Source organism: Streptomyces sp. NBC_01077 (assembly GCF_045162855.1).
GTDB lineage: Bacteria > Actinomycetota > Actinomycetes > Streptomycetales > Streptomycetaceae > Streptomyces.
On the sequence record NZ_CP108669.1, the window covers coordinates 8,441,113 to 8,498,783 of the forward strand.

The window sequence follows — 57,671 nt, forward strand, 5'->3', positions numbered from 1 at the left end:
CCCGTCCTCCACCTCGGAGTGGAGCAGGACGGTGCCGGCGACCCCGCGCTCGGCGAACCAGTGGTGCGCGGCCTTCTCCAGGTTGGTGCCGGAGGGACCGAGGGTATGGATTCTGGTGACGCCCGACAGCGTGCCGTCACGGTCGGCCTTCAGCGCCGTGCTGTCGCTCATGCGTCTCGTCCCTCGCCCTCGATCGCGGCCGTTCCGGCGTTCCCGGTGACCGGCAGCAGCCATCCGTGCGTGTCAGGTGTACGTGCGTGCTGGACGTCCAGAAGGGCGCTGCGGAGCCGTTCGGTCACCGGGCCCTCCTTGCCGTCGCCGATGATCAGGTCCGCGTCCCCGGTGCCCAGGCGGCCCACGCCGACGACGACACCGGCCGTCCCGCACGCGAACATCTCGGCCAGGCCGCCGGAGCGGATCCCGTCACGGACGGCGTCGAGGGCGGTGGGTTCCTCCACGGCCGGCAGCCCGAGGCCTGCGGCCAGGGTGAGGAGCGAGTCGCGCGTGAGGCCCCGCACGATCGTCCCGTCGCACGGCGGGGTGGCCAGGCGGGGCCGCCCGTCCGCGTCGTGCCAGACGAAGAAGACGTTCATGGTGCTGAGCTCCTCGACCCAACGCCGTTCGAGACCGTCGAGCCACAGCGCCTCGTCGTACCCGGCGGCCTGCGCCTCGGTCCGGGTCAGGAGGCTCGCCGCGTAGTTCCCGGCACATTTCGCCTCGCCCGTCCCGCCCCGTACCGCGCGCACCGTCTCCGTCGCGGCGGTGACCGCGAGCGGACGGAAGTCGCTCCCGAAACAGGGGTCGGCGGGGTAGGCGAGGAAGACGCACCGGTAGCCGCGCGAGGGCCGGAGCCCCATCTCGGCCTCCGTGGCGAGCAGCAGCGGCCGGATGTACAGGCTCTGCCCGTACCCGCCGGGCACCCAGTGGGCGTCCGCGGCGACCAGCTCGGCGCAGGCCCGGGTGAACAGCTCGACGGGCATCTCGGCCATCGCGAGCCGCGCGGCCGAGCGTGCGAGGCGACGTCCGTGGTCGGCCGCCCGGAAGAGGGACACCGTTCCGTCCGCGCCCCGGAAGGCCTTCATGCCCTCGAAGACGGCCTGCCCGTAGTGGAGCCCCAGCGTGGCAGGGTCCATCGACAGTGCGCCGTACGGCTCGATCCTCGGCTCCGACCAGCCGCTTCCGGCCTCCCATTCCACGACGGCGACACGGCCGGTGGAATGGCGGCAGAACCCGGGGTCCTGGAGGATCCGGTCGAGGCCGGGCGGTCCAAGAGGTGCGGGCGATGCCGGCGCCCAGGGCGCCGGCATCGACGCGGCTGTGTCAGACATGGACCTCGGAACCCCACAGACCGATCGGTGCCAGGGGGCCGCCGTACCGGTCGGGCTTGCTCTCCGGGCGCCGCAGGAGCGTCTCGTAGAGGAAGTCCACCGCCCGTGTCCGGTAGGCGTCGTCGTCCTCGATCGTCTCGATCTCCTCGATCCGCCGCACGAGTTCGCGGACGCACTCCACGATCTCCGGCTTGGACCCCAGCGCACGCCGTCCCTGTCCGTCGTCCGTGAACAGCCCGTGCGCGGCCAGCCAGGTGCCGAGGGCGAACCCCGTTCCCGAGTCGAAGTTGCGCAGCGGCTCGGGCTGGGCGGGGTAGCGGAAGAGCCGTTCCAGCAGGATGTACTCGAAGACGACGGGGCCGAACGGCACGTCCTCCTCGAAGCAGGCGATCGCCGACTTCATGTCGACCTTGAGCTCTTCGAGGAGCCCGGGACGCCACTTCGTCTTGAGCGACAGGTGCTGGTCGAGCGGACGTGGCCCCGTGTGGTGGAAGTAGTCGTGCATGTAGCCCCAGACGCACCGGGCCTGGTACACGTCCTCGGGGTCGATCCCGGGGGAGACGAGGCCGGTGTCACCGGCGAACGGCGAGCCGGGACCGCACAGGCGCTCCGTGATCGCCAGGGTCTGGGCGTAGATGTCGACGTGCCGGTTGAAGAAGAACCAGGCGAAGTTCTGGTGCGTGCACTTCGTCGTGGCGGGGATGTTCTCGGGGAAGAACACCACGCAGTTGCCCTCCCGCAGCCCACGTGAGGCGGAGAGCAGCCGGGTCGACTGGAAGACGGCCTTCGGATGCGGATAGACGTCCTGGAGGTACGGCGTGCAGTCGGGGTCCTGACGGATCACCGAGAACGCCTCGATGTGGACCTCGTGACGATCGCTGTTGGGCAGGATCACCGGCCCGATGTACGCGGCGGCCTCACCGTCCTCGGGAGCGGGCACCGCGTCCCGGGTGGCGTCGAAGTCGGGCACGCCCTCGCACCCGCTCTTCGCCCATGCGGCCAAGTCCTGGAGCGTGGCTGATATCTGACGCTCCGGTATGAGGCCGGTAAGCCCTTCGACTGCCGCACGCACGTCGTCGAGGGCCGCGATCGGGTCTCCGTCCCTCTCGCCGCTCCGCACCTCGCGGAGACGGTCGACGGCCGGGACGACTCTACGTTCGAATTCCAGAAGCTCGGCAACGGTACGCGGACCCACTCCACCCCCCACAGCAATGGCCCCATACACGGAGCCGCGGGGCTCCGTGCGTTGTACGACTACATCACAGCACTGCCGGTCGCTTGGGACGCTAACACTCCAACTCGGCTTGAAACAATGGATGTTTGAAGATCGGGTCCTCAAGTCGTCGACCTGCGACGATGCGCCGGGGCGCACCGGCGCGCGCCGGTGCCTCGCGGTGGGCCGAGTCGTCACCTCCGCGTCGGCGCCCGGAGCGCCGTACGAGCCGCCCTGTACGCCGTGGCCGCGTCGGGGTGGGACACGGCGGCCGGCTGCCAGCTGCCGTAGCGCTCGACGTACGGGTGCCAGAGGTGGTCGGGGCCGTACCGCAGCTGGACCCGTGCGGGCGCGTCGGTGAGGTGGTTGTGGTGCCGCTCCACGGGGGCGGTGGGCGAGGGGCGGAGCGGCTGGACGGCGTGCTCGGCAGCGGCGAGGACGCCGGGGTCGGCCGGCAGCGGCGCGAGGAAGGTGGCGACGGCGGGCCGCCCGCCGAACCGATGGGCCGTGGCCAGAAGTCTCATCTGCCCGACGGAGAGGCCGAGTCGGGCGGCGGCGCGCTCCAGATGGACGTCTCCGCTGTGGGCGACGAAGCGGGCGATGTCGGCGGTGACATCGTCGACACCGTCGCCGAAGGCGCCTTCGGCGACGGTGGTTCGGGGGCCGTCGAGAAGGGCGGCCGCGCGGAGCGCCGCGTCGGCGACGAGGGCGCGCAGAGCGTCGAGGCCGGGCAGCGGTGCCGGGGGCGGCTCGGTGAGACCGTCCAGGACGGGGAGGGGGTCGGTGGAGTTCACGACGGGCCTCCCAGGCTGACGAGGTCCGCCAGTTCACGGTCGGAGAGCCGTGCGAGTCCCGCGTCCCCCGCACCCAGGACCGTGGCCTGCAAGGCCCGTTTGTGCGTGAGCAGTTGGTCGATCCGGTCCTCGATCGTGCCCCGTGTGACGAGACGGTGGACGGTGACCGTCCGCCGTTGCCCGATCCGGTGCGCACGGTCGGAGGCCTGGTCCTCCACAGCGGCGTTCCAGCTGCGGTCGAAGTGCACGACGTGGCTGGCCCGGGTCAGCGTGAGGCCGGTTCCGCCCGCCTTGAGGGACAGCACGAACAGGGGTGAGCGGCCCGCCTGGAAGGCGTCGACGAGCTCCTGCCGCTGCCGGGTGTCCAGGCCGCCGTGGAGAAACAGCGGGCGATGGCCGAGGTGCCGGAGGTGCTCGGTGAGGAGCCGGCCCATCGTCACGTAACCGGTGAAGACGAGCGCCGCCTCCCCGCGTGCGGTGATCACCTCGACGAGCTCGGCGAGGGCTTCCAGCTTGGCCGACCGGGCGGTGAACTCCCCTGCTCGGGACGGACCGGGATGGTCCTCGCCCCAGTAGTGGGCGGGGTGGTTGGTGATCTGTTTGAGGGCGGTGATCAGCTTGAACACCAGGCCGGATCGGGCCAGGGAGGGGGAGTGGGCGAGCTGCTCCATCGTCTCGCGGACGACGGCCTCGTAGAGGGCGACCTGCTCGGCGGTGAGCTCGACGATCCGCCGGGACTCGACCTTCGCGGGCAGCTCGGGGGCGACATGGGGGTCGGTCTTCCGGCGGCGCAGGAGGAACGGTGCGATCAGCCGGGCGAGGGCGCGTGCGGCGGGACCGTCCGGATCGCGCTCGGCGGCGGCCGCGTACCGGGACCGGAAGGCCTTCAGCGATCCGAAGAGGCCGGGATTCGCCCAGTCGAGCAGCGTCCACAGCTCGGAGAGGTTGTTCTCCACCGGGGTCCCGGTCAGGGCCAGGCGGGTGGTGGAGGCGACCGCGTGCAGCCGGCGGGCGGTGGAGGAGGCGTGGTTCTTGGCGTGCTGGGCCTCGTCCGCGATCACCAGATCCCAGGTACGGGTGGTGAGTTCGTCGTCGCGGCGCAGGACACCGTACGTCGTGAGGACGACGGTCCGCTCCCCGGCGGCGTCCAGGCTCCGTCGGGTGCCGTGGTAGACGGTCACGTCCAGCTGCGGGGCGAACCGGCGGAACTCCCGCTCCCAGTTGGTCACGAGCGACGACGGGCACACCACGAGGACCGGGCCGCGCTGCCCGTTCTCGTACCGATGGAGGGTGTACGAGATGGCCGTCAGGGTCTTGCCGAGGCCCATGTCGTCGGCGAGGACCGCGCCGAACCCGATCCCGCCGGTGTGGGCGAGCCAGGCCAACGCCCGCTCCTGGTAGGCACGGAGGGTGGCGGCGAGCCCGGCGGGCGCCGGCACCGGGGCCGCGTGCTCGCCCCGGCGCAGGATGTCGACGACGGCGGCGAGGCCCCCGCCCGCCCGGCACGGCACCGTCCGGCCGTCGACGTCCACGGTGCCGGTGAGGGCCGCAGTGAGCGCGTCGATCCCGGCGAGGGGGCCGATCTCCCGACGGCGTGCGCGCGCGACCGTGAGGGGATCGAGCAGCACCCAGCGGCCCCGGACCCGGACGAGGGGACGGGCGGCCTCGGCGAGCGCGTCCATCTCGGCCTCGCTCAGCACGTCGCCACCGAGCGCGAGCTGCCAGCGGAAGTCGAGCAGCGACTGGAGACTGAAGCGGGGCACGCCGCCGGCGGAGTGGATGCCGAGGGTGCCGTCCGCGTGGACGGCCTTCTCCGTCCCGACCACCGTGTGGGCCGAGAGCAGGTCGCGCAGTGCGGGCGGCCAGCGCAGCACCAGACCCTCGGCGGCCAGTTCCGCTTCGGCTTCGAGGAGCCGCGCGATCCCCGGGGCCTCCGCCACCAGCCGGTCGGGCGAGGTGAGCAGACCGGACAGGATCCCGCACCTGCGGGCCGCGCGTTCCAGCCGGCGGCGTACGCGCTCCCGCAGGTGGTACGGCTCGACGCCCGCCACCGGCTCCCGCGCGGTCCGCAGCAGACCGGCGGCGATCTCGTGGTCCGGCTTGTCGGGGTCGACGGCCACGAGCAGGCGACCGGTCAGCCGTCCTGCGGCGGCCTCCTCCTCGGACGGTGCGGTGAACTCGACGACGAGGCCGGGCGGCGGCCCGGAGTCCAGCCGGTCCTCGACCGCGTCCAGCCAGGGTCGCACCCGCGCGTCCTCCGCTTCGGGGAGCGGACCGCCGGCCGACGCGAGGAACGGGCCGGTGCCGAAGAGGACCGCCGCCGGGGGGCGCAGCAGCGTGTCGGCCAGAGCGTCGAGGAACGCCGGTACGGCGTCGAGCGCGGCGAGCTGCCGTCCCCCGTCGGCGACGGCATGGGCCCGGGGCGACATTCGGTGGGCGAGCTCCTCCACGGCCCGCGCGGTGGCGACCGGCAGGGGTCCCACCCGCCACCGGTCCACCCCGTCCGGGGTGAGCGCCGGGTGGACGAGCCCCGCGGCGACGGCCCGCAGCCCGAGCCGGGCCGCGTGCGCCCACTCCGTCGCCGTCGGATGCCACCCGGCGTCCCGGTCCCGGCGCAGCAGTACGGGTACGGCGTGGGCCAGCGGAACCCGCCATCCGACGACCTGCACGGGTCCGGGCGCCGGGGGCACAAGGAGCGAACCGCGCGCTGAGGACAGCGGCGCCGGGAGGTCGAGGCCCGGCATCGGAGCCCCGTCGGCCCGGTGGAGCAGCAGCCCGGCCGGCTCACCGGCACCCGGGAGGAAGGAGACGGCACACCCGGCCGCGAGGGCTTCCGCGATGACGTCGCCGACCGCGATCCGTCCCGCCGGAGCCGGAGCCGGAGCCGGAGCCGGAGCTGAGACCTGAGCCGGTGCCAGGACCGGCACCGGCCCGGGCGGGGGCGGGCCGGCGGATCGAGGCCCGGGCACGGGGGCGGGCCGGGGCGAGGGCACGGAGGGGGGCCGGGGCGGGGGCACGGCCGACGGTCCCGACACCCGCGCCGGGGGAGTCGACTCGGTGTCGAGGGCGACCAGTTCCACCAGGAGCGCCGACGCGGCCGCACGACGTGCGTCCGCCCGCGTCTTCGCCCGGTGGGTGGCGGACACCTCCGCCCCCGTACGGACAAGGGTGCAGGTGTACGTACAGGTGACGCTCTTCGGTGCCGCCGCGAACGTCGACTCCGGCTTGGAGATGACCTCCAACTGGGTGTACTTGTTCAGGTACTTCACCGGATCCTGACCCGTGGGCACCGGCTGGATCCGTACCGGCCGGGACGAGCCGCCACCGTCGGGGGCCCGCTCCTCCTCCGGTTCCGGAAGTCCGGTGAGCTCCGCCAGGAGCGCGACCGCGCCCAGGTGCACGGCCTGCCGCCGGTCGCGTGCCGTGCGCTCGGCGCCGTCGACGGTGCGACCGTCGCCGTCGTCCCAGCTCCAGCGGCAGGAGAAGCCCCCGTCGGCCGCGACGACCGTGTGCCGGGGCTCCGCGCCCCGCTCGTCCGCCTGCCAGCGCAGCAGTGTGGCCGCCGAGTTCTGCATCCGCGCCGCGAGGCGGAGGGCGTGGACGCGCAGCTCCCGCCAGGCCGGCCCCCGCGCACCGAACAGCAGCAGATGGACGTCCCGGTGCCGCAGCCGTGCCGAGCCCGCCCTGCGGGCGACCTCTGCCCGCAGCTCCTCGCCCGGCTCGTCCGCCGTCGTCACCCGGGTGTGGACCAGCGCCTCGAAGACCTCCGTTCCCATGCCGGGCAACGTCAGCCGCCCGCCGGCGGTGTCCCCCGTCGGCCCTTCGACGCCGGCGAGCCGGCGGAGCATCGCCTGGGCGGCGGACCGGCGGGCGAGCGCCGCCGTCTGCGCGCTACGGGCCGGGCCCGTCACCTGGCCGTCGCCGGGCCCCAGTCGTACCGCCGCCGTGTGCAGGACGTGCCCGTTCGGCAGGTGCTCGGTGGACTCGTCGTACGTGAGCGGTGGCCAGAACTCGAGCTGGGCGTGCGCCGTGAGGACCTGTTGCGCGGCCTCCGGCGTGCTGTGCAGCCCGTCGACCGCGAGGCGGCGGGCGGTCAGCCACACCGGGTCGTCGTCGGTCACCAGGAGAAGCATCCGCAGGTCTCGCCGCGTCAACTGCCCCGACCGCGCCAGGCTCTCGGCCTCGGACGCGACGTCGGGGTCCGACCGGCCCGCCACGACAGCCCTTCTGGCCCGCTCGTGCCACGCGGGCCGCACTCCGGTTTCCGTGGTACCGGACTGCCGGACGTCGTCGGCCGGCTGAGAACGACCAACCACGAGGAGATCCTCCGTACACATAACGTGATGAGACGTGCGCGCTCAGTATACGGAGAGAAGGAGTTGGCGATCTTCCAACGGTGAGCGGATCGACCGCAGTTGCCCGGGAGCGCGGAACTGCCCCGTACGCCGGGGGCGTACGGGGCAGTCCGTGGGGAGTCGTTCGGTCGATCAGCCGGGGATCGGTGCCCCGACCGGGGCCGGAGCGTCGGCGGCGGACGTCCGGCCGGCCAGGACCTTCTGCGCGAGAACGCCGAAGACCACGCCGAACACTGCCCACAGCACGGCCTGGACGGCCAGCGAGGCCAGCCTGAACTCCCAGAGGAGAGCGGCGGGGAAGCCCGCCTTGACCGCGTCGTCGTTCGCCGGGAGCAGCGCGAACGCGACACCGGTCACGACGAGGAACCCGGCCGCGGCGACCAGGGTCGCGTTCCAGTTGCCCAGACGCGGTGCGAGGCGCCGTCCCGCGATGACCGCCGCGAGCCCGAGCAGCACGCTGAGCAGGATCATCAGGAAGAACAGCGTGGTGCGCTTCCCGATGGTGTCCGGGTTCCCGACGGCCGGTGGGGTCGCCGGATACTTCAGGAACGGCACCAGATAGACGGTGGTGAACGCCGCCGCCGCGGTCAGCGCCGCGGTCGCCCGAGGGCTGAACCGGCCGACGCGGCCGAGCGCGAAGGAGAACGCCAGCGCGGCGATGCCGCCGAGCGCCACTCCGTACACGAGGACACCGGTGGCCAGGCCGAAGGTCGACTGGACGGGGCGGCTGACCGCCTCCTCCTCTTCCTCCGAGGCTTCCGCGGCGGCCGTGCCACCGTGACCGGCGTGTGCCGCGGGAGCGGCGTGCGCCTCCTGGGCGGCCTGGGCCTCCTCGACCGCGATGGCGCCGTTCACAGGAGGCTCACCCACCGCGTAGGCGACGGCGAAGGCCAGGAGACCGGCGATCAGGCCCGCGAGCATGCCACGGACCAGCAGGGATCTGACAGTTGAGGCGTGCATCTGCTTGTCCCCTCTCAGTGGCAGGGGAAGCCGAGCAGATGACGACCGTCGTGCACCCACTCGTGCACGTCGGAGCCCGCGATCAGGGACGTGGCACCCTGCTCGGCGCCCACGAAGTACAACGCGATCAGCGCGAGAAGCCCGACGAAGAACGCCCAGGGAAGGACGGCCCGGACGGGCAGCGGGGCCGGAACGGCCACGGAAGGGGCGGATGCGGCAGCGGAGACGACAGCCTCGGCCATGATGGAACCTCCTGCGGGAACTCGCGTCCCTGACGGTGGTGCAGGACGACGGTCCACGGGTCTGACTCACCGTGACACCACCCCCGTAACGGAAGGGCGGCACCCGGCTTACAGTGGCGCGACCGTGCCGGATTCTCACCGGACTTCCGTCTCGCCGTCGTCACGCTGTTCAAATGTCGCCCGACCGTACCGCGCACCGGGGGCGCCGCCAAGGGCGTGAGGCCTGAATCACGTTCGCACGCCCCCGGCGGAGCGGCGGCCCGGCGGCCCGGCGCTACCCTGGGCGCCGCCCCAGGCACCGACCGAGAAGGAAGCCGATGACCGTCCGGCTGACGCTGATCTCCCCCGCCACGAGCGGAGCACTGCGCGACGTCGGGTTCGACGACGACAGCCCGCTCGATCCCGCGGGATTCTCCCGGGCCGAGTCCGCCGCCTCCGCCGTCGACCCGTCCTCGCGCGCGTACTCCTCACCGTCGGCACGCTGCCGCCGGACGGCGGAGGCTCTCGGGCTGTCGGCGGAAGCCGTGACCGAACTCGCCGGCTGCGCCATGGGGCGGTGGAGGGGACGGACCCTCGCGGCCGTCGCCGCCGCCGAGGAAGCGGCGGTCGGCGTCTGGCTGTCCGACCCGGCAGCGGCACCCCACGGCGGGGAATCCCTGCGGGAGTTGCGGATACGGGTCGGCGTCTGGCTCGACGGCCTGCGGTCCGGCTCCGGACGCGTCACGGTCGTCGCCGAGCCGGACGTGATCCGCGCCGCGCTGGTCCACGCCCTCGGGGCACCGGACGAGGCGGCCCGGCGGCTCGACGTACGCCCCCTGACCGCCGTTCACCTGAGCGGGCGCGCCGAGCGCTGGAACCTGCGCGTCGGTGACCCGCTCACCCCTTAGGGGGTGTCTTGCCGGTCAGGCCGGGCGCTTCCACTCACGCAGCAGCAGGTAACCCAGGTACGCGCCCCCGACGGCCATCGTGTAGAGGCCGACCGGCAGGTTGTCGAAGAGCGGCAGCTGCTGGGCGGTCAGGTCGGCCAGGACCAGCAGCAGTGCCCCGAGCAGGCTGGACATGACCAGGTGCGGGCCGCCGCTGCGGGTGACCCGCTTGGCGATCTGCGGCGCGGTGAGGGAGACGAACGCGATCGGTCCCGCCACGCTGACGGCCCCCGCGGAGAGGACGATCGACAGCGCGACCGCCCAGGTGGCGGTCCGGCCGGGGCGGGCACCCAGACCGGTCGACAGGTCGTCGCCCATCTCGCCCACGCTCAGCGGCCGGGCGAGCAGCGCGGCGAGCGGCACGGAGACGAGCAGCACCGTCCAGATGGTCGCCGCGTCGTCCCAGGAGCGGGCGGTGAGGCTGCCGTTGATGTAGGCGGTCAGCGCGCTGGCCTTGTCGCGCTCGACGGCGTACACCACGTACTGGGTCAGCGCCGTCGCCATCGCGGCCACGCCGATGCCCGCCACCACGAGCCGTCCCGGGCTGCGGAAACCGGTACCCGTGGCGAGGAACACGACCGCCATCGCGAGGATCGCGCCGAGCAGGGCGCCGACGGCCACCGGCAGGACGTCGGGCAGGAACAGGGCGGCGGCCGCCGCTCCCGCTCCGGCGCCGGCGCCGAGCCCGATGACATCGGGACTGCCCAGCGGATTGCGGGTGACGGACTGGAACAGGGCCCCGGAGAGGCCGAAGGCCGCGCCGGTGGCGATGGCCACCACGAGCCGCGGGCCGCGCAGCCGGTTCAGGACGAAGGCGTTCTTGCCGGTGGCCTCGCCCGCGAGGGCCGACGGCAGATCGGGCAGGTCGATGCCGAGTCTGCCCATCGACAGCGTGGCCACGGCGGCGGCACAGAGCAGCAGCAGGGAGATCACGGCGGCGATCACGGTGGTACGGCGCACGGGGACGGCGACCCAGGGGCCGATCCTCAGCACACCGCGCCCCGCGGGCCGTGCCGCGCGCGGCTTCGTCACCTCCGTGCTGTCCGGAGAGTCGATCCGGTCGGCGGTCTTCATCCCGCTCCCCTCATACGGCGAACGGCGAAGAGCAGGGCGGGCGCACCGACGAAGGCGGTGACGACCCCGACCATGAGTTCCTGCGGGCGCAGCAGGATCCTGCCGATGACATCGGCGAAGAGCAGCAGCGTGGGCCCCGCGAGGGAGGTGAAGAGGATCTGGGCCCGGAAGTCCGCGCCGACGAGCGCGCGGACGACGTGCGGCACGGCGAGGCCGACGAAGGCGATGGGCCCGACGGCGGCTGTCGCGGCGGCGGCCAGCAGCGTCGCGGCGAGCAGTCCGGCGCCCTTGACGCGGGCGGGACTGATGCCGAGGGAGGCGGCCTTGTCGTCGCCCATCGCCATGGCGTTGAGTCCCGGCGCGAGCAGCAGGGCGAGTACGAAGCCGACCGCGGCGAACGGCAGGACCGCCCAGAAGGCGTCGAAGCCGCGTCCGCCGAGCGCGCCCACCACCCAGTAGCGGTAGGTGTCGAAGACCTGCGGCTTGGACAGCGCGACGGCCTGGATGAACGCGGCCAGGACGGCGGAGAGCACCGCGCCGGCGAGCACCAGGCGGACGGTTCCACCGCCGCCGCCGGCGGTGCCGACGACATGGACGACGACACCGGTCAGGAGGGCGCCGATGAGGGCCCACCAGATCGTCTCCCGCTGCCCGGAGGCGCCGAGGAACGCGGTCGCGGCGACGATGCTCGCGGACGCTCCCGCATTGATGCCGAGAAGTCCCGGCTCGGCAAGCGGATTGCGGGTGATGCCCTGCATCAGGGTGCCTGCGACGGCCAGGCAGAGACCCGCGAACACACCGAGGACGGTGCGCGGGTAGCGGCTCTCGATGACGGTACGGGTGTACTCGTCGCCGCCGCCGGTGATGACCCGCAGGACGTCACCGGCGGACGTCGGCCTGCTGCCGAACATCACGCTGGCGAGCAGCGCCAGAGCGAGCAGGACCAGGCACAGGACGGCGGCCATGACATGCCGGCCAAGGCCCCGCCGTACGACGGCGGGGCCTTGGCCGATCCGGGAAAGAGTGGTCACGCTGGGGATCCGTTGTTACTTCCCGGCCTTGGCGACGGCCTTGTCGATCATCGGAAGGTAGCGCTCGATGCTGTAGGGCACCGTCAGCGGGTTGATCATCGAGGAGGCGGTGACGAAGGGGGTGTCGTGGCTGTAGACGAGCGCGTCCTTCTTCACGGCGGGGATGGCCGCGTACAGCGGCTGGGCCTCGACGGCCTTGCGGGACTTCTCGTCCATGTAGAACGTGAAGGCGATGTCGCTCTTCGCCAGCTTGTTGGCGTTCTCCAGGCCGATGAGGGCGGAGTCGGTGCCCTCGGTCTCCGGGAAGGTGTTCACGATCGGGTCGACCTTGAGGCCCAGCTTGGAGACCATCGCCACGCGCTGCTCCTCGGGCTTGAAGATGCCGAGGGTGCCGGGGCCGGTGTTGTAGATGTACGAGAACGTGACGTTCTTGTAGTCGGGGCGGGAAGCGGCCGCGTCGGCGAGCTGCTTCTCGATCTTCGACTCCAGGTCCTTGGCCTTCTCCGGCTGACCGAGCGCCTTGGCGATGATCTCGATCTGCTGGTCCCAGTTCGTGCTCCACGCCTTCTCGGGGTAGGCGACGGTGGGCGCGATGTCCTTCAGGATGTCGTACTGCTTCTGCGTCAGACCGGACCACGGGGCGAGGATGACATCCGGCTCCAGCTCGGTGATGGCCTCGATGTCGAGCTCCTCGCCGCCCTTGAACTGCTTGGGCAGAGTGGCGCCGGACTTCGTCACGGCCTCGTGGATCCAGGGGAGGTAGCCGGTCTTGTCGCTGCCCCAGGTGTACTCCTCGATACCGACCGGGACGTTGCCGAGGGCGATGGCGGTCTCCGCGGAGCCCTGACCGAGGGTCACCACGCGCTTCGGCCTGTCCTTGATGACGGCGTCACCGAGGGCGCTCTTGATGGTCACGGGGAAAGCGCCCGCCGGGGCCTTGCCCGCCGACCCTGCCGCGTCGTCCTTCTTGTCGTCCGAGCCGCACCCGGTCACCATCAGGCCGAGCGAGACCGCGGCGGCGCCCGCCACGAGAACGCGACGGCGAAGGGGGGTGAACACAGAAGGCATGGTGGATCCTTGTCTCCGGGCAGGGGGATGTACGAGGCCCCGACTGACGGCCCCACAGACGGATGTCTGCGGGGCAGCGGCCAACTCGGTGCTTGTTAGGTGAGCCTAACCTATTCCTGCCTGGGTTTGAGCGCCAGGGGGTGGGGTCCCGATGTGGTCCACAAGGCATCGAGTCCGCGTGCCCCTACGGTGCGACGGCCTTCCGCAGCGTGTGCACGCACAGCGAGAGGGCCGTGTGCTTCGGGGTGGCCCGGTCGCGCGCCTGGAGCCAGGCGGCGTAGAGCAGCGCCCACATGACGTCCTGGAGCCAGCTGACGTCGACCTCGGGGTCGAGCGTCCCTTCCTGCCGGCCGCGCCGGATGAGGGCGAGCAGGGCGAGGTCGGCCGGGGTCTCCTCCTCGATGCCGGACCACGCCACGAACTGCGGCACGTCGTACAACAGCAGCAGGCGGTCGCCGAGTTCGAAGAACTCCAGGCAGAGCCGCTCCATCGCCTCGGGCGCCGACCCGTCGTCGAGCCGTGCCCGGTCGGTCGCCGCGGCGACCCGGTCCCGGACGTCCGCCCCGATCGCGGCGAGCAGGTCGGAGCGCTCGGGGAAGTAGCGGTGGACGGTGGTCCGCCCCACGCCGGCCGCCTCGGCGACATCGCCGAGGGACGCGGCGTGGTCGGCGGAGAGGACGGAGACGGCGGCGTCGAGGATCGCGCGCCGGGTGCGGGTGCGCGTGGCGCTCTCGCGGGTGGCCGCGCCGTGCGCGGGAGTGGTGTCGGACCCCATGCGCACACGGTAACCCCTCATACCGTTTGGGAAACCTTTTGACCTTTCTGGAACAGAGGTGTTCCCTTATGGGTATGACCGCATCCGTTATGCCCGAATCCCGCCGCCGTACGGCCGTGCCCCGGCTGCGCGTCCTGTGGTCCTTCGCCCGCCCGCACCGGCGCACCCTGCTCAAGGGACTAGCCCTCGCCCTGGTCGCCTCCGCCCTGGGCCTCGCCACGCCCATGGTCACCAAGCACGTCCTCGACGCGCTCGGCGACTCGTCCTCCCTCACGGGACCCGTGGCGGCGCTCCTCGTGCTGCTCGTCGTCGGCGGCGCGGTGTCCTACCGGCAGTGGACACTGCTCGGGGCACTGGGGGAGCGGGTGGTCCTCGACGCCCGCGAGTCCATGGTGCGGCGCTTCCTGCGCGCCACCGTGCCCGGCGTGACCCGCAGCCCGACCGGTGAACTCGTCACCCGCGTCACCTCCGACACCGTGCTGCTGCGCGAGGCCACCGCCGCCTCCTTCGTCGGCCTGATCAACGGCGCGGTCATGCTGGTGGGCAGCCTCGTCCTCATGGGCTTCCTCGACCCGGTGCTGCTCGCCACCACCGTGGCCGCCGTCGCCCTCGTCGGCCTGGTCTTCGCGCTCCTCATGCCCGGCATCGCCCAGGCGCAGCAGCAGGCCCAGGAGCACGTGGGGCGCCTCGGCGGTGTCCTCGAAGGCACGCTGCGGGCGATCCGTACCGTCAAGGTCAACCGGGCGGAGGAGCGCATGGCCGAGCGGATCCTCACCGACGCGCGCGCGTCGGCCGAGCACGGGACCCGGGCCGTCCGCCGGGAGGCGCTGGCCTGGACGACCGCCTGGTCCGGCGTCAACCTCGCCATCATCGCGATCCTCGCCGTCGGCGCGTGGCGCGTCGGCGAGGGCCGGCTCGAAGTCTCCGGCCTGATCGCCTTCCTCCTCTACGCCTTCGCCCTCATGGACCCGATCACCGAACTCAGCCAGAACGTGACCACGCTGCAGTCCGGCATCGCCGCCGCCGAACGCATCCGGCAGGCCGACGCCCTGCCGGCCGAGGAGGCCTCACCGGCCTCGGGCACACCCGTCCGGGAACGCCGGGAACTCCGGGACACCGTGCCCGTCCTGGAGCTGCGGAACGTCACCGCGGCCTACGGTCCGGACGCCGAGGCGGCCGTACGGGACATCGACCTCGTCATCCCCCGGCGCGGCCACACCGCCGTCGTCGGCCCCTCGGGAGCGGGCAAGACCACCCTGCTCTCCCTGGTCCTGCGGTTCCTGGAGCCGACCGGCGGCGAACTGCTCCTCGACGGGCGGCCCTACCGCGACCACGCCCATGGCGACATCCGGGCCCGCCTCGCCTACGTCGAGCAGGACACTCCGGTCGTCCCCGGCACGATCCGCGACAACCTGCTGCTCGCCCGCCCCGACGCCACCACGGAGGAACTGCGGCGCGTCCTGCACGACGTACGGCTGGCGGAGAAGGTCGACGCGTTGGCCGAGGGACTGGACACGCCCCTCGCCGCCGCGAACGTGTCGGGCGGGGAGCGGCAGCGCATCGCCCTGGCCCGGGCGCTCCTCGCCACTCCCGACGTCCTGCTCCTGGACGAGGCCACCGCACAGCTCGACGGCCTGACCGAGGCGGCCGTGCAGGAGTGCGTCCGCTCGCGCGCGGACACCGGCGCCGTGGTGACGATCGCGCACCGTCTGTCGACGGTGGTCGACGCGGACACCATCGTCGTCATGGAGGCGGGCCGGGTCCGGGCGCAGGGACGGCACGAGGAACTGCTCGCCTCGGACACCCTCTACCGCGACCTGGTGGAGTCCCTGCGTATCGCCGCTCACACGGGTGCGTGAAGGAAGGGCGGGTGGGTGGTGCCACGCCGGCCGGCGCAGACCACCCCGCCCCTTCTGATCAGCTCGAAACGCCCGGCCGCTCGCGCGCCAGGTCGGCCGGTGCCGGTTCCAGATGTCCGTGCACACGGCGCAGCAGGGAGGCGAGTTGCTCACGCTCCCCGGCGTCGAGGGGCGCCAGGATCTCGTCGTCCGTCCGCGCGATCTCCGCGCTCAGGCTCCGGAGGGAGGTCTCGCCCTCCGGGGTGAGCCGTACGACGACGCGGCGCCGGTCCGTGTCGTCCCGGACACAGTCCACCTGCCCGACGCGGACCAGATCGTTGACGATCTTCACCAGGTCGCTGGCGTTCATGGCGAGCCGCGTCGCGAGGGCCGTCTTCATCTGCGGGCCCAGGTCGGCGAGCAGCGCCATCACGGTGAGGTGCCAGAGCCGTAACCCCCGGGCCTCCAGGGTCTCCGTCAGGCGACGGCGCGCGGCCCTGCCGACGGCGTGCATGAGGTAGGCGTTGAGGGCGAGCACGCTGGGTGGCGTCATGCTCTGTGACGGCGGCGTCAGGGCGCGGGCGGGCAGGCCGGCGCCCGCGCCCGTGAGCGAGTCGAGAGTCAGGTCGGTGTTCGCGAGCGACCTGAAGACCTTCGCCCAGTCGGTCGGCATGCTCGCGATGCCGACGACGGCGAACGTCGCCCCCGAGAGGTCGTGCGCGACACCGGAGACGACCGGCTGTTCCATCGGCTGCTCCTCGCTCTCCCCGGTCGTCAGGGGCGGCTGGTGAGGTAGCCGCCCATGGCGGTGAAGTACTCGGTCGCGGGCAGCTCGCGGCCGTCCTCCGTCCGGACGCGGGTGATGGCCAGGCCGTGGTTGCGGCCCGTGCGGGCGTCGGCGCCGGCGACGATCACGACACCCTCGCCCTCGCGGTAGAAGACGCGGCCGGGGGTGCCGCCGTAACGCCCCTCGGAGACCACCGCGGTGAGGACTTCGAGGCGCTTGCCCCGGTGGAAGGTGAAGGCGCTCGGGTACGGCGCGGACTGGGCGCGGACCAGCCGCTCCAGGACGTCGGCCGGCCAGTTCCAGTCGATCCGGATGTCCTCCTCGGCCCGCTTGTGGAAGAAGCTCGCCCGGGAGCGGTCCTGCTTGGTGAACTCGGCCTGCCCGGAGGCGATCTGGTCGAGCGCGCCGATCGTGACCGGGGCGATGAGGTCGACCGTCTTGTGGAAGAGGTCGGTCGCCGTGTCCGTGGGTCCGACGGGGACCGCCCGCTGCTGGACGATGTCGCCCGCGTCGAGCACCTCGTCCATCATGTGGGCCGTGACGCCGACTTCGGGCTCGCCGTTGATGAGGGCCCAGATGAGCGGCGAGAAGCCGGCGTACTTGGGCAGCAGCGAGTCGTGGATGTTCAGCGTGCCGTGGCGGGGCAGGTTGTAGATGTGCGGCGGGATCCACGTACGCCAGTTGTTGGCGACGATGATGTCCGCGTCGGCCTCCTTGAGACGCGCGAACAGCTCGTCGTCGTCGGGCCTGTTGCGGATGACGACCGGGACGCCGTGCTCCTCCGCCAGGTCGGCGACAGAGTCGCTCCAGATCTTCTCGTAGGCGTGCTCGCTCTTGGGGTGCGTCACGACGAGCACCACGTCGTGTTCGGAGTCCAGGAGCGCTTGGAGGGTGCGATGGCCCCAGGTCTGATAACCGAACATGACGACCCGCATCGGGTTCCTCCTCGGAAGAGCGATTGACCGTCAGCAAGTAAAGCAAGGCTTACCTAACAGTGCAACTGGCTTGATTTATGCGGTTGTTCGGAGCGCTCGCCTTCGCATTGTCCGTTTTGACCCGTCGACAGCATCGCTAGATCAGGTTAGCTTTACCTAAGTTCCGCTCGGCCGCCGGCAACACCGGTGTGCCCGATGCCCTGTTCCCCCTCATTCTTCTTCCCGCACGATGGGAGTGACATGTCGCAGGTTCCTCCTGGTGACGCACCTCTGGTCCACGACCTCATCGGTATCGGCTTCGGGCCGTCCAATGTGGCCATGGCGATAGCGCTCAGCGAGCACAACGCACGCGTCGGAAGGCAGGAGGCGGTCACCGCCCACTTCTTCGAGCGCCAGCCGCGTTTCGGCTGGCACCGCGGCATGCTGATCGACGACGCGACCATGCAGGTGTCCTTCCTCAAGGACCTGGTGACGCTGCGCAACCCGACCAGCGAATACAGCTTCCTCTGCTACCTGCAGAGCAAGGGCCGGCTGATCGACTTCGTCAACCACAAGAACCTCTTCCCGCTACGCGTCGAGTTCCACGACTACTTCGAGTGGGCCGCGTCCAAGGTCGACGACATGGTCTCGTACGGCCACGAGATCATCTCCGTTGAACCGGTCGAGCGTGACGGCGTCGTGGAGTACCTCGACGTGACGGCCCGCTCCGGAGACGAGCTGGTCGTCCACCGCGCCCGAAACCTCGTCCTCGGTACGGGACTTCGCCCGCGCATGCCGGAAGGCGTCGAGCGCAGCGACCGCGTCTGGCACAACTCCGACCTGCTCGCCAAGGTCGAGGGCCTGGAGGGGTCGAACCCCGAGCGGATCGTCGTCGTGGGCGCCGGACAGAGCGCCGCCGAGAACGTCGCCTATCTGCACCGCCGGTTCCCCGAGGCCGAGATCTGCGCCGTCTTCTCGCGGTACGGATACAGCCCCGCCGACGACAGCGCCTTCGCCAACCGGATCTTCGACCCCGGGGCCGTCGACGAGTACTTCACGGCCCCCGACGACATCAAGCGCAAGCTGATGGACTACCACGGGAACACCAACTACTCCGTGGTGGACATCGACCTCATCGACGACCTGTACCGGCAGGCGTACCAGGAGAAGGTCCTCGGCACCGAGCGGCTGCGCTTCATCAACATCTCCCGGCTCACCGGCGTCGAGGACGGCCCGGACAAGGTCCGCGCCTTCGTCACCTCCCTCGTCACCGGCGAGGAGACCGTGCTCGACGCCGACGTCGTCGTCTACGCCACCGGATACAGCCCCGCCGAACCCCTCGGCCTCCTCGGCCCGGTCGCCGACCGCTGCCACCGCGACGACCAGGGCCGGGTCCGCGTCGAGCGGGACTACCGGCTCGCCACCGACCCCGAACTGCGCTGCGGCATCTACCTCCAGGGCGGCACCGAGCACACCCACGGCATCACGTCCTCGCTGCTCTCCAACACGGCGATCAGGGTCGGCGAGATCCTCGACTCGGTCCTCGACCGGGGCCCGGATCCGGCCGCCGCCGCCCTCGACGGCCGGGACGGCGCCTCCCTCGGTACCTCCGTCTCCGCCGCCGACCAGGTCCGGCCGATGGCCGACGGTGTCGGCACGGCGCGCTAGCGCCACCCCCGCTCCCCCCTACGCAACAAAGGCCACTCCCGCCGGGCGGCGTCCTTCGCACCCGGCGGGCGTGGCGCGCACTGTGAATCCCCCGAAAGGAACGTCCGTGTCCGCTGGTGCACGTCCCGCTCTGGCTCGGTTCGCCAGATCCGCCCCCCGCGTGGCTGTCCTCGCGGTGGCGGCTCTCGCCCTCGCCGCCTGCGGCGGAGGAACCGAGAAGACCGAGTCGCCGTCCGCCACCACCTCCTCCTCGGCCGACGGCGGCGGCAAGCCCGCCGCGTTCCCCGTCACGGTGGCGCACAAGTACGGCTCCACGACGATCGACAAGGAGCCGAAGACGATCGTGACCCTGGGGCTCTCCGACCAGGACGCCGTCCTCGCGCTCGGCGTGAAGCCGGCCGGCGCGGTCGACTGGTTCAAGGAGAAGCCGTACGGCAAGTGGCCCTGGACCAAGGACAAGTGGGGCTCGACCCAGCCGGAGATCGTCGGCGAGCGCGACGAGTACAACATCGAGAAGATCGCGGCGCTCAAGCCGGACCTGGTCATCGCCCAGTACTCGGGGATGAAGAAGGAGCAGTACGACACGCTCTCCAAGTTCACCAAGGTCGTCGCCCAGCCCAAGGAGCACCCGGACTACGGCGCCCCGTGGCAGCTGATGACCCAGCAGATCGGCAAGGCGCTCGGCAAGGACGCCGAGGCCGCCAAGCTGATCACGGACATCGACGCCCGGTTCAAGGCCGTCCGCGAGAAGCACCCCGAGTTCGCGACGAAGACCCTCGCCGTCGCCGACAGCTTCGAGGCCGGCAAGTACTCGGCGTTCACCAGGACCGACCCCAAGTCGATCTTCTTCTCCGAGCTCGGGTTCAAGCTCGAGCCGGAGATCGACACCCTGGCCAAGCCGGGCTGGAACGTAGCCGAACTCAGCGCGGAGAAGCTCGACGTCCTCGACGTCGACCGGCTCGTCTGGGTGACCTCGAGCACCGAGGCCAACGCCCGCATCAAGGCCGAGCCGCTCTACAAGAAGCTCAAGGTCAACCAGGAGAAGCGCGACCTGTTCGTGCCGTACCAGGACCCGGACATCGGCGCCGCGTTCTCCTTCAACACCGTTCTGTCGATCCCGTACGCCATCGACGAGATCGAGCCGCTCCTCGCGGCCGTCAAGTGACGCCCGCCGGCTGACGCGCCCACAGAGCCACCAGCTCACCCGACCGACGGCGTGGCGGAACCTCTCGCCACGCCGTCGGCGGTCTCTGCCGCCACCGCCTGCCACGCACCCCCAGGGAAAGGCCACTTCGTACGATGTTTGACGTCGAGTCGTCGGACCGGAACACCACCTCCGGCCTCCCCGTCACCGGCGGGCAATCCGGCATCTGGCTGGCCCAGCAGATCGAACCGGACAGCTCCGCCTACAACATCGTGTTCGCGCTCCACCTCCGTGGTGCCCTCGACCTCGACCGCCTCACGGCCGGCGTCCGCCGGGCCGTCGAAGAGGCCGAGTGCCTGCACGTACGGGTCACACCCGGCGACGACGGGCCGCGCCAGACGCCCCGTGCCCTCCCCGTCGACGTCACCGTCGTCGACCTGCGCGCCGCCGCCGACCCCGACGAGGCCGCCGCCGCGTGGGTGGCCGCCGACCGCGACCGGCCCGTCGACCTCGCCCGGGACCCGCTCTTCGGCCACGCCCTGCTGCGGCTCGCGGACGACCGCGTCCTGTGGTGCCAGCGCTACCACCACATCGTCCTCGACGGGATGGGCGTCGCCCTCCTGACCCGGCGGGCGGGCGAGCTGTACACGGCCGGAGAACATGCATCCGAGCCCCGCGACTGGTCCCTCGCCCGGCTCGTCGCCGCCGACCGCGCCTACCGAGCGTCCGAGGGGCACGCCGCCGACCGCGCCTGGTGGCTGGAGCGGATGGCCAGCCGGCCCGAGCCCGTACGGCTCGTCGCCCGGGCCGCGACCCCCATGACCCGACGGCTGCGGCGGACCGCCGAGCTGTCCCCGGCAGCCGTCGAGCGACTGACCGCCGCAGCCCGGACCGCGGGCGTACGACCGTCCCGGCTGCTGCTCGCGGCCGTAGCCGCCTATCTGCACCGCGTCAGCGGCGAGCAGGACCTGGTCCTCGGCCTGCCCGTCGCCGCCCAGGACGAGGTCTCCGCGACCGTCCCCGGCATGGTCTCCAACATCGTCCCGCTGCGCCTCGCCGTCCACCCCGGCACCACCGGCACCGACCTCGTCGCCCACGTGCGCGAAACGGTCGCCGAGGCCGTCGCCCACGGGCGCTACCGCGCCGAGGACCTGGCCAGGGAACTGGGCCTCGTCGACGGCGTGCCCGAGCTCGTCGGCCCGACCGTCAACATCCTGCCCCGCTCCGACGACCTGCGCTTCGACGACCACGAGGCCGAACTCCGCCCGGAATGGCTCGGCCCGGTCAGCGACCTGGCGTTCAGCTTCGCCGAGGGCACGGACGGCCGCGGGCACACCGTCCACCTCGACGTGGACGCCGACGTCTGCGACGCGGTCACGCTCGCCGACCACGAACGCCGCTTCCTCACGCTGCTCGACTCGTTCACCGGTGATCTCGACCGCCCCGTCGGCCGTATCGAGTTGACCTCCGGTACCGAACGCACCCGACTCCTCGACGCGTTCGGCGTCGCGCCCCGCGAGGTCCCGGAGCTGTCCTGGCCCGCCGCCTTCGAGCGGCAGGTCCGGCGTACCCCCGAGGCCGTCGCGCTCGTCTGCGAGGACCGGGAGCTGACGTACGCCGAACTCGACGACGCCGCCGACCGGCTCGCCCATCTGCTCCGCTCCCGCGGCGTCGGCGCCGAGGACGTCGTGGGCGTGGCCCTGCCCCGCTCACCGGAGCTCGTGGTGGCTCTGCTCGCCGTGATGAAGGCCGGCGCCGCCTACCTGCCGCTGGACGCGGACCACCCCCAGGACCGCATCGCCTACATGCTGTCCGACGCCGGTGCCCGCACCGTCGTCACCGTGCGCGAACTCGCAGGCGACCTCCCGGAGGCGGCGGGCGTCGGCCGTCTGCTGCTCGACGACCCGGCCACCGTCGACGCCCTCGCCGCCGCGACCGACCGCGACCCGGGACCGGCGGTCGTCCTCGACCAGGCCGCGTACGTCATCTACACCTCCGGCTCGACGGGCCGCCCCAAGGGCGTCGTCGTCTCCCACGACGGCGTCGGCAGCCTCATCGCCACCGCCACCGACCGGATCGGCATCACCGCCGAGAGCCGCGTCGTGCAGTTCGCCTCCGTCGGCTTCGACGTGACGGTCTGGGACCTGATCATGTCGCTGTGCGTCGGCGGACGGATCATCGTCGTCCCCGCCGAGCGCCGCGTCGCGGGCCCCGCGCTCACCGAGTACATCGCCCGCCACCGCGCCACCCACATGATCCTGCCGCCCTCGCTCGTCTCCGCGCTGCCGCAGGAGTGCGAACTCCCGTCGGGCGCCGTGCTCGTCGTCGGCACCGAGGCGGTCCCCAGCGAGCTCATCGCCCGCTGGGACGGCCGGCTCCGCGTCGTCGTCGCGTACGGACTCACCGAGGCGACCGTCAACTCCACGCTCTGGCTCGCCGACCCCGACCGCCCGGGCCCCGCGCCCATCGGCCGTCCCGACCCCAACACGCGCGCGTACGTCCTCGACACGGCGCTCCGGCCCGCCCCCGTCGGCGCGGAGGGCGAGCTGTACGTCTCCGGGCGCGGCCTCGCGCGCGGCTACCTGGGCCGCGAGGGGCTGACCTCGGAACGGTTCGTCGCCGATCCGTACGGGCCTCCCGGCACCCGCATGTACCGCACGGGCGACCGGGTGCGCTGGGGCGCCGACGGCAACCTGGAGTTCCTCGGCCGCGCGGACGGCCAGATCAAGATCCGCGGCCACCGCGTGGAGCCGGGCGAGATCGAGAGCGCCTTCATGGCCTGCGAGGGCATCGCCCAGGCCGCCGTCCTGGCCCGCGAGGACCACCGGGGGGTGAAGCGGCTGGTCGCGTACCTGGTCCCGGAGACCGGTGGTACGGAGACCAGTGGCAGGGAGGCCGGTGGTCCGGAGACCAGTGGCAAGGAGACCAGTGGCAAGGAGACCAGTGGCAAGGAGACCGGTGGCACGGAGGCCGGGACCGCCGTCGACCCGGTCACGGGCACCGACGCGAGCACGGGCCCCGACACCCTCACGGTCACCGACACTCCTGCGGTCATCGACACCCACGTCGCGGTGACCGCCGCACGTGCGCGCGTGACCGACACGCTGCCCGACCACATGGTGCCCTCGGCGGTCGTCGTCCTCGACGGCCCGCTGCCGCTGACCCCCAACGGCAAGCTCGACGCCAAGGCCCTGCCCGAGCCCCGCTGGACGTCCCTGACCGGCACCGACACCCCGAGCACCCCGACCGAGGCCGCCCTCGCCGCACTGTTCGCCGAGGTCCTCGGACTGCCGACCGTGGGCGTCCACGACAGCTTCTTCGAACTGGGCGGCGACAGCATCGTCGCCATCCAGCTGGTGAACCGTGCCCGCGAGGCCGGTCTCGCGCTCACCCCGCGCGACGTGTTCCGGAGCCGGACCGTGGCCGCCCTCGCCCGGACCGCCGGCGAGAGCGCCGCCGCCCCGGCACGGCCGCAGGTGGAGCTCGACGCGGACGCGCTGCCGGTCTCCCCGCTCCAGGAAGGCTTCTTCTTCCACGCGGAGTTCGACCACCAGGCCGCGGACCTCTACTTCGTCCAGGAACTCCTCGACCTGGGCGGGCCCGTCGACCCCGACCGCCTCCGCCACGCGCTCCAACTGCTCCTCGACCGGCACCCGCTGCTGCGGGCCGGGTTCCGGCAGCTCCCCGGCGGCGAGGTCGTCCAGCGGCTCGCCGACCACGCGACCCTCCCGTGGCGGGAGGCCGACACCGTCGCGACCGGCCTGGCCGACATCCTCCGCGCAGACCGCGCCGAGCGGTTCGCCCTCGACCGGCCGCCGCTCCTGCGCGCCACCCTCATCAGGGACGGACAGCACCACCGGCTCCTTCTCACCCTCCACCACATCGTCGCCGACGGCTGGTCCGTCGCCGTCCTGCTGCGGGAACTGACCGACGCCTACCGGGGCGCCGAACTGCCCGAGCCCGTGGCCCCGGAGCCGTACCTCTCCTGGCTCGCCGGCCGCGACCGCGCCGCCGCACGCGAGGCGTGGCGCCAGGCGCTCGCCGGCATCGAGGGCCCCACCCGGCTCCCCGCGCTCACCACCCCGGCAGACGCGGCCGAAGCCCCTGCCCGCCCCGAGCACGTCGACACGCGTCTGCCGCACGACCTCACCGACGCGCTGACCACCTATGCCAGGACCCGCGGACTGACCCTGAGCAGCGTCTTCCACGGCGTGTGGGGCCTGCTGCTCGGCGCCCTCACCGGCAGCCGTGACGTCGCCTTCGGCACCACCGTCTCCGGTCGGACCACCGAGGTCGCGGGCCTGGACTCCGCCGTCGGCCTGTTCATCAACACCGTCCCCGCCCGGGTGACCCTCCGCCCCGAGGAGACGCTGACCGAGCTGCTCCGCCGCGTCCAGGACGAGCACTCCGCCCTCCTCGACCACCAGCACCTCGGGCTCGCCGACATCCAGCGGATCGCGGGCGGCGGTGAACTCTTCGACACGCTCGTCGTGTTCGAGAACCACCCCGGTGGCGAAGGACAGGGCACCGGAGAGCCGCTGATCACCGGCGCCGAGGTGGTCGACGCCGTGCACTACCCGCTCGCGCTCGTCGTCGAGCCCGCCGACGCCGGTCTGCTGCTGCGGTTCAAGCACGACGCGGCCCGTCTCGACCAGGTGGCCGTGGCCGTCCTGGCCAACCGGTTCACGGCCCTGCTGCGGACCGTGGTCGCCGAGCCCGACCGTCTCGTCGCCCGGACCGACCTGCTGTCCGCCCGCGAGCGCGAGCACCTCACGGAGCTCAACGCCACCGCCCACCCCGTCCCCGATGCGACGCTCACCTCGCTCTTCGCCGCCCGGGTGGCCCGTACCCCGCACGCCCCGGCCGTCGTCTTCGACGACACCACCCTCAGCTACGCCGAACTCGACCGGCGGGCCGAGGTGTTGGCCCGGCAGCTCCGGGCCCGCGGCGCGGGCCCCGAGCGGTACGTGGCCGTCGCCGTCCCGCGTTCGGCCGAGCTGATGGTCGCGCTCCTCGGCGTTCTCAAGGCGGGCGCCGCCTATCTGCCCGTCGATCTCGACTACCCCGTCGACCGGGTGGCGTTCATGCTCGCGGACTCGGGCGCGCGCCTCGTCGTGACGTCCGCCGAGGCCGCCGGGCGGCTGCCCGCCGTACCGGGCCTCGACCACCTCGTCGTGGGCGAGGAGGACCGGGAGAACGCCGAGCTCGGCACCCCGGTCGGGGCGGCGGGCCCCGACCACCCCGCCTACCTCATCTACACCTCCGGCTCCACCGGCCGTCCCAAGGGCGTCGCCGTCACGCACCGGGCCATCGTGAACCGGCTCGCCTGGATGCAGAGCGCGTACGGGCTGACCGCCGACGACCGGGTCCTCCAGAAGACCCCGTCGAGCTTCGACGTGTCGGTGTGGGAGTTCTTCTGGGCGCTGACCGAGGGCGCGACCGTCGTCCTCGCCCGCCCGGACGGCCACCGCGACCCGGCCTATCTGGCCCGCCTCATCACCGAACAGGCCATCACCACCACGCACTTCGTGCCGTCGATGCTGGCCGCGTTCGTCCAGGTCATGGAGAGCGCCCCCGAGACGGGCCCCGGCGCGCCGGACTGGGCGGCGAGCCTGCGCCGGGTGTTCTGCAGCGGAGAGGCCCTCACCGGAGCAGACGCCCGCCGCTGGTGGGAGCTGACCTCACGCTCGGGGCGCACGCCCGTACCGCTGCACAACCTGTACGGCCCCACCGAGGCGGCCGTCGACGTCACCTTCTTCCCGTACGAGGGGGCCATCGAGTCGGCGATCCCGATCGGCCGGCCCGTCTGGAACACCCGGCTGCACGTGCTGGACCCGTTCCTGCGCCCGGTTCCGGACGGCGTGTCCGGCGAGCTGTACCTCGCCGGCGTCCAGCTGGCCCGCGTCTACCACGACCGGCCCGGCCTCACCGCCGAACGGTTCGTCGCCGACCCGTTCGGGGCGCCGGGGGAGCGGATGTACCGCACCGGCGACCTGGTGCGCCGCCGCGCCGACGGAGCCGTCGAGTGCCTCGGCCGCACCGACCGCCAGGTCAAGATCCGCGGCAACCGTGTCGAGCTGGGCGAGATCGAGACCGCCCTGGCCGCTCTGCCGGACGTGGCCCGCGCGGCCGTGATCGTCCGCGAAGGCGCCCTGGTCGGCTACGCCGTCCCCGCTCCCGGCGCCGCACCCGCGAACGGGGCGCTGCACGCGGCACTCGCGGAGGCGCTGCCCGCCGCGTGGATGCCGAGCGCCGTCGTCGTCCTCGCCGAACTGCCGCTGACGCCCAGTGGCAAGCTGGACCAGAACGCCCTGCCCGCACCCGAGGTCGCGCCCCGGGCCGGCGGCCGCGCACCCCGCGACGACCGCGAGCGCGCCCTCTGCGAGATCTTCGGCGACGTCCTCGGAGTCCGGGGGACGGGCGTCGACGACGACTTCTTCATGCTCGGCGGTGACAGCCTCAGCTCGATCACCGTCGCCACCCGCGCACGGGAGAAGGGGTTGACCCTCAGCCCCCGCGATGTGTTCGAACACCGCACCCCGGCCGCCCTCGCCGCCGCCGCGACCACCGCCGTGGACGCCGAAGCACCCCCGACACCCGACTCGCCCGACACCTCCGAGGTACCCGTGCACCCCGACGGCGTGACCGTCTCCGCCTCCGACGCCGGGCAGGCCGCCGCCGCCCTCCAGGCCGTCCTCGCGCTCCAGCAGCAGTCCGGCGCCGCGGTCGACCCCGCCCTGCGGGCCCTGCTCGACCAGCTCACCGCCGCCGCGCCGACGACGACGCAGCCGAGCACGGAGCCCCCGGCCCCCGCTCTGCTCGGCGGACCGGAGCTCACCCCGGAGGAGACCGCGCGCGTCCACGCCGTCGCCGGGCTCCCCGTCGCGGACGTCTGGCCGCTCTCCCCGCTCCAGGAGGGCATGTACTTCCACGCCACCTACGACGCGGGCGACGCACTCGACGTCTACCAGTCCCAGGAGACCCTGGACCTCGACCGCCGGATCGACGCCGACCGGCTGCGCGCCGCCTGCCGTACCCTCCTCGACCGCAATACCGGGCTGCGCGCCGGATTCACCAGCGACGGCCTGCCCCGCCCCGTGCAGTTCATCGTGGACGGCGCAGAGATCCCGCTCGTCGAGGCCGACCTCTCCGGGCTGCCCGCCGAGGAACAGCGGACCCGGACCGAGGAGCTCCTCGCCGCCGACCGCAGGCAGCGCTTCGACCTCTCCGCCGCGCCCCTCTGCCGCCTGCTCCTCATCCGGCTCGGCGACGGCCGCGACCGGCTCGTCGTCACCCACCACCTGATCCTCTGGGACGGCTGGTCCGCCTGGCTGTTCCTGGAGGAGCTGTTCACGCTGTACGAGCGGGCCGGTGACCCCACGGGTCTGCCGCTGCCCGGCTCGTACCGCGACCACCTCGCCTGGCTGGACGCCCAGGACACCACCGTCGCCCTCGACGCCTGGCGCGGGGCCCTCGCCGGCTTCGACGAGCCGACGCTGCTCGCCCCGTCCGGGCGCGACACCGGCCCGGTCATCCCGGTGGACTTCGACGCCCTCCTCACCCAGGAGGCCGGCGACCGGCTCCGTACCGTCGCCCGCCGGCACGGACTCACCCTGAACACCGTCCTCAACGCGGCCTGGGCCCTGGTCCTCTCGGCCATGACGGGCCGCGGCGACGTCGTCTTCGGCACGGCGGTCGCCGGACGTCCGGCGGACGTCCCGAAGGTGGCCGGCATCATCGGCATGTTCCTGAACACGATCCCCGCCCGGGTCGCCCTCAGCCCGGACGAGCCCCTGCTCGCCCTGCTGCGCCGGATGCAGTCCGAGCGCGCCGCCGTCATGCCGTACGAGTACGTGGGACTGGGCACCCTCCAGCAGGAATCCGGCCACCGCCGCCTCTTCGACACCCTCTTCGTGCTCCGCTCGGCCGACGGCGAGGACCGGGCCGCGGCGCTCCGCGAGCACCACGGCATCACCGACGTGTCGAACGTGGACGGCACCCACTTCCCGCTCACGCTCATCGTCACTCCCGGAGCCCGGCTGAAGGTCACCCTGGCCGCCCGGCCCGACCTCTTCGACGCCGAGGCCGCCGGCACGATCCTCGCCCGGTTCACCACGGTCCTCGACCGCCTCGGGGAGGCCCTCGCCGGGCCGACCGCCGAGTCCGCGCGCACCGTCGGCGTGGACCTGCTCCTCCCCGACGAGCGTGCCGCCCTGGCCACCGGCCGGGAGGCCACCCGGGAGCCCGTGCCGGACGAGACCGTCGCCGACATGCTCACGGCCCAGGTCGCCCGTACCCCCGACGCGGTCGCGCTGGTCTTCGGCGAGCGCGCCCTCACGTACGCCGAACTCGACGCGCACGTCAACCGGCTGGCCAGGCTGCTGCTCGCCCGGGGCGCCGGGCCCGAGAAGGTCGTGGCGCTCGCCCTGCCCCGGTCCATCGAGATGGTCGCCGCGCTGTTCGCCGTCCTGCGGACCGGCGCCGCGTACCTGCCGCTCGACCTCGACCACCCCGCCGACCGCCTGCGGCTCATGGCCGAGGACACCGGACCGCTCTGCCTGGTGTCCACGACCGCCGTCGCTCCGACCCTGCGGGGCGAGGACGGCCCCGTCGCCCTCGAAGTCCTCCTCGACGACGAGGCCGTGCTCGCCGAGCTGGCCGCGCTGTCCGGGGACGGGATCACCGATGCCGAGCGGCCCGCGTTCGCCCACGGGGTGCCGGACCGCCTGGAGTTCCCGGCGTACGTCATCTACACCTCCGGATCCACCGGCCGCCCCAAGGGCGTCGTCACCCCCTACCGGGGACTGACGAACATGCAGCTCAACCACCAGAAGGAGATCTTCGACCCGGCCATCGCCTCCGCCGGCGGACGGCGGCTGCGCATCGCGCACACCGTGTCCTTCGCCTTCGACATGTCGTGGGAGGAGCTGCTCTGGCTCGTCGAGGGCCATGAGGTGCACGTCTGCGACGAGGAGCTCCGCCGCGACGCCGAAGCGCTTGTCGCGTACTGCGACGAGCACCGCGTCGACGTGGTCAACGTGACGCCCACCTACGCCCAGCTCCTCATCGAGGAGGGGCTCCTCGACCAGGACGAGGCCGCGGGCAAGCACCGGCCGGCGCTCGTCCTGCTCGGCGGCGAGGCCGTCTCCGACACGGTCTGGACGCAACTGCGCCGAACCGAGGGCACGTACGGGTACAACCTCTACGGCCCGACCGAGTACACCATCAACACCCTCGGCGGCTCCACCACGGAGAGCACCACGCCGACCGTCGGCAGGCCCATCCGAAACACCCGCGCCCATGTCCTCGACACGATGCTGCGGCCCGTTCCCCCAGGCTGCCCCGGCGAGCTGTACATCGCCGGCACCGGCCTCGCCCGGGGCTACCACGACCGGGCCGCGCTGAACGCCGAGCGGTTCGTGGCCGACCCCTTCGGCGAGCCCGGCGAGCGCATGTACCGCACGGGCGACCTCGTACGGCAGCGCCCCGACGGCCTGCTCGACTTCCTCGGCCGGACCGACGACCAGGTCAAGATCCGCGGCTACCGCATCGAACTCGGCGAGATCTCCACGGCCCTGTCCGACCACCCCGAGGTCGCCCACGCCGCCGTGGTCGTCCACGAGACCGCCGGCACCAAGCGCCTCGTCGGCTACGTCGTACGGGAGGAGGACGCCGGCCTCGTGCGAGAGGAGGGCGACGGGTCGGGCGACGGGTCGGGCGACGACCTCGTCCAGCGGCTCCGCGACCACCTCAAGTCCCGTCTTCCCGACTACATGGTCCCGTCCGCCCTGGTCCCCGTCGCCACCCTGCCGCTGACCGTCAACGGCAAGCTCGACGTCAAGGCCCTGCCCGCTCCCGACCTCACCGGGACGGGCAGGAGCCGCGCGCCCCGCACCCCGCAGGAGGAGACCCTGTGCGGGCTCTTCGCGGAGGTCCTCGGCCTGACCGCGGGCAGCGTCGGCATCGACAGCGACTTCTTCGACCTCGGCGGGCACTCGCTCCTCGCGACCCGGCTCGTCAGCCGGGCCCGTACCGCGCTCGACGCCGAGCTGGCGATCCGCGACCTGTTCGAGGCGCCCACCGTCGCCGAACTCGTGGAGCGCGCGGCCGCCTCGCGCGGCGCCGCCCGCCCGGCGCTCGTCGCGGCCGAACGCCCCGCCGAACTGCCGCTCTCGCACGCCCAGCAGCGCCTGTGGGTCATCCAGCAGATCGAGTGCACCTCGGCCGCGTACAACTTCCCCCTGGTCATGCGGCTGCGCGGCACCTTCGACCGCGAGGCGTGGAGCGCCGCCCTCACCGATGTGACCGACCGGCACGAAGCGCTGCGCACGCTCTTCGGCGAGAGCGAGCGCGACGGCCAGGCGTACCAGCGGATCCTGCCCGCCGGCACGGTCACCCCGGTCGTGGACCACCTGCGCGCCACCGAGGACCGGGTGCCCGCCATCGTGGACGCCGCCGTCCAGCGGCCGTTCGACCTCGCCGCCGAGCTGCCGATCCGCGCCACGGTCGTGGAGGTGGCGCCCGACGAGCACGTCGTCGTGCTGCTCCTCCACCACATCACCACCGACGAGTGGTCCGACCGCCCCTTCCTGCGGGATCTGACCACCGCCTACACCGCCCGCCTCGACGGCACCGCACCCGACTGGGAGCCGCTGCCCGTCCAGTACGCCGACTACGCCCTCTGGCAGCAGAAGCTCCTGGGCGACCCGGCCGACGCCGACAGCCTCGCCGCCCGGCAGCTGGAGCACTGGCGGACGGCCCTGGCCGGCGCCCCCGAGGAACTGGAACTGCCCACCGACCGGCCGCGGCCCGCCCGTCCTGCGTTCACCGGTGCCGCACTCGACATCCCCTTCGACCGCACGGTCCATGACGGCCTGCGGCGGCTCGCCCGCGACACCGGCGCCAGCATGTTCATGGTGGCGCACGCAGCCGTGGCCGCCCTGCTCCACCGGCTCGGCGCGGGCACCGACATCCCCCTCGGCGCACCGATCGCGGGCCGTGGGGACGAGGCCCTGGACGAGCTGGTCGGCTTCTTCGTCAACACGCTCGTGCTCCGCACCGACCTCGGCGGAGACCCGTCCTTCACCGAGCTGCTCGCCCGGGTCCGGGAGACCGACCTCGCCGCGTTCTCCCATGCGGACGTGCCCTTCGAGTCGGTCGTGGAGAAGCTCAACCCGATCCGCTCCCTCTCCCGGAACCCGCTGTTCCAGGTCATGGTCGGCTACCACGCCCGTACGGACGAGGCCCTGCGACTGCCCGGACTCGAAGCCGGCTACCTGCCGCACCGGATCGGCACCGCCAAGTTCGACCTCGTGTTCAACTTCAGCGAGCACACCTCGGCCGACGGCGCCACCGACTCCCTCGGCTGCCGCCTGGAGTTCGCCACCGAACTCTTCGACCAGGAGACCGCCGAGCGCATCGGCGACCGCCTCCGCAGGCTCGTCGAGATCCTCGTCGCGGCCCCCGACCGGCCGCTGTCCGAGGCCGGAATCCTCACCGACGAGGAACACCGGCTCGTCCTGGAGGGCTTCAACGGCCCGACCCGTGACGTCGACGAGGAGACCCTCCCGGTGCTGTTCGCCCGGTGGGTGGCCGAGCGCCCCGACGCGGTCGCCGTCGTCGACCGCGCGCGCTCGGTGACGTACGCCCAGCTCGACGCCCGTGGCAACCGCCTCGCCCGGCTGCTCGCCGCCCGCGGCGTCGGCGCCGAGAGCGTCGTCGGGGTGGCCGTACCGCGCTCGGTGGACATGATCGCAACGGTCGTCGCCGCCCAGAAGCTGGGCGCCGCGTTCCTGCCGCTCGACCTCGTCCACCCCGGCGACCGCCTCAGCTACATGATCGAGAACTCCGGCGCCGCCGTGGTGGTCGGCACCGAGCCCGTCGCCGGGAAGATCCCGGACATCGCCGGGGTCCCCGTGGTGCTGCTCGACGCCCCGGACATCGCCGCCGAGCTCGACGCACTCCCCGGGACCCCGCCGGCCGGCGGCCCGGTGGGCCTCGACCAGGCCGCGTACGTGATCTACACCTCCGGCTCCACCGGCCGCCCCAAGGGCGTCGTCGTCCCGCACGAGGGCATCGCCAGCCTGGTCGCCACCGCCGTCGACCGGATGGGCCTGCAACACGACAGCCGTGTCCTCCAGTTCGCGTCCATCGGCTTCGACGTCTTCGCCTTCGAACTGGCCATGGCGCTCTGCCACGGCGGACGGCTCGTCCTCATCACCGACGAGGCCCGGGTCGCCGGACCCGCCCTCACCGACTTCCTCGAAGACCAGCGGATCACCCACATGATCCTGCCGCCCTCGCTCGTCTCGGCCCTGCCGCCCGGTTGCCGCCTGCCCGAAGGATCGACCGTCCTGGTCGGCACCGAGACCGTCCCGCCGGACCTCTTCGAACGCTTCGGCGCCACCGCACATCTGATCTGCGCGTACGGGCTCACCGAAGCGACCGTCAACTCGACCCTGTGGCCGGCCCGCGAACACGGCGGCCGCGCCACCGGCCGGGTGCCCATCGGCCGCCCGGACCCCAACACCCGCTGCTACGTCCTCGACGAGCACCTCCGGCCCGTCCCGCCCGGCGTCATCGGCGAGCTGTACGTGGCCGGGCGCGGCCTCGCCCGCGGCTACCTCGGGCAGGCCGGGCTCAGCTCGGAACGGTTCGTCGCCGACCCGTACGGGACCCCCGGAAGCCGCATGTACCGCACCGGCGACCGGGCCCGCTGGCGCGCCGACGGCAACCTCGACTTCCTCGGCCGGGTCGACACCCAGGTGAAGATCCGCGGCTTCCGCATCGAGCTGGGCGAGATCGAGGCCGCCCTCGCGGGCCACCCGTCGGTCGCCCAGGCCGCCGTCCTGCCCGACCGCGACGGCGACATCGTCCGCCTCGTCGGCTACGCCGTCCCCGAGCCGGGCACGGACCTCGCCCTCGACCCGCAGGAACTTCGCGCCCATGTCGCCGCGCTCCTGCCCGAGTACATGGTCCCCGCGCTCGTCGTCCCGCTCGACGGCCCCCTGCCGCTCACCCCGAACGGCAAGCTGGACCACAGGGCGCTGCCCGCGCCGGACTGGTCGGCGATGACCGGCGACGCCCTGCCCGCGACCGAGACGCAGGCGCGGATCGCCGAACTGTTCTGCGAGATCCTCAAGCTGGACGGCGTGGGCGTGCACGACAGCTTCTTCGCGCTCGGCGGTCACTCCATGGCCTCCATGCGCCTCCTCGGCCGCATCCGTGCCGAGTTCGGCGTCGAGCTCAGCATCCGCGACGTCTTCGACGCGCTGACCGTCGCCGGCATCGCGGGCAAGCTGGAGGGCGCGAGCGCGGCGCGGCCGGCACTGCGTCCGACCGGGTCCGGGGCCCCCGGCGGTTCGGGACTGCCGGTGGCGCCCGTGCAGCAGTGGCAGTGGCAGGCGTACCGGCGTGCCCCGGGCTTCGACCACGCGCTGGTCCTCCGCTCGCCCGGCGGCCTGGACGCCTACGCGCTCGCCTCGGCGCTCGCCGACGTGACCACCCGTCATGAACCGCTCCGCACCGCCTTCGTCGACGCCGACGGAAGCTTGTCCCGCCGGTCTGTCGAGGGTCCGGCCCTGGCTGTGGAGCAGTGCGCGGATCTGGATCAGCGGCTCGCCGAACTGGCGGCCTCGGCACCGGACGTGGAACAGGAGGCCCCGCTGCGGGCCCGGCTGCTGACCGACGCCGACGGCGCCCAGGCGGTGCTGCTCACCCTGCACTACCTGGCCGTCGACGAGTGGTCGGTGGTCCCGCTGTTCCGCGACCTCACCGCCGCGTACGGCGCGCGTACGGCAGGGCGGTCACCCGACTGGCAGCCGCTCCCGGTGAGTTACACCGACTACGCCCGCTGGGCGCGCGAGGTCCTCGGTGACCTGGCCGATCCGGAGAGCCGGGGCGGCCGGCAACTGGCGTACTGGCGGCGGACGCTCGCCGACGCGCCGCGCGAGCTGGCCCTGCCGACGGAGGCCCGGACCGCCGTTCCGGGCCGGCGCGGGCGTCAGGCCGCCGGACTCGTCGAGTTCGTGCTCGACGAGCGGCTGCACGCGGACGTGGACCGGCTCGCGCGGACCACCGGCACCAGCATGTTCATGGTGCTGCACGCGGCCCTCGCCGCCCTGCTCACCAGCCACGGAGCGGGCACCGACCTGCCCATCGGCACGATGGTCGCCGGACGCGACGACGACCAGCTCGCCGACCTCGTCGGCTGCTTCTTCAACACCGTCGTGCTGCGCACCGACACGGCCGGCGATCCGACCTTCGCGGAGCTCCTGACCCGCGTACGGGAGACCACGCTGAGCGCCCTCGACCGACAGGACGTCCCCTTCGACGAGGTCGTCCGGACGGCCGGCCTGCGGCCGGAGGGCCCCCAGGTGATGGTGATCCACCACGAACAGGCCGACCTCGAACACCTTGAGGGCGGCGTCGGCGACCTGCTCGCCGTACCGACCGGCTCCGCCCGCGCGGAGCTGACCCTCAGCTTCTACGAGCCCCGCGGCGAAGGCCCGGTGCACTGTGGCCTGATCCACGCGACGGAGCGGCTCGGCGCGACGAAGACGCGCCGGCTCGCCGAGGAACTCCAGACCCTGCTGCGCACCGTGACGGACGACTCCGAACAGCCCCTGTCCCAGCTGTTCGGCGTGACACACAAGAGGAGTGAGAACGCATGAGCACCAACCCCTTCGAGGACCCGCAGGGCCGCTTCCTGGTTCTGGTCAACGACGAGAACCAGCACTCGCTGTGGCCCTCCTTCGCCGAGGTCCCCGCCGGGTGGCGGATCGTCTTCGGCGAGGACACCCGCGACGGGTGCCTGGCCTACGTCGAGGCCCACTGGACCGACCTGCGCCCGGCGAGCCTCATCGCCCTCCAGGACTGACCCGGCGCCACCACCGGCACCACCACCGACCGCCGCCCGCGGGGGAACTCCCCTCGCCGGCGGCGGTGTGCGTTGTGGTGGGTGCGGTCCGGTGTGGTGCGGTGCGACACGACCGCCGAGGGCTGTCGCCCGAGGTCGCCCGTGCCCCTCGGACGTCGGGGACCGGCCACGGCGCGGGCAGCACGAAGGGGGCGGTACGACGCGCGTCGTACCGCCCCCTTCGGCGTGCCGCCGGCGGCCTCAGGCGACCGGTGAGGCCTGGGCGTCCGAGTCCGGAGCCGGCCGCGGCACCCTCTTCTCCCCGGGCTCCTGACGGCTGGCCGACCACGCGGCCCACAGGACTGCGTACCGGCCGCCCGCCGCCACCAGTTCCGCGTGCGTGCCGGTCTCCACGACGCGGCCCTCGTCGAGGACGACCACCCGGTCGGCGGCCGCGGCCTGCGGCAGCCGGTGCGCGACGAGCAGCCCCGTGCGGCCCTCCAGGGCCCGCGCCGCCGCCTCCTCCAGGACGCGCGCGCCGGCGCTGCCCGCGTCGGCGGTGGCCTCGTCGAGGATCGCGATCGGCGGGTCCGCCAGGACCAGCCGGGCCAGGGCCAGGTGCTGTGCCTGCGTCACCGTCAGCCGGTGGCCGCCCTCCCCGACGACCGTGGCGAGACCCTCGGGCAGCGCCTCGGCCCACTCCAGCGCGTCGACGCGGTCGAGCGCCGCGCGAAGCTGCTCGTCGCCGGCCTCGGGCCGGGCGAGGCGCAGGTCGTCGGCGAGGGTCCCGGCGAAGACGTGCACCTCCTGGCTGATGAGCGCCACCGCGCGCCGGACCCCGGCCGGGCCCAGCTCCCCGGTGTCGACTCCGCCGAGGGCGATCGAGCCCCCGGTGGGGCTGTGGACACCGGCGATGAGCTTGGCCAGGGTGGTCTTGCCGGCGCCGCTCGCGCCCACCAGGGCCACCCGCTCCCCGCTCCGTACCCGCAGGTCGACCTCGTGCAGGACCGGCGCGCCGGAGCCGTACGCGTGGCTGAGCCCGGACACCTCGACCGAGCCGTCGGCGAGGGCGTGCGCCTCGCTCCCGGCCCGCTCCGCCGGGAGGTTCGACACGCCGACGAGGCGGGCGAAGCTCGCTCCCGCCGACTGGGCGTCGTCGAGGAGGTACAGGGTCGCGTTGATCGGGTTGAAGAGGCTGTGGAAGTACAGCGCGGCGGCCGTGGCCGTACCGATGCTGACGGAGCGGTTGTCGACCAGGACGAACCCGGTGGCGAGCATCGCGGCGAGACCGATGAACTCGGCGAGGTTGAGGCGGGAGAAGAACCCGGTGACGATGTGGATGCCCCGCAGGCCCAGGTCGCGGGCGGCCGCGGACCGCTTCTCCAGCAGGTCGGTGTGGGTGTCGTCGAGGCGGAACGCCCGTACGGTCCGGACGCCGCCGACGCTGTCGAGCAGCTGGTGCTGCAGGGCGCCGGTGGCGACGCGGTGCTCGCCGTACACGGGCGCGGCCCGGCGCATGTACCAGCGCACCGAGATCACCTGGACCGGGGACGCGAGGAGCGCCGCGATCAGGAAGCGCCAGTCGAGCACGGCGAGTCCGGCGAAGGTGAGCAGGATCGTCAGGGCGGAGCGGCTGAACTCGGGCAGGGCCTGCCGCACCGACTTGCCGATCACCGACACGTCGCTGGTGACCCGGGAGACGAGGTCGCCCGATCCGGCCGCCTCGACGCGGTCGAGCGGCAGCCGCAGCGCCCGCTCGATGAACTGCTCGCGCAGCGCGGCCAGGACGGTCTCGCCGAGCCGGGCCACGAGGGTGCTGCCGACGGCCGCGGCCGCGCCCCGCGCGACGGCGACGGCCACGAGCAGGACCAGGGGGACGGTGAGTGCGGCCGCGCCCTTCTTCTCGACCACGAGGTCCACGATGTGCCCGAGCAGGGGAGCGGTGAGCAGTCCGACGGCGGTGCCGGCGACGAGGACGGCGACCGCCGCCACGGCGAGGAGCCGGTGGCCGTGCAGCATGGTGCGGAGCGCCGCGACGGAATCGGCGCCGGTGGCGGTCGGCAGGAGCACGCGGTCCGGGCTGGTTCCGCTCATGGTCTGTTCCGTCTCTCTCGTCCGTCCTTCGTCCTGGTGCGGCCGGCTGTCGGTCCGTGTCTCGTCGGCGAGCGTCATGCGAGCACCGCCGCACGGTACGCCGCGTCGGCCGCGAGGAGTTCGGTGTGGTGGCCGGACGCCTGCACGGCGCCGTCCTCCAGGACGACCACGCGGTCGGTCACGGCGAGGAGAGCGGGACTGGTGGTGACCAGGATCGTGGTGCGGTCGCGGCGGACCTCGCGCAGCCGGGCGGCGATGTGGGACTCGGTGACGGTGTCCACCGCGGTCGTCGGGTCGTGCAGCACGAGGACGGGCCGGTCGGCGGCGAGCGCGCGGGCGAGGGCGACGCGCTGGCGCTGGCCGCCGGAGAGCGAGCGGCCGCGTTCGGCGAGCAGGGTGTCCCCGCCGTCCGGGAGGAGCCGGGCGACGTCGTCGGCGGCCGAGGCCTTGAGAGCCCGCTCGACGGACGAGGTGTCGTCGGCGGCCCCGGCCCGGACGTTGTCGAGCAGCGTGCTCTCGAACAGGTCGGCGTCGTGGTGGGCGACCAGGACGACCCGGCGCAGCGCGTCGGGGTCGAGCGAGGTCAGCGGCGTGCCGTCGAGCTCGACGGCACCCTCGGAGGGGTCCGCCTCACGGGCCAGGCAGACGAGGAGGTCATTGGCGGCAGCGGCGTCCCGGGCGACGATCCCGGTCAGGCTGCCGGCCGGGAGTTCGAGGTCGACGCCCCGGAGCGCGCCGAGCGTCACCCCACGCAGGGCGACATGTCCGGCGGTCCCGTCGGCGGGCACGTCGTGTCCGGTCCCGACGGCCTCGGGCGAGGCGAGCACTTCGGCGATCCGTTTGGCCGAGGCGCGGCCCTGGGCGAGCTCGGCGTTCACGTAGGCGAGCAGCTGGAACGGGCCGAGGAGGAACTGCGCGAGACCGACGGCCGCGACCAGGTCGCCGACGCTGATGCTGCCGTCCATGGCGAGGTACGCGCCGACCACGCCGATGACGGCGATGAAGACGCCGGTCAGGGCGAGGACGGCGCCCTCGTGTCCGGCCCGGCTGCGCGCGGCGCGCAGGGCGGCGGACAACGAGTCCTGGCTCGTGGTGCGGTAGCGGGCCACGGCCGCCGACTCGGCGCCCATGCCCTTGAGGACGCGGAGTCCGGAGACGAGGTCGGCGGCGACGCCCGAGGCGTGGGCGGCCCGCTCCTGCTCGGCCTCGCTGCGCTGTTCGAGCGGCCGGCTGATGCGGTGCCCGAGCCACAGCAGCGGCGGGATGCCGAGGAGGACGAGCAGGCCGAGGGGGACGGAGATCCTGAGGAGTGCGACGGCGCTGATCACGAGGGCGGCGACCGCCGACACCCCGTACGCGATGACGGTGGCCACCGAGCCCACGCGGCGGGCGTCGTTGGTGGCGATGCTGGTCAGCGCGCCGGGGAGGCGGTTCGCGTCGGCGCCGCCCCGGGGGTCGAGCACCCGGGTGGCCAGATCGAGCCGGAGCCGGTGCGCGGCGAGTTCGCCGCTGCCCTCGGTGATCCGGGCGCTGGTGCGGTAGCAGGTCGACAGGACCAGGAAGAGCACGGCGAGGACGATGAGCAGGCGCAGCAGTGCCGAAGAGGAGCCGGTGGCGACTGCCGTGTCGATGGTGGCGCCGATGACCACCGGCACCAGGGCTTCACAGCCCTGGTGGGTCATGCCGAGCAGGGATGCCGCGATGACTCGGCGGCGTTGTCCTCTGATCGCTTGGCGGAGGACAAGTCCCCCCGTCGGTCCGCCCGTTGGCATGTGACTCCTTCACGGAGGGGAGTGAATAGTTAGGTAAGCCTACTCTGACCTCAGGGCTGGGTGATGCCGTCCGAGGGGAGTGCCGGACGAGTCCTGTCGGGCGCGTTGACCGCTCGGCGCGGTTCGGTTAGCCTCACCTAAGTTGTGATCCGGCGTTCTTACGTCGTCGGCTCTCGCCGTACATCTGAACCGCCGCCAGGGGGAGTTGTCGTTGTCCGTCGAATCCCGGGTGGTGTCGGGACAGCAGGCCGAGGAAGACCCCGTGGACAAGGCCGTCGATCCCGGCGCCCCGCCGCGGATCGGCCGCACCGGGACCGCGTACCGGGGCTTAGGCCTGCTCCTCGCCCTCGCCGCGCTCGTCCTCGTCGGACTCCTGAGCGTCTGGGTGGGCACGAGGGGCATCCCCTTCACCGCCACCTGGGACGCCCTGTGGAATCCCGACGGATCCGAGACCTCGGTGATCATCCACGACTACCGGATCCCGCGCACGATCCTCGGCATCCTGGTCGGCGTGGCCCTCGGCCTGGCCGGTGCCCTGATGCAGGCCCTGACACGTAACCCGCTCGCCGACCCCGGCATGCTCGGCGTCAACCTGGGCGCCTCCGCCGGCGTCGTGGTGGCCATCGCCTTCCTCGGCATCGCGGCCCCTCTCGGCTATGTGTGGTTCGCCCTCGCGGGCGCCGCCGCCGCGTCCGTCGGTGTCTACCTGCTCGGCTCCTCCGGCCGGAAACTCGCCTCCCCCGAACGGCTCGTCGTCGCGGGCGCCGCCGTGACCGCCGTGCTGTACGCCTTCAACTGGGCGATCCTGCTGCTCAACCCGAGGGCCTTCGACCAGTTCCGCTTCTGGACCGTCGGCTCCCTCGCCGGCCGCTACTACGACATCGTCCTGATGGCCCTGCCGTTCATGGCCGTCGGCCTCGTCGTCGCCCTCGTCCTCGCCCCCTCGCTCAACGCCCTGGCCATGGGCGACCAGGTCGGCCGGGCCCTCGGGGTGAACGTCGGCCTGACCCGCGCCCTGGGCGCCGTCGCCGTGATGCTCCTCTGCGGGGCCGCCACCGCCGCCGCCGGACCGATCGGATTCATCGGCCTCGCCGTGCCGCACATCGCCCGGTTCGTCGTCGGCCCCGACCAGCGGTGGGTGTTCGCGTACTCGATGCTGATCGCCCCCGTCCTGCTCGTCGGCTCGGACGTCGTCGGCCGGGTGCTCGGCGCGCCCGGCGAGGTGCAGGTCGGCATCGTCACCGCGTTCATCGGCGCCCCCCTGTTCATCGCTCTGTGCCGTCGCCGAAAGCTGGTCATGCTGTGACTGCCGTACGGGAGGCGAAGGCCTCCGCGCCCGACCCGAAGGCCGGTATCGCGACCACCCCGGACCGGCCCCGCGTCATCAGCGGCCGGGTCGTCCGCACCCGGTCCGGCGGCATCTCCCTGCGCGTACAGGGCCGTACCGTCGCCGTCACCGCCGCCCTCCTCGTCGCGCTCGTCGCCGTCGTGGGCGTCACCCTGACCACCGGCGACTTCGACCTGTCCGTCGGGGAGGTCGTCCGGGCGCTCACCGGCAACGGAACCGGCATCGCCGACTTCGTCGTCAACACCCTGCGCATGCCACGGCTCGTGACCGCGCTGTGCGTCGGCGCGGCCCTCGCCGTGAGCGGGGCCATCCTCCAGAGCATCACGGGCAACCCCCTGGGCAGCCCCGACATCATCGGCTTCACCAACGGCTCCGCCGTCGGCGCGCTGGTCGTCATCGTCGTCGTGCACGGCAGCATGACCCAGATCGCGCTCGGCGCGCTGATCGGCGGCCTCGCCACCGCCCTCGCCGTCCACCTCCTCATGCTCGGCCGGGGGATCCAGGGCTTCCGCCTCGTGGTCGTCGGCATCGGCGTCAGCGCCCTGCTCCTCGCCGTCAACTCGTACCTGATCACCCGCGCCACGTTCCAGGAAGCCCTGGAGGCCCAGGCCTGGCTGATCGGTAGTCTGGGAAACCGGCTCTGGACGCACGCCCAGGCCATCGGCATCGCCGTCGCCGTGCTGCTGCCGCTCGCCTTCTTCCTCTCCCGCCGCCTCTCCATGGTCGAGATGGGCGACACCACCGCCATGGCGCTGGGCGTGGACGTGTCCCGCACCCGCACGATGCTGCTCGTGATCAGCGTCGCCCTGGCCGCGTTCGCCACCGCCGTGACCGGCCCCATCTGGTTCATCGCCCTGGCCGCGCCTCAGGTGGCCCGCAGACTCACCGGGTCGTCCGGACCCGCGCTCCTGTCGTCCGCCCTCATGGGCGCGGTCATGCTCGCCCTGAGCGACCTCGCCGTCCAGCGTCTGTTCGCCCCCGCGCTCCTCCCGGTGGGCACGGCGACCGGCTGCGTCGGCGGTCTCTACCTCATCTGGTTGCTGGTCTCCGAGTCGCGAAAGAGCCGCGCATGACTGCGAAGAACCGTCCGTCCGTCCGACCGACCGGCCGCCCCGCCGCAACCGGTACGGCGCCGAGCCCGGACTCCCGGCTGCGCGCCGAGGACCTCACCCTCTCCTACGACCAGCGGACGGTGGCGACCGAGCTCTCCGTCGACATCCCCGAACGCTCCTTCACCGTGATCATCGGGCCCAACGCCTGCGGCAAGTCCACGCTGCTCACGGCGCTCGCCCGGATGCTCAGGCCGAAGGCAGGACAGGTCTACCTCGACGGCGCCGCCATCGCCTCGTACCGCTCCCGCGAGGTCGCCCGCCGGCTCGGACTGCTCCCGCAGTCCTCGACCGCGCCCGGCGGCATCACGGTCGGCGACCTGGTGGCCCGCGGCCGCTACCCCCACCAGGGCATGCTGAGGCAGTGGTCCGCCGAGGACGAGGCCGCCGTCGTCGAGGCCATGCGCCAGACCGGCGTACTCGAACTCGCCGACCGGCCCGTCGACGACCTGTCCGGCGGCCAGCGCCAGCGCGTCTGGCTCTCCATGGTCCTCGCCCAGCAGACCTCGATCCTGCTGCTCGACGAGCCGACCACATACCTCGACATCGCCCACCAGGTCGAAGTCCTCGACCTGTGCGCCGGACTCCACGCCCACAAGGGCCACACGGTCGTCGCGGTCCTGCACGACCTCAACCAGGCCTGCCGCTACGCCACCCACCTCATCGTGATGCGACCCGGCGGCATCATCGCGGCCGAGGGCGACCCGGCGACGGTCATGACCGCCGAGCTCGTCGAGGACGTCTTCGGCCTGCCCTGCCGGATCATCCCCGACCCCGAGACAGGCACGCCGCTGATGGTGCCGGCCGCACCCAAGTGGTACGCCCCCGCCGAACCGACCACCGACGACACCCGGGTGAACGCGGCCGGGGGCGAGACGGCCGACCTCGGCACCGTGATGGCCGAGACCACCTGACGAGCGGAACGGACCACCCATGCTCTGTACGAGGCTGACGAACGCCCGCTTTCTCACCATGGACCCGGACCACCCCGTCGCCCACGACCTCGGCATCTGGCGGGGACGGATCGTGGGCCTGGACGGGGCCGTGACCTCACTGCCCGCCCGCGAGGTCGTCGACCTGCAGGGCGCCACCGTGCTGCCCGGCTTCATCGACAGCCACGTCCACCTGGCGTGGGCGGGACTGAAGGCCGACACCCCGAGCATCGCCCCCTGCGAGCGAGTCGAGGACGTCCTCGCCGTCATCGGGGAAGCCGTCTCCCGGAAGCCCGGGCCCGGCGCCTGGGTCGACATCGCCGGCTATGACCAGCGGGCCCTGGGACGCCATCTCACCGCCGCCGAGATCGACCGGGTCGCCCAGGGCCGCAAGATCTTCCTCATGCACGACTCCGGCCACGCGTGCGTCGTCAGCAGCGCCGTCCTCGACCTCCTCCCGGCCGACGTGCCGCACCGGGACGGCTTCCTCGCGGAGAGCGCCATGACCGCCGTACGGCGACTCCGGCTGCCGTACTCCCAGGAGGAACTCGCCGACGCCATCGAGCGCGCCGGCCGTGCCTGCCACGCCGAAGGAATCACCGCCTGCGCCGAGGCGGGCATCGGAGGCGGTCTCCTCGGACACAGCCCCGTCGAACTCGGCGCCTACCAACTGCTCAGGGACCAGGGCCGGCTGCCCCTCCGCGTCCAGCTCATGGCCGCCGGCGACACCCTGCGCCCGCGCGCCGCGCACCGCGACGACGGCATCCCGCGCTCCCTCGACCTCGGTATGCGCACCGGCTTCGGCGACGACTGGCTCTCCCTCGGGGCCCTCAAGATCTACACCGACGGCGGCATGATGGCCCGTACGGCGGCGCTCACCGACCCCTACGAGGGCATGTCCCACACCGGGGAGTTCCAGGACGATCCCGAGCGGATCGCGGACCTCGTCGTCGACGGCCACCTCGCCGGATGGCAGCTGGCCGTCCACGCCATCGGCGACCGCGCCGCCGACCTCGCCCTGGACGCTCTGGAGCGGGCGCAGAAGCTCCGGCCCCGCCCGGACGCCCGGCACCGTGTGGAGCACGCCGGTCTGATCCGCCCGGACCAGCTGCCACGCTTCGCCAGGCTCGGTGTCAGTGCCGTGGTCCAGCCCCACTTCCTCCGCTCCTTCGGAGACGACTACGCGGACGTCATGGGGGAGCGGCGGGCGCCGTGGATGTACCGGGGCCGCGGATTCCTCGACCACGGGGTCACCCTCGTCGGCAGCTCCGACCGGCCGGTCACGGACGGCTCGCCGCTCCGCGCGATCCAGTTCATGGTCGAACGCGCCTCCGCCTCCGGCCGGCTCATCGGACCGGACGAGGGCATCACCGTCGACGAGGCCCTGCACGCCTACACCGTGGCCGGCGCGTACGCCTCCCACTGGGACGACGGCGCGGGCAGCCTCGAACCCGGAAAGCGCGCCGACCTGGTGGTCCTCGGGGACGACCCCCGGACCGTCGAGACCTCGCGGATCGGGGACATCGAGGTCGTGGCGACGTACATCGACGGGCGCACGGGGAAGGGCACTCTGTGAGTACGGGAGGGGACGAGGTCCCGCGTCCGCGCCCGACAGCGAGCGCGGACGCCCTCCAGGGCAGGACGGCCACCACCGTCGTCGTGTCGTGAGCCGCTCGGCCGCTCGGCCGGTCAGTCGGTGTAGGTGAACTCGTCGGCCGGACCGGCGGGGGACAGGTAGCCGTTCGACAGCACTCTGACGTCCACGGTCTTGCCGAGGGCCTTGCCCGACGACGGCGCTCTCACGCTGATCAGCGTCGACGAGACGACCTCGGGGGAGTCCGCGGCGTTGTGTCCGAAGTACACCGTGGGGCTGTCGGTGAAGCCCGTACCGGTGATCTCGACCTTGGTGTACAGCGTCCCCGTGTCCGGGGTGATGCCGGTGACCACCACGGGTTGCGGACCGCCGTAGACGAACTGCCCGGACGTGACGGCCGGGGAGGTGCCCAGATCGCCGGTGACACGGACCTCGACGACGCCGACCCCGCGCGGCACGGTCGCGGTGATCCGGGTTCCGCTGCCGACGCTGAAGTTCGTGCACGGGACCGTGCCGAAGTCGACCACACTGTCCGCACCGAAACCGTTGCCGTCGATGGTGATCCGCATGCCTTCCTGGCCGACGGCGGGGCTGACGGAGGTCACCACCGGCCCGGTGGACAGGGCAGGGGCCTGCAGATGCTCCAGGTACGTCGCGTTGGCGTGCTGGTAGCCGACCTGGGCCAGGAAGTCGCCGACCGAGCTCTTGACCACGTTGCCGTCGTGGCTGTAACCGGCGTTCAGCGGGACGGCGTTGTTCGGCTGGACATAGACGAGGGGGCCGGTGAGGGCCTCGATCTCCGGGATGAGGACCTCCTTCACGTCGAAGGGTGCGACCGGCCCGTACGGAGTGGGGTACCAGTCCTTGGCCGTGTCGAGACCGGCCCAGGCCAGCGGCACCATGTCGAAGAGGTTGACGTACCCCTCGTTCACGCACCAGTCGACCTTGTCGAACAGGTCGGCGAAGTCCTGCAGACCGGCGGTGGGCGCGGCGAAGGTCAGCACTCCGAACCGCGGGGCGAGGCTCGCCCAGGGCCGCGCCTGCAGGTACAGCGCCAGCACGGTCGCGAGGCAGCCGCCGAGGCTGTGACCGATCACGTAGACCGTGGCGTTGCGGGGCGCGCCCACGAGGAGAGAGGCGAGCTTCTGCTCGAGATTGGACTCCCCCCTGCCCGGAGTCGCGCTGGTCATGCCGAGGATCTCGGTGAACGCCGTCATGGCGCCCTTCGAGATGGAGACCGGCTGCGGCGATCCGCCGCCGGTGAACGGCACCACCGTGCCGACGTCGAGGTCCTCCAGCAGGTCGGCCACGTTGGCGTTCGACCCGCGGACGACCACGGCGAACTCGTTCGACCCGGAGGTGCTCCTGGCGACATAGGCCATGTTCGCGTTGTCCGGGCTCAGCGCGAGCCAGGCCGGCTCCCAGGCGCCCTGCGTCGCCAGGGCGGGATCGGACAGCTGTTGGGCGACGCCGGTGGAGATGCGCTGTTTCTGCGCAGCCAGGGTCTCCCCCGACGGTCGGGGGGTGGCCCCGGTCGCGGCGATGGCGGCCAGGGTCATGGCCGCGCCCGGGGTCATGGTGGTGGCTTCTGCCGTCATGATCGCTCCTCGGATGCTCGTTCGGTCAGCGAACGGACAAATGGGTCGTGATCAATCTATTTTCGAACGGGGCGTCCAAGGCCATATCGGCCTCCCCGTGGCCAAGGGGCCAGGCGATTGGGCTAGCGCTGGTCCAGGATCCCCGGCAGCGCCTCCACCAGTTCCCCGACCTGACGCGCCGAGACCGTCAGCGCCGGAGCCAGGCGTACGGTCCCGGCGCCGGCGGCATTGACGAGGAACCCGGCCTCCTGCGCCGCGCCCTGGACCCGGGCGGCGACCGGCTCGGTCAGGACGATTCCGAGCAGCAGCCCAGCGCCCCGTACCTCGGCCACCAGGGGGTGCTTCAACGCTTCCACCCCCGCCCGCAGCAGCTCACCCATCCGTACGGTGTGCTCCAGGAGGCCCTCCGACGCGATGGTCTCAAGCACGGCCGAACCCGCCGCGCAGGCCACCGGATTGCCGCCGAAGGTGGACCCGTGCTGACCGGGACCGAGCAGCTCGGCGGCGGCTCCGAACGCCACCGTGGCACCGATCGGAAGGCCTCCTCCCAGCCCCTTGGCCAGGGTCACCACGTCCGGGTCCACGCCCGTCCCGGCCTGGTGCGCGAACCAGTGCCCCGTCCGGCCGATCCCGGTCTGCACCTCGTCGAGGACGAGGAGGCTGCCCGTGGCGCGGGTGAGCGCGCGGGCGGCCCGCAGATACCCGTCGGGCGCGGGGATCACCCCCGCCTCCCCCTGCACCGGTTCGACGAAGACCGCCGCCGTGTCGTCCGAGACGGCCGAGCGGAGGGCTTCGACGTCGCCGAACGGCACATGTGTCACGTCCCCGGGCAGCGGGAGGAACGGCTCGCGCTTGGCCTGCTGCCCCGTGACCGCCAGGGCGCCCATGGTGCGACCGTGGAAGCCGCCCTCCATCGCGACGATCCGCGGGCGCCCGGTCCGCCGGGCGGCCTTGAAGGCCGCCTCGACGGCTTCCGCCCCGGAGTTGGAGAAGAAGACCCGGCCCGGCCTGCCGAAGAGTCCGAGGAGCCGTTCCGCCAGGGCGACCGGCGGCTCGGCGACGAACAGGTTCGAGACATGACCGAGCCGCGCGACCTGGCCGGTGACGGCCGCGACCACGGCGGGGTGGGCGTGCCCGAGGGTGTTGACCGCGATCCCGCCGGTGAAGTCCGTGTACGCACGGCCGGCTTCGTCCCAGACGGTGCAGCCCTCGCCGCGGACCAGGGCCAACGGGGGTGTGCCGTACGTGTCCATCATCACGGCACGCCAGCGGTCCGTGAGCGGAGTGGGAACAGTCATGCGCGGGTCTCCTCCTCGGCCGCGGCGTCGTCCGGTACTTCGGGCGGTACGTCGCCTTGCGCGTCGTCGGGCAGGACCGTGGTCCCGGGGTTCTCCTCGGTGAGGACCCCCCGGAGGACGGCGTGCGGCGTGCGCCCGTCGAGGACGTGGACCCGCCCGACTCCCGACCGGACCGCCCGCAGGCAGCCCTCCATCTTCGGCAGCATCCCGCCCGCGAGGCCGGGGAGCAGTGTCTCCAGCTCGTCGGCCGTCAGACGGGGGATCACCTCGTTGCTGTGCGGCCAGTCCGCGTAGAGACCGGGGACGTCCGTGAGCATCACGAGCCGGTCGGCGCCGAGGGCGACGGCCAGCGCCGAGGCCGCGAGGTCGGCGTTCACGTTGTAGATCTGCCCGTCGGCGCCGCGCGCGACGGGGGAGACGACAGGTATGCGGCCCCCGGTGAGGAGGTTCCGTACGGTGTCCGGGGCCACGTTCACGATGTCGCCGACGAGGCCGATGTCGACGGGCCGGCCGTCCACCCAGGCCGGGCGGCGTACGGCGGTCAAGGTGTGCGCGTCCTCCCCCGACATGCCGACGGCGAAGGGCCCGTGGGCGTTGATGGCGCCGACCAGATCCCGCTGGACCTGCCCGGTCAGCACCATACGGACGACGTCCATGGCCTCCGGGGTGGTCACCCGCATGCCCGCCTCGAACCGGACCTCCAGGGCGAGGCGGTCGAGCATCGAGCTGATCTGGGGACCGCCGCCGTGCACCACGACCGGGTGCAGGCCCGCGTGCCACAGCTCGACGACGTCCTGGGCGAACGACCGCCGGAGCGCCGGGTCCACCAGGGTGCTGCCCCCGCACTTGACGACGACGGTCCGCCCCTGAAGTTCCTCGGACCACGGGACGTCCGTGGACGGGAGGTCCACGGCCTCCACGCGCCGCACGGCCGGCTGCTCGCCGAGCGTCCTCATTCTCGTACCCCCTCCGCTCATGAGCTGTAGGCGCTGTTCTCGTGCACGTACTCGGCCGTCAGGTCGTTGGTCCAGATCTCCGCGGTCGCCTCTCCGGCGCGCAGGTCGACCGTGATCGTGATCCGGCGGCCGGACATGTCGACCTTCTCCCGCGGTTCCCCGGCGGCGCCGTCCCGGCAGACCCAGACGCCGTTGATGGCCACGTCCAGGCGGTCGGGGTCGAAGGCCGCGTCGGTCGTGCCGATGGCCGAGAGCACCCGGCCCCAGTTCGGGTCCTCGCCGTGCAGGGCGCACTTGAGGAGGTTGTTCCTGGCCACCGAGCGGCCCACGGTCACGGCGTCCTCCTCGGACGCGGCACCGACGACGGCCACCTCGATCTCCTTCGACGCACCTTCCGCGTCCGCGACCAGCTGGCGGGCCAGGTCGAGGCAGACCGCGTGCACCGCATCGGCGAAGTCCTCGTCCTCCGGGGTCACGCCGGACGCACCGGAGGCGAGCAACAGCACGGTGTCGTTCGTGGACATGCAGCCGTCGGAGTCCACCCGGTCGAAGGTGGTCCGTACGGCCGCACGCAGTGCGGAGTCGAGCAGCGGTCCGGCCGCCACGGCGTCGGTCGTGAGGACCACGAGCATGGTGGCGAGACCGGGCGCGAGCATGCCCGCGCCCTTCGCCATCCCGCCCACCGTCCAGCCGGACCGGGACACGACCGCGGTCTTGTGCACCGAGTCCGTCGTCTTGATCGCCACGGCCGCGTCCTCGCCCCCGTCGGCAGCGAGCCGTTCCGCCGCGAGGCCGATCCCCGCCGTGATCCGGTCCATGGGCAGCGGGACACCGATGAGCCCGGTGGAGCAGACGGCCACGTCGTCCGGCGTGATGCCGACGGCGAGGGCCGTGAGCTCGGCCATCGTGCGGGCGTCGGCGGAACCGGCCGGGCCGGTGCACGCGTTGGCCCCGCCGGAGTTCAGGACGACCGCGGAGACCAGGCCGTCGGCGAGGGCCCGCCGCGACCAGCGGACCGGTGCGGCCTGGATCCGGTTGGAGGTGAAGACTCCCGCGGCGGCCGGTGCGGGGCCCTGGTTCACCACCAGGGCGAGGTCGGGATCACCGGATGTCTTGATGCCGGCGGCCACCCCGCTGGCGAGGAATCCTCGGGCGGCGGTCACGGTCACGGAGCCACTCCATTCATGGGCAGGCCGAGCCCTTCGGGCAGGCCGAGGGCGACGTTCATGCTCTGCACCGCACCACCGGCGGTGCCCTTCGTCAGGTTGTCGATCGCGCTCACGCAGATGAGGCGGCGGGCGGCCGGATCGAGGGCCACCTGCACCTGCACCGTGTTGGATCCGAGCACCGAGGCCGTGGACGGCCACTGACCCTGCGGTAGCAGCCGGACGAACGGTACGTCGGCGTAGGCGGCCTCGAAGACCTCGCGCACCTCGCCGAGACCTCCGCCGGGGGCCACGTGCGGGCGCAGACGGGCGGAGCAGGTGGCGAGGATGCCGCGGGGCATGGGCGCGAGGGTCGGCGTGAAGGAGACGGTCACCGGCTCGCCGGCCACGAGGGACAGGTTCTGCGTGAGTTCGGGGGTGTGCCGGTGGCCGCCGCCGACGCCGTACGGGGTCATGGACCCCATCACCTCGGAGCCGAGCAGATGCGGCTTGGCCGCCCGGCCGGCCCCCGAGGTCCCACTCGCCGCGACGATGACGACCTCGGGTTCCACGAGGCGGGCGGCGTGGGCGGGGTAGAGCGCGAGGGTGACCGCGGTCGGGTAGCACCCCGGCGCGGCGATACGGGTGGTCCCCTTGAGCTCGTCCCGGGCGCCGGGCATCTCGGGAAGCCCGTACGGCCAGGTCCCCGCGTGCTCGGAGCCGTAGAAGCGTTTCCACTCGACGGGGTCGCGCAACCGGAAGTCCGCCCCGCAGTCGACGACCAGGGTGTCGCCGCCCAACTCCCCGGCGAGCGCTCCCGACTGCCCGTGCGGCAGGGCGAGGAAGACGACGTCGTGCCCGCCGAGGGCCTCCGCCGACGTCTCCGTCAGCACCCGGTCGGCGAGGGAGGTCAGCTGGGGCTGCACCTGTCCGAGGGTGAGCCCGGCACTGCTGTGCGCGGCGAGGACGCCGACTTCGAGACCGGGATGTGAGGCGATCAGGCGGAGGATCTCCCCACCGGCATAGCCACTGGCTCCGGCCACCGCGACCCGTAAGGTCATGTTCTTCCGTCTCTCCTGATGCATGGGGACGTGGCGCACGCCGGTGGCACACAGCCCAAGCCGGCGCACATGAACTTAACTTAGCCTAACCTAAGTAGGCTTGTTGGTGGAATCGCGGATGTGCTGCGCCACATCAGGTGAGAGGCCCTCAATCACTCCTCGGTGGAGCGGAGTTGGGGGTGTTCGTGGAGGTGCTCGGCTCTCGGGGGTGCGGAGTTGGGGGTGTTCGTGGGGGGGTGTGCGACCCCCGGGGGCGCTCGGCCCTCCGAGGTGCTCGGCCCTCGGGGGTGATCGGCCCTCCGAGGCGCTCGGCCCTCGGAGGTGCTCGGCCCCGTCGTCAGGCCGGCGACCCCCACGCCGTCGTCAGGCCGTCCAGCCATGCCGGCGGGAGTTCGGCCGCGTCCCACTCCTCGTGCAGGGCCGACGGCGTCGCGGCCAGGCGTTCCAGGACGGCCACGCTGGTGGGGGAGTGGACGAGGGAATAGCGGCCGTGGATCGCGATCGGGCTGCCCGGGCCGTACTCCGCGTACAGCCGCTCCAGGTGCGCGTGGTGGGCGGAGGCGAACTCCGTCAGCCGTCCCGGGTACCCCGCCCGCTGTCGGGGGCTCATCGTGCGCAGGACCGCGCCGAGCACCTGCTCCGTGACCTCCGGGTCGAGGTCGGAGACGTCGGCGAACGAGAGGTAGAGCGGTGTGACGGCCACCTTGGCCCGCTCCATCTCCGCCCTCCCGACGGGGGAACGCTCGTCGGGGGAGTCGGCCGAAGGGCCGGTGGTGACGGCACGGACCAGCGCCCGCTCGGCGAGCGCGCCGAATTCCTCGGTGACGGCCGAGGTGCCGTCGGTCCAGCCGGACGCGTAGAGCTCCCCCTTCTCGTGCGGGGCGTCCCGCCGGGCGTCGGCGACCTCCGTGTGCGCGAGGGCGAGCGCGCCGGCCTCGACGAGCCCGATGAGCTCCTCCGCGTCGCCGGTGTAGACCCCCGCCCTGGCGAGCAGCTGGAGGAGTGTGGTCTTCGCGTTGAGGACGCTGGCCGGGTCCAACTGCTGCTGCCGTCCCTCGTCGGCGGTGTTCAATGGAGGGTCCTCCTCGTCGTACGGGCGGCACGCTGCGGGCGCGCGGAACGCTCTGTTCGAGCCTACGCAACGCCCGTTGCCTCAGGGTCCGCATCCCCCCACGTCGCGCGCGTCGCGGATGGTGGTGGACTCCGTGCGCCCCTGGACAGCCATGTTTCGGATACGCTGTATCCGAAACAATCGAGGTGTGCGTACCCGTTCGCGCACCCGGGCAACGGCGGGAGCATCGGACATGCCCGAATCGCACGACGCAGACACGGCGGCGGGCACGGCCGACACCACCGTCACCGTCATCGGCGCGGGACCCGTGGGTCTCGCCCTCACGCTCGACCTGGCCCGCCGAGGCATCGCGGTACGCCTGGTCGAGCGCGACGAGAAGTGCTTCCAGGGCTCACGCGCCAAGGGCATCCAGCCCCGCACCCTGGAGGTCCTCGACGACCTGGGCCTGGCCGACGCCGCCCGCTCGGCAGGCGGTGCCTACCCTCCGATGGGTCTCCATCTCGGCCCGTACACCAAGGCCTGGCGGATGCACGCCACCGCACCGGGCAGCATCGGCACCCCCTACCCCGATGTCCTCCTGCTCCCTCAGTACGCCACCACCACCCTCCTCCACGACGCCGTCGAACGCCTCGGAGTGCGCGTCGACTTCGGCGCCCGCGCCGTGGAGATCACCCAGGACGAGGAGGCGTGCACCGTACGCCTGCAGGACGGCCGACTGCTCAGAAGCCGGTACGTCGTGGGCGCCGACGGTGGTTCGAGTACCGTCCGCAAGGCCGCGGGCATCGCCTTCGAGGGCAGCACCGACGAGACCGACCGGATGATCCTCGTGGACGCCACCGTCGACGGCCTGTCCGGCGACCACTGGCACATCTGGCCCCGACTGCGCGGCCGCAGCATCGCGGCATGCCCGCTGCCGGGCGCCGACGGACGCTTCCAGATCATGATCAAGATCCGGCCGGGCGACCCCGTCGACCTCACCGGGAGCGCCCTCGCCACCCTGGTGCGCCGCCGCGTCGGCCCGTCCCTCACCCTGCGCGACATCACCTGGTCCTCGGTCTTCCGCCCCAACATCCGCCTCGCCGAGCGTTACCGGAACGGCCGGCTCCTGCTGTGCGGCGACGCCGCCCACGTCCACACACCCGCCGGAGCGCAGGGCCTCAACACCGGCGTCCAGGACGCCCACAACCTCGGCTGGAAACTCCAGCAGGTCCTCGCCGGCGCCGACGACGCCCTCCTGGACAGCTACGAACGGGAGCGACGCCCCGTCGCCGCGCAGGTCCTCGGCCGCTCCACCGAGCTGTACGAAGGACTGCGCCGTACCCGTCCCAGCGGGCTCACCCGGGGCCCCGACGAACACCAGCTCGGCATCTCCTACTTCGGCGGCCCGCTCGCCCCTGCCGACTCGCCCCGCACCGCGACCCTGCGCTGCGGTGACCGCGCCCCCGACGCCGCGCTGCCGGGGGCCGCGCTGTCGGGGGCCACGCTGTCCGGGGCCGCGCTGTCCGAGCCCACGCTGTCCGGGGCCACCGGGACGGCGAGCCGGCTCTTCGACCTGTATCGGGGACCGCACTTCACCGCCCTCGCGTTCGGGGCCCGCGCCGCCAACGCCGTCGACCGCCTTCCCTGGCCGACCGACGGCGTCCCGCTGCGCCGCCACACCGTGCTGACGCACACCACACCCCGTACGCCCTGCGAAGCGGCCCTGCTCACGGCGTACGGCATCACCGAGGACACCATCCTGCTGATCCGCCCGGACGGCCACATCGGCGACATCAGCCACGTGGCCGACGCGGATGGCATGTCCAACGGGTCCAAGGGGTCCAACGGGACCGAAGGGTCTGATGGGCCCAACCTGTCCGCCGGCAACGGCACTCCGGCCGCATCCCCCGCGATCGGCCGGCTGACCCCCGCCCTCCGGTCCGCCGCCTGACACACACGGCCCGACAACCTCGGGGGCCGGAGCACGCGTACGCGTACGGGGGCCGAGCCATCGCTCACACGGCTCGGCACCCGCCGGCCTCGCCCCCGCCCGGCCCGCGCGCGGTCGACCGGTACGGTGTCACCGCACCACCGATGGCCGCCGGCAGCCGCGACGAGCAGGGCGGCGACGACCCGGCACAGCGAGAGAGGGCCCACCGCATGGCCGCCACCCCGCCACCCCCCGGCAGCCCGGCCTGGTGGGCCGCACGCCCGAACCCCACGGCCTCGTCCGTCGAGCCCCGGCGCGGGCGCCCCGCGCTCGACACCGCACACATCGTCGGCACGGCCCTGCGCCTGGTCGACGAGCACGGCACCCAGGCGTTCTCCCTGCGCATGCTCGCCGACGCCCTGAACTCCGGTACGGCCACCCTCTACCGTCATTTCGACGGCAAGGACGAGATCATGGCGTACGTCGTCGACCGCGTCCTGGGCGAGGTCGACCTCGACGCGGTCACCGCCTCCGCCGACTGGCGCGAGGCGCTCACGGTCACGGCCCACCGGTTCCACGACACCCTGCGCCGCCACCCGAACACCCTGCCGCTGCTCATGGCGTACGTCCCCGTGGGCCCCCACGGCCTCGCCCAACGTGAACGCGTCCTCGGGGCCCTGCTGACCCACGGCCTGCCGATCGACCTGGCGGCCCGTGCCTTCACCGCCGTCGGCCACTACGTCATCGGCTTCACCGTCCAGCAGTACGGTCCCGCCGCCGCCCCCGACCACGGCCCCGAACTCGCGGCCTTCTACGGCGGTCTCGACCCGGCCTCCTACCCCGCGCTCCTCCAGGCCGCCCGGTCCCTCACCTCCGTCGCCGTGGACGAGGAGTTCGACTTCGGCCTGACCCTCCTCGTCCGAGGCCTCGCGCACCTCGCCCCGGTGTAGCCGACGGGCTCACGAGACCATGATCGTCCAGGCGCCGACGAGCGAGGCCAGATGGAGGACGACGCCGAGCGGCAGGTACACCCACGGGGTGCGTCCGCGTCGCCAGGCCATCAGGCCGAGCCCCGCAGATACCGCCGCCGCGACGCCGATCCCGATCCAGGGCAGCGCCCACATCGTCAGCATGCCGAACGTGGTGCAGACAAGCGCCGGATCGTCGGCCCCGCAGCTGTCGGTCGCGAAGATCGAGATGTAGAAGGCGAGCATGTCGATCAGCAGGCCGAAGCCGACCAGTACCCCGACCGTCACCAGATAGCCGGTGGGCCACGTGCGCCGGGCGCTGCCCGGGGTGCCCTGCAGGGGGAGGCTCATACTCATGCTTCCTCGCTCAGCCGCGCGTCGTCGTATGCGGTGAGCACACGGTACGAGTCGGGGACACGGCGGGGGATGAGCACGGGTACTCATCTCAGGGTGGGTGACGCAACGATCGCAGGTCCGACTCGTTGATCACGCCATGAAACTCGTTGGTCACACCATGAAGAGCGTCACGCACCGCACGAAGCGACGGCTCCGCATCCCGGCCACCGGCCTCGCCGTTCTCGCCCTCGTCCTCGGCATCACGGGCGCCGAGAGCACCCACGCGAGCCCTGTCGACCGGAGTTGCCCGACGGCGGAGATCTTCGCGACCGACAACACGGCGATCATCACGGACCCGGACGATCCCCGGCTCCGGACCCGCCTGACCCGCTTCGACCACGAGGTACGCGCGATCATCCGCGCCCACGGCGCCCGACCGGCGGCCTCGACACTGCTGGACGGCGTCTTCTGGTCCGAGGCCGGGCAGCAGGCCACGTACGAGCGGTCCCGCGAGTTCGATGTGAACAGGGTCGGTCGCGACGGGCTCCACCACATCGCGGGCGTCATCGCCAAGGAGTACGACCAGGAGGCCGTGCTCACCTTCCGGTGCCTGCCCAGGACGTCGCCGGAGACCGACGCGGTGGAGATCGAGGTGCCCGGCGTCCGCGCGAGCCGGCTGAGCGAGGCGCTGGTCGCGGACCCCGAGGCCCGGGAGAAGCTCGGCGGCGGCTCGGTCACCCTCGACGGACGGCTCGTCCTCGTCGCCGAGATCGCCGATCTGCCCCTGGCGCGACAGTTCACGGTCTCGCTCGGCGCCGACTGGAACGAGGCTCAGGTGCACTACGGCGACCGGGAGTTCGTGAGCTGATCCGCAGGCACGCGCGCGAGGCGCGTGCCCCGTCCGGGGCCGAGCGCGAGTACGCGGTCTGCCGGCCCGGGTCCGGGCCTGCAGACCGCGTCGACTCGGACTCCTAGCCGGCGTAGGTCTCGAACTCGGCGACGCGGGGCGTGCCGGACGAGCTGACGATCTCGAAGGTGATCTTCTTCAGCGCGGTGCGGGGGACGGTGATGACCCCCGCCCCGCTGCCCGAGGTGAGGACGGCTCCGGTGTCGCCGTCGAGGACGCGCCAGGACCCGATGGTGCCGGTCGAGCCGGCCGCCTCACGGATGGCGATACCGGAGACGGTCGTGGCCGAGCCCCACTTGATGGACACCGATCCGGTCGAGCCCGCCGGTGACCAGTAGGTACCGAGATCGCCGTCCCGGACATTGCCGTAGCTCGTACCGTCGGCCTTGCTCGAACCGTCGGCTCCTGCCCCGAGGCTGAGGTTGGTCCCGCCGGGCTGGGTCGGGGAAGGCGTGGGGGTGGGGGTGGTCGGCGTGGGTGTGGTCGGCGTGGGGGTGGGGGTGGTCGGGTTCGGTGACGGCGTCTGCGGCGTGCAGTTGCCGTTGGACACCTTCAGTCCCTTGTTGGCCCCTGCCGTCTGGTTCACGATGTCCGGCACGCAGTCGGCGGCATCGAGGCTGAAGGAGTAGGGGATGCTGACCGTGGTGGTGGACTTCACGTCGGGCCCGGCGGGGTTGGTGTCGGTGCCGGTGCTGGACCAGGTCACGTTGTCGAAGATGTTGCCGGCGACCTGCCAGTAGCCGGCTGCGCTGGTGTAGAAGGTGCCCAGGACGTCCTTGGAGTCCTTGAAGTAGTTGTTGTCCACCTTGGCGCGGGCTCCGGCCCGGGAGTTGATCCCGGACTCGTTGAGCTTCACGTAGTAGTTGTTGTAGATGTGGGCGATGCCGCCACGCAGCAGGGGCGCGCGGGAGTCGATGTTCTCGTACAGGTTGTGGTGGAAGGTGACGAAGCCGTTCGAGAGCTCGGTCTCGCTGGACCCGATGAGGCCACCGCGGCCGGAGTTACGCAGGGTGCTGTAGGACAGCGTCACGTACTGGGTGTTGTCCTTCATGTCGAAGAGGCCGTCGAACCCTGCCGACTCCCCGCCCGACGCCTCCAGGGTGGTGTGGTCGACCCAGACGTTGCGGACGTCGCTCTCCATGCCGATGGCGTCGCCGCCGTTGGACGTGGGCGAGCCCGACTTCTTGACGTTCCTGACGGTCACGTTCTGGATGATGATGTTGCTGGACTCGCGTATGTGGATGCCGAGTTGGTCGAAGACGGCGCCTGCGCCGACCCCGACGAGGGTGACGTTGCTGATCTGCTTGAGCTCGATCACGCCGGCGGCGGTGTTGCAACTGGTGCCGGACACCTTGGCGGTGTTGGCGTGGTTGACCGTGCCTTCGACCTCGATGGTGATCGGGGTGCTGCTGGTGGCGCGTGCGCAGAGGGCCGCGTGGATCTCGGTTCCGGTGGTGGCCCGGACGGTCTGCCCGCCGGCGCCGCCGGTGGTTCCGCCGTTCTGGGTCGCGTAACCGGTGGCGCCGCCGGTGGCCGCCGATGCCTGGGGCATCGACAGCACCACGCCGGTGGCGGCCGCCAGAGCCAGGGTGGCCAGTGCCGCGTGGAGCCGAAGTGCGACTGGTCGTCTCATGCTCGCCGTCCTTCTCGTCTTCGAACGCTGGGGGAAGTTCCTACGTGCCGTGCCGTGCCGTGCCGTGCCATGCCATGCCATGCCATGCCATGCCATGCCATGCCGTGCTCGTGCTGTGCGTGCTGCGTGCGGAACGTCGTTCGGTCCAGAAGAAACCGCCCGTGGGCAGGCCTGGGTGAGGCGACCATGGGCGGAAAGAAAGCGCTTTCTTTCCCGGAGGATAGGGTGACCCCGAGGGAGTGGCAAGACTCCGCACAAGACCGGGAAAAGGGGTGCCGCCGAAACGCGGATGCCGGTCGGCGACGGTGTGCGGCACGGTGCGCGCATGTCCGAGGGTGTCGCCCACCCCGTCCTCCGTGCACTTGCGCGCCCTGCCGGCCGCCCGGTCCCAGGGCCCATGTCTTTCAGGCACGCCACGCCGCGGGGCGCCGGTCCGGGTCCGCCACCGTATGCCGTCTATCAGCTGTCGACGCGTCCGAACCTGCGGACGGCCCGGCTTGATGCCCCGCGGCAGCAGCGGCTCAAGACGACCCCGCTGGCCGTTCGTCAGATCTCCACGTCCCACGAGACGTGATCGCCCCGTACAAGAGCACTTCCATGACGGCCCCCGGATGTACCGGCCTGGGGCGTCGGTTGACTCTCGGCGCTACGGGGCCACGATCACAGGGCGGTGAGTGGATCAGGGCTGATGGGTCTTCGCCTTCTGCCGGGCGTAGTAGGTGCGGGCGCGGTTGCGGTCGCCGCAGTCCTTCGTGCTGCACCAGCGGCGGTTTCGCCGCGGCGATGTGTCGAGGTAGACCCAGCCGCACTTGGCGTCTTCGCATTGATGGAGGCGGTCGAGCCCGTCGCGCTGGGTGAGGGCGACGAGTCCGCGGACGATGCGGTGGCGGGGCAGGCGGAGGTCGGTTTCCCGGTCCTCCCATTGCCAGCGGTCGCCCGTGTGGACCAGGTCGGCGGCGGCGATC

Annotated in this window: 38 protein-coding genes and 1 riboswitch (2 of these 39 only partly in view); of the genes, 13 read left to right on the forward strand and 25 right to left on the reverse strand. The window is 72.6% G+C overall.

What is annotated here, in order from left to right:
• The 7 genes from OG462_RS38040 to OG462_RS38070 all read right to left on the reverse strand — a co-directional run.
• Positions 1-171 carry the beginning of a bacilysin biosynthesis protein BacA gene (locus OG462_RS38040; RefSeq protein ID WP_406065039.1) on the reverse strand. It extends 414 nt beyond the left edge of the window, so 171 of the gene's 585 nt are visible here — the first part of the coding sequence; its start codon is at positions 169-171; its stop codon lies off the left edge, out of view.
• Positions 168-1,328 (reverse strand): branched-chain amino acid aminotransferase, encoded by a 1,161-nt coding sequence (locus tag OG462_RS38045; RefSeq protein ID WP_406065040.1) that lies wholly within the window; start codon positions 1,326-1,328, stop codon positions 168-170. Before OG462_RS38045 ends, OG462_RS38040 begins: the two co-directional genes overlap by 4 nt.
• The gene (locus OG462_RS38050) at positions 1,321-2,553 is read right to left on the reverse strand and encodes a DUF6421 family protein (RefSeq protein WP_406065042.1); all 1,233 of its coding nucleotides are present in this window, start codon (positions 2,551-2,553) and stop codon (positions 1,321-1,323) included. Before OG462_RS38050 ends, OG462_RS38045 begins: the two co-directional genes overlap by 8 nt.
• Positions 2,554-2,735: 182 nt before the next feature.
• Positions 2,736-3,335, reverse strand: coding sequence for a hypothetical protein (locus tag OG462_RS38055; RefSeq protein ID WP_406065044.1), 600 nt, complete (start codon positions 3,333-3,335; stop codon positions 2,736-2,738).
• Positions 3,332-7,552 carry an SNF2-related protein gene (locus tag OG462_RS38060; protein WP_406065046.1) on the reverse strand — a complete coding sequence of 1,407 codons (4,221 nt, stop codon included), beginning with the start codon at positions 7,550-7,552 and terminating at the stop codon, positions 3,332-3,334. The genes OG462_RS38055 and OG462_RS38060 overlap by 4 nt, the downstream gene beginning before the upstream one ends.
• 270 nt (positions 7,553-7,822) lie before the next feature.
• The gene (locus tag OG462_RS38065) at positions 7,823-8,650 is read right to left on the reverse strand and encodes a CbtA family protein (protein WP_406065048.1); all 828 of its coding nucleotides are present in this window, start codon (positions 8,648-8,650) and stop codon (positions 7,823-7,825) included.
• 14 nt (positions 8,651-8,664) lie between these two features.
• A complete protein-coding gene (locus OG462_RS38070) occupies positions 8,665-8,892 on the reverse strand; it encodes a CbtB-domain containing protein (RefSeq protein WP_073904881.1) in 228 nt (75 codons plus the stop codon).
• 59 nt (positions 8,893-8,951) lie between these two features.
• A riboswitch (cobalamin riboswitch) is annotated at positions 8,952-9,040 on the reverse strand.
• 169 nt (positions 9,041-9,209) lie between these two features.
• Between OG462_RS38070 and OG462_RS38075 the strand changes: the two genes are divergently transcribed.
• Positions 9,210-9,779, forward strand: a complete 570-nt coding sequence (locus OG462_RS38075) for a histidine phosphatase family protein (protein WP_406065050.1) — start codon at positions 9,210-9,212, stop codon at positions 9,777-9,779.
• 15 nt (positions 9,780-9,794) lie between these two features.
• Here the strand turns inward: OG462_RS38075 and OG462_RS38080 are convergent, their stop codons facing one another.
• From OG462_RS38080 to OG462_RS38095, 4 genes are all read right to left on the reverse strand, one after another.
• Complete coding sequence (locus OG462_RS38080) at positions 9,795-10,892, reverse strand: FecCD family ABC transporter permease (RefSeq protein ID WP_406065051.1); 1,098 nt, start codon at positions 10,890-10,892, stop codon at positions 9,795-9,797.
• On the reverse strand, positions 10,889-11,857 hold the full coding sequence (locus OG462_RS38085; RefSeq protein WP_406066868.1) for a FecCD family ABC transporter permease: 969 nt from the start codon (positions 11,855-11,857) through the stop codon (positions 10,889-10,891). The genes OG462_RS38080 and OG462_RS38085 overlap by 4 nt, the downstream gene beginning before the upstream one ends.
• 81 nt (positions 11,858-11,938) lie before the next feature.
• Positions 11,939-12,991: an iron-siderophore ABC transporter substrate-binding protein gene (locus OG462_RS38090; RefSeq protein ID WP_406065053.1), complete on the reverse strand. Its 1,053-nt coding sequence runs from the start codon at positions 12,989-12,991 to the stop codon at positions 11,939-11,941.
• Between the two features lie 184 nt (positions 12,992-13,175).
• Positions 13,176-13,766 carry a TetR/AcrR family transcriptional regulator gene (locus OG462_RS38095; protein WP_406065055.1) on the reverse strand — a complete coding sequence of 197 codons (591 nt, stop codon included), beginning with the start codon at positions 13,764-13,766 and terminating at the stop codon, positions 13,176-13,178.
• 74 nt (positions 13,767-13,840) lie between these two features.
• On the opposite strand from OG462_RS38095, the gene OG462_RS38100 reads away from it, so the two are divergent.
• On the forward strand, positions 13,841-15,625 hold the full coding sequence (locus OG462_RS38100) for an ABC transporter ATP-binding protein (RefSeq protein ID WP_406065057.1): 1,785 nt from the start codon (positions 13,841-13,843) through the stop codon (positions 15,623-15,625).
• Between the two features lie 58 nt (positions 15,626-15,683).
• On the opposite strand, the gene OG462_RS38105 is transcribed toward OG462_RS38100, so the two are convergent.
• Complete coding sequence (locus OG462_RS38105; protein ID WP_406065059.1) at positions 15,684-16,352, reverse strand: winged helix DNA-binding protein; 669 nt, start codon at positions 16,350-16,352, stop codon at positions 15,684-15,686.
• 26 nt (positions 16,353-16,378) lie between these two features.
• Positions 16,379-17,326 (reverse strand): methionyl-tRNA formyltransferase, encoded by a 948-nt coding sequence (locus OG462_RS38110; RefSeq protein WP_406065061.1) that lies wholly within the window; start codon positions 17,324-17,326, stop codon positions 16,379-16,381.
• 240 nt (positions 17,327-17,566) lie between these two features.
• Between OG462_RS38110 and OG462_RS38115 the strand changes: the two genes are divergently transcribed.
• The 4 genes from OG462_RS38115 to OG462_RS38130 all read left to right on the forward strand — a co-directional run bounded on the left by OG462_RS38115 (position 17,567) and on the right by OG462_RS38130 (position 34,995).
• Positions 17,567-18,973 carry a lysine N(6)-hydroxylase/L-ornithine N(5)-oxygenase family protein gene (locus tag OG462_RS38115; RefSeq protein ID WP_406065063.1) on the forward strand — a complete coding sequence of 469 codons (1,407 nt, stop codon included), beginning with the start codon at positions 17,567-17,569 and terminating at the stop codon, positions 18,971-18,973.
• A gap of 160 nt (positions 18,974-19,133) precedes the next feature.
• Positions 19,134-20,138, forward strand: a complete 1,005-nt coding sequence (locus OG462_RS38120; RefSeq protein ID WP_406065065.1) for an iron-siderophore ABC transporter substrate-binding protein — start codon at positions 19,134-19,136, stop codon at positions 20,136-20,138.
• Between the two features lie 134 nt (positions 20,139-20,272).
• The gene (locus OG462_RS38125) at positions 20,273-34,789 is read left to right on the forward strand and encodes an amino acid adenylation domain-containing protein (protein WP_406065066.1); all 14,517 of its coding nucleotides are present in this window, start codon (positions 20,273-20,275) and stop codon (positions 34,787-34,789) included.
• Positions 34,786-34,995: an MbtH family protein gene (locus OG462_RS38130; RefSeq protein ID WP_406065068.1), complete on the forward strand. Its 210-nt coding sequence runs from the start codon at positions 34,786-34,788 to the stop codon at positions 34,993-34,995. The genes OG462_RS38125 and OG462_RS38130 overlap by 4 nt, the downstream gene beginning before the upstream one ends.
• Positions 34,996-35,235: 240 nt before the next feature.
• On the opposite strand, the gene OG462_RS38135 is transcribed toward OG462_RS38130, so the two are convergent.
• Positions 35,236-37,068, reverse strand: coding sequence for an ABC transporter ATP-binding protein (locus OG462_RS38135; protein ID WP_406065070.1), 1,833 nt, complete (start codon positions 37,066-37,068; stop codon positions 35,236-35,238).
• A 74-nt stretch (positions 37,069-37,142) separates the two neighbouring features.
• Positions 37,143-38,840, reverse strand: a complete 1,698-nt coding sequence (locus OG462_RS38140; RefSeq protein ID WP_406065072.1) for an ABC transporter ATP-binding protein — start codon at positions 38,838-38,840, stop codon at positions 37,143-37,145.
• Between the two features lie 205 nt (positions 38,841-39,045).
• Here OG462_RS38140 and OG462_RS38145 point away from each other — a divergent pair, with 205 nt between their 5' ends.
• From OG462_RS38145 to OG462_RS38160, 4 genes are read left to right on the forward strand one after another with little or no spacing between them, the layout of a single operon-like run.
• On the forward strand, positions 39,046-40,146 hold the full coding sequence (locus tag OG462_RS38145; RefSeq protein WP_406065074.1) for a FecCD family ABC transporter permease: 1,101 nt from the start codon (positions 39,046-39,048) through the stop codon (positions 40,144-40,146).
• Positions 40,143-41,261: a FecCD family ABC transporter permease gene (locus tag OG462_RS38150; RefSeq protein ID WP_406065076.1), complete on the forward strand. Its 1,119-nt coding sequence runs from the start codon at positions 40,143-40,145 to the stop codon at positions 41,259-41,261. Before OG462_RS38145 ends, OG462_RS38150 begins: the two co-directional genes overlap by 4 nt.
• The gene (locus OG462_RS38155) at positions 41,258-42,211 is read left to right on the forward strand and encodes an ABC transporter ATP-binding protein (RefSeq protein WP_406065078.1); all 954 of its coding nucleotides are present in this window, start codon (positions 41,258-41,260) and stop codon (positions 42,209-42,211) included. The genes OG462_RS38150 and OG462_RS38155 overlap by 4 nt, the downstream gene beginning before the upstream one ends.
• Before the next feature lie 19 nt (positions 42,212-42,230).
• Positions 42,231-43,805 (forward strand): amidohydrolase, encoded by a 1,575-nt coding sequence (locus tag OG462_RS38160; RefSeq protein ID WP_406065080.1) that lies wholly within the window; start codon positions 42,231-42,233, stop codon positions 43,803-43,805.
• Positions 43,806-43,918: 113 nt separating this feature from the next.
• Here OG462_RS38160 and OG462_RS38165 read toward each other — a convergent pair whose 3' ends face one another.
• The 6 genes from OG462_RS38165 to OG462_RS38190 all read right to left on the reverse strand — a co-directional run bounded on the left by OG462_RS38165 (position 43,919) and on the right by OG462_RS38190 (position 50,953).
• Positions 43,919-45,421, reverse strand: coding sequence for an IPT/TIG domain-containing protein (locus OG462_RS38165; RefSeq protein ID WP_406065082.1), 1,503 nt, complete (start codon positions 45,419-45,421; stop codon positions 43,919-43,921).
• A 122-nt stretch (positions 45,422-45,543) separates the two neighbouring features.
• On the reverse strand, positions 45,544-46,719 hold the full coding sequence (locus OG462_RS38170) for an acetylornithine transaminase (protein ID WP_406065084.1): 1,176 nt from the start codon (positions 46,717-46,719) through the stop codon (positions 45,544-45,546).
• Positions 46,716-47,675 carry an acetylglutamate kinase gene (argB, locus tag OG462_RS38175; RefSeq protein ID WP_406065086.1) on the reverse strand — a complete coding sequence of 320 codons (960 nt, stop codon included), beginning with the start codon at positions 47,673-47,675 and terminating at the stop codon, positions 46,716-46,718. The genes OG462_RS38170 and argB overlap by 4 nt, the downstream gene beginning before the upstream one ends.
• 17 nt (positions 47,676-47,692) lie before the next feature.
• Positions 47,693-48,844 (reverse strand): bifunctional glutamate N-acetyltransferase/amino-acid acetyltransferase ArgJ, encoded by a 1,152-nt coding sequence (argJ, locus tag OG462_RS38180; RefSeq protein ID WP_406065088.1) that lies wholly within the window; start codon positions 48,842-48,844, stop codon positions 47,693-47,695.
• Positions 48,841-49,881 carry an N-acetyl-gamma-glutamyl-phosphate reductase gene (gene argC / locus OG462_RS38185; protein WP_406065089.1) on the reverse strand — a complete coding sequence of 347 codons (1,041 nt, stop codon included), beginning with the start codon at positions 49,879-49,881 and terminating at the stop codon, positions 48,841-48,843. Before argC ends, argJ begins: the two co-directional genes overlap by 4 nt.
• A gap of 337 nt (positions 49,882-50,218) precedes the next feature.
• Positions 50,219-50,953 carry a hypothetical protein gene (locus tag OG462_RS38190; protein ID WP_406065091.1) on the reverse strand — a complete coding sequence of 245 codons (735 nt, stop codon included), beginning with the start codon at positions 50,951-50,953 and terminating at the stop codon, positions 50,219-50,221.
• Positions 50,954-51,185: 232 nt separating this feature from the next.
• Here OG462_RS38190 and OG462_RS38195 point away from each other — a divergent pair, with 232 nt between their 5' ends.
• Positions 51,186-52,883 carry an FAD-dependent monooxygenase gene (locus OG462_RS38195; protein ID WP_406065092.1) on the forward strand — a complete coding sequence of 566 codons (1,698 nt, stop codon included), beginning with the start codon at positions 51,186-51,188 and terminating at the stop codon, positions 52,881-52,883.
• A gap of 143 nt (positions 52,884-53,026) precedes the next feature.
• Positions 53,027-53,812: a TetR/AcrR family transcriptional regulator gene (locus tag OG462_RS38200; protein WP_406065094.1), complete on the forward strand. Its 786-nt coding sequence runs from the start codon at positions 53,027-53,029 to the stop codon at positions 53,810-53,812.
• 9 nt (positions 53,813-53,821) lie between these two features.
• Here the strand turns inward: OG462_RS38200 and OG462_RS38205 are convergent, their stop codons facing one another.
• Positions 53,822-54,181 carry a hypothetical protein gene (locus OG462_RS38205; protein ID WP_406065096.1) on the reverse strand — a complete coding sequence of 120 codons (360 nt, stop codon included), beginning with the start codon at positions 54,179-54,181 and terminating at the stop codon, positions 53,822-53,824.
• A 163-nt stretch (positions 54,182-54,344) separates the two neighbouring features.
• On the opposite strand from OG462_RS38205, the gene OG462_RS38210 reads away from it, so the two are divergent.
• Positions 54,345-55,034 carry a hypothetical protein gene (locus tag OG462_RS38210; RefSeq protein WP_406065097.1) on the forward strand — a complete coding sequence of 230 codons (690 nt, stop codon included), beginning with the start codon at positions 54,345-54,347 and terminating at the stop codon, positions 55,032-55,034.
• A gap of 103 nt (positions 55,035-55,137) precedes the next feature.
• Here the strand turns inward: OG462_RS38210 and OG462_RS38215 are convergent, their stop codons facing one another.
• The 3 genes from OG462_RS38215 to OG462_RS38225 all read right to left on the reverse strand — a co-directional run.
• The gene (locus tag OG462_RS38215) at positions 55,138-56,706 is read right to left on the reverse strand and encodes a polysaccharide lyase family 1 protein (RefSeq protein ID WP_406065099.1); all 1,569 of its coding nucleotides are present in this window, start codon (positions 56,704-56,706) and stop codon (positions 55,138-55,140) included.
• Positions 56,707-56,746: 40 nt separating this feature from the next.
• Positions 56,747-57,271 (reverse strand): transposase, encoded by a 525-nt coding sequence (locus tag OG462_RS38220; protein ID WP_406065101.1) that lies wholly within the window; start codon positions 57,269-57,271, stop codon positions 56,747-56,749.
• Positions 57,272-57,385: 114 nt separating this feature from the next.
• Positions 57,386-57,671 carry the 3' end of a CGNR zinc finger domain-containing protein gene (locus OG462_RS38225; protein WP_406065103.1) on the reverse strand. The gene runs 305 nt beyond the window's last position, so the window shows 286 of its 591 coding nt (coding positions 306-591); its start codon lies off the right edge, out of view — the gene reads right to left on this strand; the stop codon is at positions 57,386-57,388.

Bases quoted from the DNA above. Each gene is read 5' to 3' on its own strand.
- OG462_RS38075 (WP_406065050.1), top strand. From the start codon at position 9,210: ATGACCGTCCGGCTGACGCTGATCTCCCCCGCCACGAGCGGAGCACTG.
- OG462_RS38140 (WP_406065072.1), bottom strand. From the start codon at position 38,840: ATGCCAACGGGCGGACCGACGGGGGGACTTGTCCTCCGCCAAGCGATC.
- OG462_RS38165 (WP_406065082.1), bottom strand. From the start codon at position 45,421: ATGACGGCAGAAGCCACCACCATGACCCCGGGCGCGGCCATGACCCTG.
- OG462_RS38155 (WP_406065078.1), top strand. From the start codon at position 41,258: ATGACTGCGAAGAACCGTCCGTCCGTCCGACCGACCGGCCGCCCCGCC.
- OG462_RS38045 (WP_406065040.1), bottom strand. From the start codon at position 1,328: ATGTCTGACACAGCCGCGTCGATGCCGGCGCCCTGGGCGCCGGCATCG.
- OG462_RS38070 (WP_073904881.1), bottom strand. From the start codon at position 8,892: ATGGCCGAGGCTGTCGTCTCCGCTGCCGCATCCGCCCCTTCCGTGGCC.
- OG462_RS38085 (WP_406066868.1), bottom strand. From the start codon at position 11,857: ATGGCCGCCGTCCTGTGCCTGGTCCTGCTCGCTCTGGCGCTGCTCGCC.
- OG462_RS38130 (WP_406065068.1), top strand. From the start codon at position 34,786: ATGAGCACCAACCCCTTCGAGGACCCGCAGGGCCGCTTCCTGGTTCTG.
- OG462_RS38110 (WP_406065061.1), bottom strand. From the start codon at position 17,326: ATGCGGGTCGTCATGTTCGGTTATCAGACCTGGGGCCATCGCACCCTC.
- OG462_RS38095 (WP_406065055.1), bottom strand. From the start codon at position 13,766: ATGGGGTCCGACACCACTCCCGCGCACGGCGCGGCCACCCGCGAGAGC.
- OG462_RS38160 (WP_406065080.1), top strand. From the start codon at position 42,231: ATGCTCTGTACGAGGCTGACGAACGCCCGCTTTCTCACCATGGACCCG.
- OG462_RS38215 (WP_406065099.1), bottom strand. From the start codon at position 56,706: ATGAGACGACCAGTCGCACTTCGGCTCCACGCGGCACTGGCCACCCTG.
- OG462_RS38200 (WP_406065094.1), top strand. From the start codon at position 53,027: ATGGCCGCCGGCAGCCGCGACGAGCAGGGCGGCGACGACCCGGCACAG.
- OG462_RS38135 (WP_406065070.1), bottom strand. From the start codon at position 37,068: ATGAGCGGAACCAGCCCGGACCGCGTGCTCCTGCCGACCGCCACCGGC.
- OG462_RS38115 (WP_406065063.1), top strand. From the start codon at position 17,567: ATGTCGCAGGTTCCTCCTGGTGACGCACCTCTGGTCCACGACCTCATC.
- OG462_RS38210 (WP_406065097.1), top strand. From the start codon at position 54,345: ATGAAGAGCGTCACGCACCGCACGAAGCGACGGCTCCGCATCCCGGCC.
- OG462_RS38080 (WP_406065051.1), bottom strand. From the start codon at position 10,892: ATGAAGACCGCCGACCGGATCGACTCTCCGGACAGCACGGAGGTGACG.
- OG462_RS38105 (WP_406065059.1), bottom strand. From the start codon at position 16,352: ATGGAACAGCCGGTCGTCTCCGGTGTCGCGCACGACCTCTCGGGGGCG.
- OG462_RS38065 (WP_406065048.1), bottom strand. From the start codon at position 8,650: ATGCACGCCTCAACTGTCAGATCCCTGCTGGTCCGTGGCATGCTCGCG.
- OG462_RS38100 (WP_406065057.1), top strand. From the start codon at position 13,841: ATGACCGCATCCGTTATGCCCGAATCCCGCCGCCGTACGGCCGTGCCC.
- OG462_RS38125 (WP_406065066.1), top strand. From the start codon at position 20,273: ATGTTTGACGTCGAGTCGTCGGACCGGAACACCACCTCCGGCCTCCCC.
- argC (WP_406065089.1), bottom strand. From the start codon at position 49,881: ATGACCTTACGGGTCGCGGTGGCCGGAGCCAGTGGCTATGCCGGTGGG.
- OG462_RS38205 (WP_406065096.1), bottom strand. From the start codon at position 54,181: ATGAGCCTCCCCCTGCAGGGCACCCCGGGCAGCGCCCGGCGCACGTGG.
- argB (WP_406065086.1), bottom strand. From the start codon at position 47,675: ATGAGGACGCTCGGCGAGCAGCCGGCCGTGCGGCGCGTGGAGGCCGTG.
- OG462_RS38090 (WP_406065053.1), bottom strand. From the start codon at position 12,991: ATGCCTTCTGTGTTCACCCCCCTTCGCCGTCGCGTTCTCGTGGCGGGC.
- OG462_RS38195 (WP_406065092.1), top strand. From the start codon at position 51,186: ATGCCCGAATCGCACGACGCAGACACGGCGGCGGGCACGGCCGACACC.
- OG462_RS38170 (WP_406065084.1), bottom strand. From the start codon at position 46,719: ATGACTGTTCCCACTCCGCTCACGGACCGCTGGCGTGCCGTGATGATG.